At 68.2% G+C, this 56,548-nt stretch carries 52 protein-coding genes and 1 other annotated feature (2 of these 53 running past the window's edge); of the genes, 34 read left to right on the top strand and 18 right to left on the bottom strand.

Annotated features, from left to right (window positions below):
* The 4 genes in view from BLW27_RS14525 to BLW27_RS14510 are tightly spaced (at most 1 nt apart) and all read left to right on the top strand, a layout consistent with a single transcriptional unit that may run on beyond the window.
* Positions 1–506, top strand: the 3' portion of a protein-coding gene (locus BLW27_RS14525) for an ABC transporter permease (RefSeq protein WP_089884198.1). The gene continues 433 nt to the left of window position 1, outside the view; the window shows 506 of its 939 coding nt (coding positions 434–939); its start codon lies beyond the left edge, outside the window; the stop codon is at positions 504–506.
* A gap of 1 nt (position 507) precedes the next feature.
* Positions 508–1,377, top strand: a complete 870-nt coding sequence (locus tag BLW27_RS14520; protein ID WP_089884196.1) for an ABC transporter permease — start codon at positions 508–510, stop codon at positions 1,375–1,377.
* Positions 1,377–2,387 (top strand): ABC transporter ATP-binding protein, encoded by a 1,011-nt coding sequence (locus BLW27_RS14515; RefSeq protein ID WP_089884195.1) that lies wholly within the window; start codon positions 1,377–1,379, stop codon positions 2,385–2,387. Before BLW27_RS14520 ends, BLW27_RS14515 begins: the two co-directional genes overlap by 1 nt.
* Positions 2,384–3,343: an oligopeptide/dipeptide ABC transporter ATP-binding protein gene (locus BLW27_RS14510; protein WP_089884193.1), complete on the top strand. Its 960-nt coding sequence runs from the start codon at positions 2,384–2,386 to the stop codon at positions 3,341–3,343. Before BLW27_RS14515 ends, BLW27_RS14510 begins: the two co-directional genes overlap by 4 nt.
* A 195-nt stretch (positions 3,344–3,538) precedes the next feature.
* Here the strand turns inward: BLW27_RS14510 and BLW27_RS14505 are convergent, their stop codons facing one another.
* Together BLW27_RS14505 and BLW27_RS14500 are read right to left on the bottom strand one after the other, a co-directional pair.
* The gene (locus tag BLW27_RS14505; RefSeq protein ID WP_089884191.1) at positions 3,539–4,774 is read right to left on the bottom strand and encodes a saccharopine dehydrogenase family protein; all 1,236 of its coding nucleotides are present in this window, start codon (positions 4,772–4,774) and stop codon (positions 3,539–3,541) included.
* 32 nt (positions 4,775–4,806) lie between these two features.
* Positions 4,807–5,904: a carboxynorspermidine decarboxylase gene (locus tag BLW27_RS14500; protein WP_177177920.1), complete on the bottom strand. Its 1,098-nt coding sequence runs from the start codon at positions 5,902–5,904 to the stop codon at positions 4,807–4,809.
* A gap of 333 nt (positions 5,905–6,237) precedes the next feature.
* On the opposite strand from BLW27_RS14500, the gene queF reads away from it, so the two are divergent.
* The 5 genes from queF (at position 6,238) to BLW27_RS14475 (ending at position 10,544) form a co-directional block, all read left to right on the top strand.
* Positions 6,238–6,705, top strand: a complete 468-nt coding sequence (queF, locus tag BLW27_RS14495; protein ID WP_089884190.1) for a preQ(1) synthase — start codon at positions 6,238–6,240, stop codon at positions 6,703–6,705.
* Between the two features lie 4 nt (positions 6,706–6,709).
* On the top strand, positions 6,710–7,273 hold the full coding sequence (locus tag BLW27_RS14490) for a VUT family protein (protein ID WP_089884188.1): 564 nt from the start codon (positions 6,710–6,712) through the stop codon (positions 7,271–7,273).
* A gap of 629 nt (positions 7,274–7,902) precedes the next feature.
* Positions 7,903–8,220 (top strand): ArsR/SmtB family transcription factor, encoded by a 318-nt coding sequence (locus BLW27_RS14485; RefSeq protein WP_089884187.1) that lies wholly within the window; start codon positions 7,903–7,905, stop codon positions 8,218–8,220.
* A 55-nt stretch (positions 8,221–8,275) separates the two neighbouring features.
* Entirely contained in the window at positions 8,276–9,328 is a 1,053-nt protein-coding gene (locus tag BLW27_RS14480; protein ID WP_177177919.1) for a permease, read from the top strand.
* Between the two features lie 55 nt (positions 9,329–9,383).
* Positions 9,384–10,544, top strand: a complete 1,161-nt coding sequence (locus BLW27_RS14475; RefSeq protein ID WP_089884185.1) for an MFS transporter — start codon at positions 9,384–9,386, stop codon at positions 10,542–10,544.
* Between the two features lie 143 nt (positions 10,545–10,687).
* On the opposite strand, the gene BLW27_RS21720 is transcribed toward BLW27_RS14475, so the two are convergent.
* Positions 10,688–10,885, bottom strand: coding sequence for a helix-turn-helix domain-containing protein (locus BLW27_RS21720; protein WP_245710891.1), 198 nt, complete (start codon positions 10,883–10,885; stop codon positions 10,688–10,690).
* Positions 10,886–10,960: 75 nt separating this feature from the next.
* Between BLW27_RS21720 and BLW27_RS14465 the strand changes: the two genes are divergently transcribed.
* Together BLW27_RS14465 and BLW27_RS14460 are read left to right on the top strand one after the other, a co-directional pair.
* Complete coding sequence (locus tag BLW27_RS14465; RefSeq protein WP_089884183.1) at positions 10,961–12,271, top strand: MFS transporter; 1,311 nt, start codon at positions 10,961–10,963, stop codon at positions 12,269–12,271.
* Positions 12,272–12,338: 67 nt separating this feature from the next.
* A complete protein-coding gene (locus BLW27_RS14460; RefSeq protein WP_089884181.1) occupies positions 12,339–12,923 on the top strand; it encodes a hypothetical protein in 585 nt (194 codons plus the stop codon).
* A gap of 307 nt (positions 12,924–13,230) precedes the next feature.
* Here the strand turns inward: BLW27_RS14460 and BLW27_RS14455 are convergent, their stop codons facing one another.
* Positions 13,231–16,044, bottom strand: a complete 2,814-nt coding sequence (locus BLW27_RS14455) for an ATP-dependent Clp protease ATP-binding subunit (protein WP_281242760.1) — start codon at positions 16,042–16,044, stop codon at positions 13,231–13,233.
* Here BLW27_RS14455 and BLW27_RS21225 point away from each other — a divergent pair.
* From BLW27_RS21225 to BLW27_RS14445, 3 genes are all read left to right on the top strand, one after another.
* A complete protein-coding gene (locus BLW27_RS21225; RefSeq protein WP_177177912.1) occupies positions 16,043–16,420 on the top strand; it encodes a hypothetical protein in 378 nt (125 codons plus the stop codon). The two genes, BLW27_RS14455 and BLW27_RS21225, sit on opposite strands and share 2 nt — an antisense overlap.
* A gap of 399 nt (positions 16,421–16,819) precedes the next feature.
* Entirely contained in the window at positions 16,820–17,572 is a 753-nt protein-coding gene (gene otsB / locus BLW27_RS14450) for a trehalose-phosphatase (RefSeq protein ID WP_089884177.1), read from the top strand.
* Positions 17,569–18,948, top strand: coding sequence for an alpha,alpha-trehalose-phosphate synthase (UDP-forming) (locus BLW27_RS14445; protein WP_089884175.1), 1,380 nt, complete (start codon positions 17,569–17,571; stop codon positions 18,946–18,948). Before otsB ends, BLW27_RS14445 begins: the two co-directional genes overlap by 4 nt.
* 39 nt (positions 18,949–18,987) lie before the next feature.
* Here BLW27_RS14445 and BLW27_RS14440 read toward each other — a convergent pair whose 3' ends face one another.
* Entirely contained in the window at positions 18,988–20,322 is a 1,335-nt protein-coding gene (locus BLW27_RS14440) for a M23 family metallopeptidase (RefSeq protein ID WP_245710890.1), read from the bottom strand.
* Between the two features lie 404 nt (positions 20,323–20,726).
* Between BLW27_RS14440 and BLW27_RS14435 the strand changes: the two genes are divergently transcribed.
* Positions 20,727–21,323, top strand: coding sequence for a methyltransferase domain-containing protein (locus BLW27_RS14435; RefSeq protein WP_089884173.1), 597 nt, complete (start codon positions 20,727–20,729; stop codon positions 21,321–21,323).
* A gap of 221 nt (positions 21,324–21,544) precedes the next feature.
* Here BLW27_RS14435 and BLW27_RS14430 read toward each other — a convergent pair whose 3' ends face one another.
* From BLW27_RS14430 to BLW27_RS14410, 4 genes are all read right to left on the bottom strand, one after another.
* Positions 21,545–22,399, bottom strand: a complete 855-nt coding sequence (locus tag BLW27_RS14430; RefSeq protein WP_089884171.1) for a universal stress protein — start codon at positions 22,397–22,399, stop codon at positions 21,545–21,547.
* A gap of 13 nt (positions 22,400–22,412) precedes the next feature.
* The gene (locus BLW27_RS14425) at positions 22,413–23,903 is read right to left on the bottom strand and encodes a SulP family inorganic anion transporter (protein ID WP_089884169.1); all 1,491 of its coding nucleotides are present in this window, start codon (positions 23,901–23,903) and stop codon (positions 22,413–22,415) included.
* 64 nt (positions 23,904–23,967) lie between these two features.
* Positions 23,968–24,024 (bottom strand) — a sequence feature (sul1 is cis-regulatory element that is thought to sense ions involved in sulfur or methionine metabolism; They are found in Alphaproteobacteria).
* Positions 24,025–24,608: 584 nt separating this feature from the next.
* A complete protein-coding gene (locus tag BLW27_RS14415) occupies positions 24,609–25,139 on the bottom strand; it encodes a peroxiredoxin (protein ID WP_089884167.1) in 531 nt (176 codons plus the stop codon).
* A 109-nt stretch (positions 25,140–25,248) separates the two neighbouring features.
* Positions 25,249–26,151, bottom strand: a complete 903-nt coding sequence (locus tag BLW27_RS14410) for an AraC family transcriptional regulator (protein ID WP_089884165.1) — start codon at positions 26,149–26,151, stop codon at positions 25,249–25,251.
* Positions 26,152–26,291: 140 nt separating this feature from the next.
* Here BLW27_RS14410 and BLW27_RS14405 point away from each other — a divergent pair, with 140 nt between their 5' ends.
* The 11 genes from BLW27_RS14405 (at position 26,292) to dctP (ending at position 38,990) form a co-directional block, all read left to right on the top strand.
* Positions 26,292–27,737, top strand: coding sequence for an aldehyde dehydrogenase family protein (locus BLW27_RS14405; protein ID WP_089884163.1), 1,446 nt, complete (start codon positions 26,292–26,294; stop codon positions 27,735–27,737).
* Positions 27,738–27,769: 32 nt separating this feature from the next.
* Positions 27,770–28,969 carry an amino acid ABC transporter substrate-binding protein gene (locus BLW27_RS14400; RefSeq protein ID WP_089884161.1) on the top strand — a complete coding sequence of 400 codons (1,200 nt, stop codon included), beginning with the start codon at positions 27,770–27,772 and terminating at the stop codon, positions 28,967–28,969.
* Between the two features lie 59 nt (positions 28,970–29,028).
* Complete coding sequence (locus tag BLW27_RS14395; protein WP_089884159.1) at positions 29,029–29,892, top strand: branched-chain amino acid ABC transporter permease; 864 nt, start codon at positions 29,029–29,031, stop codon at positions 29,890–29,892.
* On the top strand, positions 29,889–30,833 hold the full coding sequence (locus BLW27_RS14390) for a branched-chain amino acid ABC transporter permease (protein WP_089884157.1): 945 nt from the start codon (positions 29,889–29,891) through the stop codon (positions 30,831–30,833). The genes BLW27_RS14395 and BLW27_RS14390 overlap by 4 nt, the downstream gene beginning before the upstream one ends.
* The gene (locus BLW27_RS14385) at positions 30,830–31,567 is read left to right on the top strand and encodes an ABC transporter ATP-binding protein (RefSeq protein ID WP_425429299.1); all 738 of its coding nucleotides are present in this window, start codon (positions 30,830–30,832) and stop codon (positions 31,565–31,567) included. Before BLW27_RS14390 ends, BLW27_RS14385 begins: the two co-directional genes overlap by 4 nt.
* The gene (locus tag BLW27_RS14380; RefSeq protein ID WP_089884153.1) at positions 31,560–32,765 is read left to right on the top strand and encodes an ABC transporter ATP-binding protein; all 1,206 of its coding nucleotides are present in this window, start codon (positions 31,560–31,562) and stop codon (positions 32,763–32,765) included. The genes BLW27_RS14385 and BLW27_RS14380 overlap by 8 nt, the downstream gene beginning before the upstream one ends.
* 22 nt (positions 32,766–32,787) lie before the next feature.
* Positions 32,788–34,263, top strand: coding sequence for an aldehyde dehydrogenase family protein (locus BLW27_RS14375; RefSeq protein ID WP_089884151.1), 1,476 nt, complete (start codon positions 32,788–32,790; stop codon positions 34,261–34,263).
* Positions 34,264–34,288: 25 nt separating this feature from the next.
* The gene (locus BLW27_RS14370; protein WP_089884150.1) at positions 34,289–35,860 is read left to right on the top strand and encodes a flotillin family protein; all 1,572 of its coding nucleotides are present in this window, start codon (positions 34,289–34,291) and stop codon (positions 35,858–35,860) included.
* A gap of 155 nt (positions 35,861–36,015) precedes the next feature.
* Positions 36,016–36,510, top strand: a complete 495-nt coding sequence (locus BLW27_RS14365) for a TRAP transporter small permease subunit (RefSeq protein WP_089884148.1) — start codon at positions 36,016–36,018, stop codon at positions 36,508–36,510.
* Positions 36,507–37,826, top strand: coding sequence for a TRAP transporter large permease (locus tag BLW27_RS14360; protein ID WP_177177917.1), 1,320 nt, complete (start codon positions 36,507–36,509; stop codon positions 37,824–37,826). The genes BLW27_RS14365 and BLW27_RS14360 overlap by 4 nt, the downstream gene beginning before the upstream one ends.
* Positions 37,827–37,904: 78 nt before the next feature.
* Positions 37,905–38,990, top strand: a complete 1,086-nt coding sequence (gene dctP, locus BLW27_RS14355) for a TRAP transporter substrate-binding protein DctP (protein ID WP_089884144.1) — start codon at positions 37,905–37,907, stop codon at positions 38,988–38,990.
* Between the two features lie 129 nt (positions 38,991–39,119).
* Here dctP and BLW27_RS14350 read toward each other — a convergent pair whose 3' ends face one another.
* Both BLW27_RS14350 and BLW27_RS14345 read right to left on the bottom strand, forming a co-directional pair.
* The gene (locus BLW27_RS14350; protein ID WP_089884143.1) at positions 39,120–40,277 is read right to left on the bottom strand and encodes an MFS transporter; all 1,158 of its coding nucleotides are present in this window, start codon (positions 40,275–40,277) and stop codon (positions 39,120–39,122) included.
* Positions 40,278–40,493: 216 nt separating this feature from the next.
* Complete coding sequence (locus tag BLW27_RS14345) at positions 40,494–40,808, bottom strand: tryptophan synthase subunit beta (protein WP_245710889.1); 315 nt, start codon at positions 40,806–40,808, stop codon at positions 40,494–40,496.
* A gap of 291 nt (positions 40,809–41,099) precedes the next feature.
* Between BLW27_RS14345 and BLW27_RS14340 the strand changes: the two genes are divergently transcribed.
* From BLW27_RS14340 to BLW27_RS14320, 5 genes are all read left to right on the top strand, one after another.
* Entirely contained in the window at positions 41,100–42,554 is a 1,455-nt protein-coding gene (locus tag BLW27_RS14340; protein ID WP_089884141.1) for an MDR family MFS transporter, read from the top strand.
* A 140-nt stretch (positions 42,555–42,694) separates the two neighbouring features.
* A complete protein-coding gene (locus tag BLW27_RS14335; protein ID WP_089884139.1) occupies positions 42,695–43,912 on the top strand; it encodes an NAD-dependent epimerase/dehydratase family protein in 1,218 nt (405 codons plus the stop codon).
* The gene (locus tag BLW27_RS14330; RefSeq protein WP_089884137.1) at positions 43,909–44,775 is read left to right on the top strand and encodes a glycosyltransferase; all 867 of its coding nucleotides are present in this window, start codon (positions 43,909–43,911) and stop codon (positions 44,773–44,775) included. The genes BLW27_RS14335 and BLW27_RS14330 overlap by 4 nt, the downstream gene beginning before the upstream one ends.
* Complete coding sequence (locus tag BLW27_RS14325) at positions 44,772–45,644, top strand: NAD-dependent epimerase/dehydratase family protein (RefSeq protein ID WP_089884136.1); 873 nt, start codon at positions 44,772–44,774, stop codon at positions 45,642–45,644. Before BLW27_RS14330 ends, BLW27_RS14325 begins: the two co-directional genes overlap by 4 nt.
* A 212-nt stretch (positions 45,645–45,856) precedes the next feature.
* The gene (locus BLW27_RS14320) at positions 45,857–46,714 is read left to right on the top strand and encodes an SDR family oxidoreductase (RefSeq protein WP_089884134.1); all 858 of its coding nucleotides are present in this window, start codon (positions 45,857–45,859) and stop codon (positions 46,712–46,714) included.
* 108 nt (positions 46,715–46,822) lie between these two features.
* Here BLW27_RS14320 and BLW27_RS14315 read toward each other — a convergent pair whose 3' ends face one another.
* Positions 46,823–47,413, bottom strand: coding sequence for an exopolysaccharide biosynthesis protein (locus tag BLW27_RS14315; protein ID WP_089884132.1), 591 nt, complete (start codon positions 47,411–47,413; stop codon positions 46,823–46,825).
* Positions 47,414–47,600: 187 nt separating this feature from the next.
* On the bottom strand, positions 47,601–47,951 hold the full coding sequence (locus BLW27_RS14310; RefSeq protein WP_089884130.1) for an SPW repeat domain-containing protein: 351 nt from the start codon (positions 47,949–47,951) through the stop codon (positions 47,601–47,603).
* 528 nt (positions 47,952–48,479) lie between these two features.
* Between BLW27_RS14310 and BLW27_RS14305 the strand changes: the two genes are divergently transcribed.
* Positions 48,480–49,001, top strand: coding sequence for a ferritin-like domain-containing protein (locus BLW27_RS14305; protein ID WP_089884128.1), 522 nt, complete (start codon positions 48,480–48,482; stop codon positions 48,999–49,001).
* 110 nt (positions 49,002–49,111) lie between these two features.
* Here BLW27_RS14305 and BLW27_RS14300 read toward each other — a convergent pair whose 3' ends face one another.
* Positions 49,112–49,675: a lipocalin family protein gene (locus BLW27_RS14300; protein WP_177177916.1), complete on the bottom strand. Its 564-nt coding sequence runs from the start codon at positions 49,673–49,675 to the stop codon at positions 49,112–49,114.
* 147 nt (positions 49,676–49,822) lie between these two features.
* Here BLW27_RS14300 and nadE point away from each other — a divergent pair, with 147 nt between their 5' ends.
* Positions 49,823–51,328: an NAD(+) synthase gene (nadE, locus tag BLW27_RS14295; protein ID WP_089884124.1), complete on the top strand. Its 1,506-nt coding sequence runs from the start codon at positions 49,823–49,825 to the stop codon at positions 51,326–51,328.
* A 33-nt stretch (positions 51,329–51,361) separates the two neighbouring features.
* Here the strand turns inward: nadE and BLW27_RS14290 are convergent, their stop codons facing one another.
* The 3 genes from BLW27_RS14290 to BLW27_RS14280 form a co-directional block, all read right to left on the bottom strand.
* Positions 51,362–52,129: an SH3 domain-containing protein gene (locus BLW27_RS14290; protein ID WP_143042278.1), complete on the bottom strand. Its 768-nt coding sequence runs from the start codon at positions 52,127–52,129 to the stop codon at positions 51,362–51,364.
* 85 nt (positions 52,130–52,214) lie between these two features.
* Positions 52,215–53,963, bottom strand: coding sequence for a VWA domain-containing protein (locus BLW27_RS14285; RefSeq protein WP_177177915.1), 1,749 nt, complete (start codon positions 53,961–53,963; stop codon positions 52,215–52,217).
* A 46-nt stretch (positions 53,964–54,009) separates the two neighbouring features.
* Positions 54,010–55,179: a hypothetical protein gene (locus BLW27_RS14280; protein ID WP_089884118.1), complete on the bottom strand. Its 1,170-nt coding sequence runs from the start codon at positions 55,177–55,179 to the stop codon at positions 54,010–54,012.
* Positions 55,180–55,424: 245 nt separating this feature from the next.
* On the opposite strand from BLW27_RS14280, the gene BLW27_RS14275 reads away from it, so the two are divergent.
* Positions 55,425–56,231 carry an EF-hand domain-containing protein gene (locus BLW27_RS14275; RefSeq protein ID WP_245710888.1) on the top strand — a complete coding sequence of 269 codons (807 nt, stop codon included), beginning with the start codon at positions 55,425–55,427 and terminating at the stop codon, positions 56,229–56,231.
* Positions 56,232–56,379: 148 nt separating this feature from the next.
* Here BLW27_RS14275 and BLW27_RS14270 read toward each other — a convergent pair whose 3' ends face one another.
* Positions 56,380–56,548, bottom strand: the 3' portion of a protein-coding gene (locus BLW27_RS14270; RefSeq protein ID WP_143042276.1) for a hypothetical protein. It continues 149 nt past the right edge of the window; the window shows 169 of its 318 coding nt (coding positions 150–318); the start codon falls outside the window, past its right edge; its stop codon occupies positions 56,380–56,382.

Here is a 56,548-nt window from a genome sequence, read left to right as displayed (position 1 = left end):
TCGTGATGGCGCTCTACTCCGTGCTGATCTTCGCCGTCTGGCTCGGCTGGTTGCCGGCCATCGGGGCGGGCGACGGGTTCTGGGACGGCATCACCCACCTGATCCTCCCCGCCTTTGCCATCGGCGTCGCCTGGGTCGGCTACGTCTCGCGGATCGTCCGCGCCTCGATGCTCGAAGTCATGACGCAGCCCCATGTCCGCATGGCACGCGCCTTCGGCCTGCCGGAACGCCGCATCACGCGGTCGCACATCCTGAAGATCGCGGTGCTGCCTGCCGTGACCCTGATCGGAACCGGCGTCGCGCATCTGTTTTCGGCGGCGGTCTTCGTCGAGGTGATCTTCGCCCGGCCCGGCATCGGCGCTCTGCTGGTCGGCGCAGTGAATGAACGGAACTACCCCATCGTGCTGGGCGCCGTCCTGATCACCACCGGCATCATCGTTCTGGCGACGCTGATTTCGGATCTGGTGGTTGCCCTGCTCGATCCCCGCCAGCGGGAGGAGTTCTGACATGACCGACGCCGCTCTGCCCGAACCCACGCTGCTCGCGCGCAGCCTGCGCGTACTCTCGGGCAATCGCACCGGCGCGCTCGGCTTCGTGCTGGTGGCGCTGATCGTCGGGTCGGCAATCCTCGCCCCGTGGATCGTGCCCTACGACCCGGCCGCCATCATGGTTGGTCCCCGCATGGCGCCGCCATCGGCCGAGCATTGGCTGGGCACGGACAATATCGGGCGCGACATCTTCAGCCGGGTCATCGCCGGCGGACGGATCGCCATGCTCGTGGCTGCGGCCTCGCTGTCCGCGGCGCTGACGGCGGGACTGGCGCTTGGCCTCGTGGCGGGGCTCGGGCCGCGGTGGCTGGACAACCTGCTGCTGCTGATCCTCGACGCGCTGCGGTCCTTTCCCGTCATCGTCTTCGGCCTTGCCGTCGTGACGATCCTGGGGCCCAGCCTGTTCACCGTCGTGCTGGTGGTCACCATCACGTCGGTCCCGATCTATGCGCGCATCGTTCGGACACAGACGCTGGCGCTGAAGAACGCCGAGTTCATCCTGGCCGAGCGCGCGATGGGTGTGGGCATGCCGCGCCTGCTGTTTATCCACGTGCTGCCCAACGTGCTGGGGCCGCTGCTGATCCTCGCCTCGATGGACGTGCCGCTGGTCATCGCGACCGAAGCGGGGCTGAGTTTCCTTGGGATGGGCGTGCGGCCGCCGACGCCGTCCTGGGGCGTGATCCTGAACGACGGCTACAACTTCATCCGCAACTCGCCCTGGCCGGTGATCGGCGGGTCCGTCCCGATCATCCTCGTGACGCTCGGCTTCACCTTCATGGGCGAGGCGCTGCGCGACATCTTCGACCCCAAGCTGAGGAAGGGCGGCTGATGGCAACGCACGCAACGGCCACGGCGACCGAGGAACCGCTGGTCGCCGTCGAAGGGCTGTCGGTGGATTTCGACACGCCGCGCGGCACGATCCAGGCCCTGCGCGACATCGACCTGACGGTACCCAAGGGCAAGGTGCTGGGGATCGTGGGGGAATCCGGCTGCGGAAAATCCACGCTGGCCTATTCGCTGATCGGGCTGCTGGCCGAGAACGCGCGCGTTGCGGGCGGCGCGATCCGGATGGGGGAACATGACCTCGCCCGACTGGGGGCGGCGGGCTGGCGGGACCTGCGCGGAACGCGGGTCGCGATGATCTTTCAGGACCCGATGACGGCACTGAACCCGGTGACGACGATCGGCCAGCAGATGCTGGACATCCAGTACCGTGACCGGATCAGCCGCAGCGAAAAGCGCGCCCGCGCCGTCGAGTTTCTGGAACAGGTGCAGATCCCCGATGCCGCGTCGAAACTGGACGCCTATCCGCACCAGCTGTCGGGCGGGATGCGTCAGCGGGTCTGCATCGCGATGGCGCTGCTGACGCAGCCCGACCTGCTGATCGCGGATGAGCCGACGACGGCGCTCGACGCGACGCTGGAGATGCAGATCGTCGCGCTGTTGCGCGAACTGCAGCAGAAGTTCGGCTGCTCGGTCGTCTTCGTATCGCATCACCTCGGCACCGTGGCCGAACTGTGCGACGATGTCGCCGTGATGTACGCCGGCGAAGTGGTGGAGCGCGGATCGGCACGCTCCCTGTTCCACGATCCGCAGCATCCCTACACGCAGGCGCTGCTGGATTGCGACCCGGCCCGGATCAAGATCGCCACCCGCACCCTGCCCACCATTCCCGGCACCCTGCCTGATCTGCGTCAGCCGCCACGCGGATGCGCGTTTCGCGCGCGCTGCCCGCACGCCTGGGGGCGGTGCGAACGCGAGCATCCGCCGCTTTATCCGGGCGCAGCCGGCCAGCGGGTGCGCTGCCATCTGTCCGATCCGGCCGAGGACGCCGCATGAGTCTGCTGGAAGTCGCCGACCTGCGCATCCGCTATGCCCGGCAGGGCCGCCTGCGCGCCACCCTGCGCCGCGAACCGCACGATTTCGAAGCGGTCAGCGGCGTGTCGTTCCAAATCGATGCGGGTCAGACGCTGGGTCTGGTCGGCGAAAGCGGGTCGGGGAAATCGACCATCGCCCGCACGCTGATCGGGCTGAAGAAGCCCACCTCGGGCAGCATCCGGTTCGAGGGGCAGGAGATCTCGGCCGCGTCGAACCGCGAGTGGTCGCGGCTGCGGCGCCAGATGTCGATGATGTGGCAGGACCCGGTCGGATCTCTGTCGCCGCGGCTGACGGTGGGGTCTCTGGTGACCGAGCCGTTGCGCATCCACGGCAGGAAGGGCGACCGGGCAGAGGCCGAGCGGCTGCTGGGCCTTGTCGGTCTGCCTGCAGAGTTCATCTCCCGCTACCCGCACCAGCTTTCGGGCGGACAGGCGCGCCGGGTCGGCGTGGCTCGTGCGCTCGCGCTGGATCCCAAACTGCTGATCGCAGACGAACCCACGGCCGGGCTCGACATGTCGGTCCAAGGCGAGGTTCTCAACCTTCTGAACGACGTGCAGAAGCGAACCCGCGTCGCGGTGCTGGTCATCACGCACAACCTCAACCTGGTGCGTCACGTGACCGACCGCATGGCGATCATGTACCTGGGCCGCTTCGTGGAGGAGGGGCCGACTGCACGGATCTTCGAACACGCACGCCATCCCTACACGGAGGCGCTGCTGTCGGCGAACCCGGAACCCGACCCGGATGCGCGGGGCGACCGGGTGACCTTGGCCGGCGAGGTGCCCAGCCCGGTCAACCGGCCGTCTGGCTGCGATTTCCACCCCCGCTGCCCATGGGCCCGCCCTGACTGCAGCGTGAGAGTACCAGAACGGTACCCCGAAGGAGGCCGCAGCCACCGCTGCCTTTTCCCGCTCTAGGACAACAGCGTCCCGACCGCGACAGGTTTCCGCTGTCTACAGGTCAGATCCCGTCCTGGAGGGCATGACCCGACCGGCCGTCGCGACGGCCGATGTCCCGTTTCTTCCGGACGCGGCGCTTGCGCGCTCTGTGGCAGGCATTCATCCGCGCGCTCGCCGCAGAGTCGACCGCGTCATCGGCGGCGCCAGCGCCGCTTAGTAAAGCCGCTCATCGGTGCCGTCGCGGCGAACCCAAGTGCCGAGCCCGATCTTGCCCAGCACCTCGAGGAAGGGCTTGGGATCCATTTCCTCGACGTTGCGCATCTCGCGCGCATCCCACTCGCCGGTGGCGATCAGCATCGCCGCGGCGACGGGCGGCACACCCGCGGTGTAGGAGATGCCCTGACTGCCGACTTCCTCGTAGGCCTCCTCGTGGTCGGCCACGTTGTAGACGAAGACCTCGGCCGCCTCGCCGTTCCTGATGCCCTTCACCAGATCGCCGATGCAGGTCTTGCCGGTATAGTCGGGCGCGAGGCTGGACGGGTCGGGCAGACAGGCTTTCACCACCTTCAGCGGCACGACTTCCTGGCCCTCGGCCAGCGTCACCGGCTGCTCGGAGAGCAGGCCGATGTTCTTCAGCACGGTGAAGACGTTGATGTAGTGCTCGCCGAAGCCCATCCAGAACCGCACGTCGGCGTCGGGATAGTGGGTCGCGAGCGAATGCACCTCGTCATGGCCCGACAGGTAGGCGCGCTGGGTGCCGACCACGGGCAGTTCCCAGTCGCGGCCCACCTCGAACATCTCGTTCTCCTGCCACGCGCCATCCTGCCAGGAATAGACCGTGCCGGTAAACTCGCGGAAGTTGATCTCGGGGTCGAAGTTGGTCGCGAAGTAGCGGCCGTGCGAGCCGGCGTTGATGTCGACGATGTCGATGGACTTCACCTCGTCCATGTACTCGTCGATGGCGAAGCGGGCATAGGCGTTGACGACGCCCGGATCGAAGCCCGCGCCAAGGATCGCCGTCACGCCCTTCTCTGCGCATCGGTCCTTCCGCTGCCATTCGTAGTTGGCGTACCAGGGCGGAGCTTCGCAGATCTTGTCCGGCTCTTCGTGAATCGCGGTGTCGATATAGGCGACGCCGGTCTCGATGCAGGCCTCGAGCACATGCATGTTCACGAAGGACGAGGCCACGTTGATCACGATCTGAGAACCGGTCTGCTCGATCAGCGCGACGAGCGCCTTGCTGTCGATCGCATCCACGGCATGGGCCGCGAGGATGCCGTCGGTGTTGTGGCTCCCCTTCTCACTGACGCTGGCGAGAATCTGCTCGCATTTCGCCTGCGTGCGCGAGGCGATGTGGATGTCTCCGAGCAGGTCGGCGTTCTGGGCGCATTTGTGCGCCACGACCTGGGCGACGCCACCGGCGCCGATGATGAGGACGTTCTTCTTCAAGACCCTCGAGCCTCCTTTCGTGTCGGGCCGCCTCAGGACAGGGCGGCTTCGAAGTCGCCGTAGCTGAATTCGCGTACGGTTCTGACGGTGCCGTCGAGTTCGCGCACCGCGATCGCGGGCATGCGCACGCCGTTGAACCAGTTCTTCTTGACCATCGTATAGCCGCCGGCGTCGCGGATCGAAACCCGGTCGCCCGGTTTCAGCGGCTGCTCGAAGCAGAACTCGCCGAAGATGTCCCCGGCAAGGCAGGAATTGCCGCACACCATCCATTCGTGGTCACCGGTGTTCGGTGCGACCTTGGCGCTTTCGCGGTAGATCAGCAGGTCGAGCATGTGCGCCTCGATCGAGCTGTCGACGATGGCTAGCTTCTTGCCGTTGTCGAGCGTGTCGAGCACCGTCAACTCCAGCGTGGTGGAGTTGGTGATCGCCGCCTCGCCGGGTTCCAGGTAGACCTGCACGCCGTGTGTCTCGGAGAACCGCTTGAGACGATCGGCGAGCTTTTCCAGCGGGTAGCCCTCGCCGGTGAAATGGATGCCGCCGCCGAGACTGACCCACTCCATGCGCGAGATCAGGTGGCCGAAGCGCTCTTCGATCCGGCCCAGCATCGCGTCGAAGCGGTCGAAATCGTCGTTCTCGCAGTTGTTGTGGAACATGAAGCCCGACACCCGGTCGCAGACCGTCTCGATGCGCGCGGGATCGTGTTCGCCCAGACGGGAAAAGGGGCGCGCAGGATCGGCGATGTCGAACGACGACGAGCTTATGCCCGGGTTCACCCGCAGGCCACGCACATGGTCCCTGGCGGCCTCGCCGAACCGTTCCAGCTGGCCAATCGTGTTGAAGATGATCTTGTCCGAATTGGCCAAGACCTCAGGAAGGTCGGCCTCGTCCCAGGCCACCGAGTAGGCATGGGTCTCGCCGGAAAAATGCTCGCGCCCAAGCTTCACCTCGAAAGGCGACGAGGACGTGGTGCCGTCCATGTACTCGCTCATCAGGTCGAAGACCGACCACGAGGCAAAACATTTCAGCGCCAGCAGACACTTGCATCCAGACAGGTCGCGGAGTCGGGCGATCTTCTCGAGGTTGGGCAGCAGTGCCTGCTTGTCGATCAGGTAGAAGGGGGTACGCAGCATCTCGGGCTTCCTCGGGTGTCGGGCCATGAGCGGGTGGCGCGAGCGCATATAGACACCGCGCGCGGCAGGCTCAACAGAAGCTGTAGCTTGCTCCTGGAAACGCACGCCTCGGTCTGGCCGACATATTGCCGGGCCGGCCGCCCTCTCCGACGCCAGAGAGCCGTTTCACGAGGTGGTGTAGCGTCACGCCACTGGACGGACGCCCGTCACTTCTGTATGCGCCGCATCCTGGCAATAATGCCTCCGGTCGCAGCCTACCCGGTCAAAACAAGGTAACGCATACTGTCGCGCAGAGCGCGAAGCGCCCGGGGGCCTTCTAGAAAGGCGTCCCTCATGTCCAGCAACCATATCTATTCGGGGCTGAAACAGCTCGGCCAGAAGTCGGAGATCCCCGAATCTCCCGAGGCAGCGGAACTCGAGCGGGTTCCCAATCCGCAGGATGACGCTCGCTATGCCGTCCGCTTCACCGCACCGGAATTCACGTCGCTCTGCCCGATGACCGGACAGCCCGACTTCGCGCACATCGTGATCGACTACATCCCTTCGAAGTGGCTGGTCGAAAGCAAGTCCCTGAAGCTCTACCTGACGTCGTTCCGCAATCATGGCGCTTTCCACGAGGACTGCACCGTATCGATCGGCCGACGGCTGACCGAGTTTCTCGAGCCCGAGTGGCTGCGCATCGGAGGATACTGGTATCCGCGCGGCGGCATCCCGATCGACGTCTTCTACCAGACGGGGCCCGCGCCAACCGGTGTCTGGATACCCGACCAGGGCGTCCCTGCCTACCGCGGGCGAGGGTGAGACGATGAATCGCGATCTACTGCGCAAGGCCGAGGGCGCGCTCTACCTCTGCCTGTTCGCGGGTTCGATCCCGCTGGCCAACTGGATGATCGGCAATGTCGGCACCACCTGCCTGCCGGAGGGGCCATGCGTGATCCCGGTCTGGCCGGGCATCGTCGCCCCAAGCGGGGTGCTGGCCGTCGGCGCCGCCCTGGTGCTGCGCGATCTCGTCCAGAGGCGGCTGGGTCTGCGATGGGCCTTCGCAGCGATCGTGATCGGAGCAGTCCTGTCGGGGCTGGTGGCCCCGCCTGCCCTCGTGCTTGCGTCAGTCGCCGCATTCGCCTTGTCGGAATCAGCTGACCTCGCCGTGTTCACGCCTCTTCAACGAAAGGGCCTCGTTCTGGCGGTTGCGGCAAGTGGTATCGTGGGCATCCTGGCGGACAGCCTGCTGTTCCTGTGGCTCGCCTTCGGAAGCCTCGATTTCCTCTGGGGCCAGGTCATCGGGAAGGGCTGGGCCCTGCTCCTGGCCTTGCCGGCGATACACCTCCTGAGGCTGCGTGACCGCAGGCTCGGGTTGGCGCCGGCGTGACGGCTGTCGCGCCCGGCCCAAGAGCGTTTTCGTGGAGCCGCGCGACCCTGAATTCTCATCGCGGCGCGGAAGGTGATCGTGCCTTTGATGACCTCGATCACGTAGGTGATGGGCGGCCAGGCGAGGAGGACGCGGCACAGCACTGACACGCCGAATGCCCAGTACATGATGCGCCGCGTGCCGTCGCGGTCTGACCGGCCACGACAACGACGGCGACGTGGTCTACCTGACGCGGCCGCGATGGGGCATCGACCGGTTCGAGCGCGACTACCCAGAGGTTACGCGGTCGGCGACGAAGGAAATGCTGGTCTGAGGCAAGCGGCGTGCCGCTCGGGCCCTGGCCCTTCGCGCCCCTCGCGCGTCGCCCGGGCCCGCGCTGATTCGCACAAGCGGATCCGATTGCCGAAGGGATTTGGAACCACATCTTCAATCGCGCGCTGCGGAGCAGAACCTTCGTGAAGGTCTGCTCCGGCCGGCCCCATCACATGCAGGACTGTCAGGGCGGCACGATCCTGCGGAAGGGCTGAGACGTGCCCCATGACGAGACGCCGGACATGGAGGCGCGGGCCGGCTTCACATCCAGCGGGAAGAATCATTTACAAAACCGGTTTATTGGTTACTTTAGTGCCATGACCACGACCAGCCCCAACGCCCGCGCCCTCGCAGCCCTCGGCCACGACGCCCGCCTGTCGATCTTTCGCCTGTTGGTGAAGGCCGGCGAAGACGGGTTGCGGGTCAGCGACATCGGCGAACATCTGGGGCTCGCGCCCTCGACGCTCGCGCATCATCTGTCGACGCTGGTCGATGCCGGGCTCGTGCTGCAGGACAAGCAGGGCCGCGAGGTGTTCAACCGGGTGGACTTTCCGGCGATGCGCGCGATCGTCGGCTTCCTGACCTCCGAATGCTGCGCCGGTGTCACGGTCCGAGCTTCGGAGGATGCCGCATGACACGCGCGCGACGTTTTTCTTGCCCCGAAACAACTGCAATTCCGGGGATTTGGTGATGACCGACACAGCCCTTGCGACACCGGGCCTCCGGGCGACGCTGCGCCATCTGTGGCGGGACCAGCGGGTCTGGCTCGCCTCCGCCGCGATCCTTGCGGCGCTGGCGGTGTTCGACACGCCCCAGGCCGCGGAAAGCGCGCTTTTCGCGGGCAACGCGCTGCTCAAGACCGCGCCCTTCCTGATCCTGTCCATCGCCATCGCCGCCTGGGCGGGGGCGACGGGGGCCGACAACCTGATCGCCAAGGCCTTCACCGGCGCACCGCTGCTGATGATCGGGCTGGGCGCGCTGGCGGGGGGCCTCTCGCCCTTCTGCTCCTGCGGGGTGATCCCGCTGATCGCGGCGCTGCTGGCGATGGGGGTGCCGCTCTCGGCGGTGATGGCCTTCTGGCTGGCCTCGCCGATCATGGACCCGTCGATGTTCGTGCTGACGACGGGCGTGCTCGATCTCGAATTCGCGGTGGCCAAGACGGTCGCCGCCATCGGGCTGGGCGTGTTCGGCGGGACCGTGGTGCACCTGATGATGAAGGGCGGCGCCTTCGCCGATCCGCTGCGCGACGGGATCGGCAACGGCGGTTGCGGCGGCGCCAAGATCCGCGCGCCGAAGCCCGTGGTCTGGCGCTTCTGGGCAGATGCCGACCGGCGGGCGAAGTTCGGCAAGACGGCGCTGAGCACCACGCTGTTCCTCGCCAAGTGGCTGACGCTCGCCTTCATCCTCGAAAGCCTGATGCTGGCCTGGATCCCGGCCGAGACCGTGACCGCGACGCTGGGCGGCGAGGGCCTGCTGCCCATCCTCACCGCGACGCTGGTCGGGGTTCCCGCCTACCTCAACGGCTACGCGGCCCTGCCGCTGGTCGGCGGTCTGCTCGATCAGGGCATGGCGCCGGGCGCGGGGATGGCCTTCCTTGTCGCCGGTGGCGTCACCTCGATCCCGGCGGCCATGGCGGTCTGGGCGCTGGCGCGGCCACAGGTCTTCGCGGTCTACATCGGCCTGTCGCTGACCGGCGCCTTCGCATCGGGGCTGCTGTTCCAGCTCTGGACTTCCATGGCATGAATGATCGCGGTGAAGCCCGTCGTCTCGCCGCGCCTTTCCCGATCGAACGCACGTCATGATCCCAAGACTGCCTCCCGAGAGACGTGGCCTGATCGTCGCCGCCCTCGGCTCATCCCTCACCGTCAGCTGGGCCTCCAGCTACTACATCCCCGCGGTTCTGGCCGGTCCCATGGCCGAGGCCCTCGGCCTGTCACCGGTCTGGGTCTTCGGCGCATTCTCCATGGCGATGGTGGTCTCGGCCATGGTCGGCCCCTGGGCCGGGGCGCGGATCGACGGGTTTGGCGGGCGGGGCGTGCTGATGCTGTCCAACCTCGTCTTCGCGGCGGGCCTGGGCCTGCTGGCGGCGGCAACGACGCCCTGGGTCCTGTTCGCAGGCTGGGCAGTGATCGGGCTCGGCATGGGGATCGGGCTTTACGAGGCCGGTTTCGCCACGCTTGCGGGAATCTATGGCAAGGACGCGCGCGGGCCCATCACCGGCATCACCCTGATCGCCGGGTTCGCCAGCACGGTCGGCTGGCCGCTTTCCGGGCTGATGATGGCGACCTGGGGCTGGCGCGAGGCGTGCCTTTGCTGGGCGCTGATCCACCTCTTCCTCGCCCTGCCGCTCAACGCCTGCCTCCCCAGGGGCACGAAACCGATCACCGTGCCGGGCACCGTGCCCGAGGACGGCCCGCCGCCATCGCGCCTCGCGCTCTGGCTGCTCGCCTTCGTCTTCGCGGCGAGCTGGTTCAACTCGACCGCGATGGCCGCGCACCTGCCGGGGCTGCTCCAGGCCGCCGGGGCCAGCACGGCCGTCGCCATCGCGGCAGGCGCGCTGATCGGCCCGGCGCAGGTCGTGGCACGGTTGCTGGAATTCGGCCTACTGCGCCGGTTTCACCCGCTCGTCTCGACCCGCGTGGCGGCGGCCGCGCATCCGGTCGCGGCCGTGGCGCTGGTGACGGTCGGGGGCCCCGCCGCCTACGCCTTCGCCCTGCTGCACGGAGCAGGCAACGGGATCCTGACGATCGCGAAGGGAACGCTGCCGCTGGCGCTGTTCGGCGCGGCAGGCTACGGGCGGCGGATCGGCTGGCTCAATGCGCCCGCCCGCATCCTTCAGGCAGCGGCGCCACTCGTCTTCGGCGCCGCGCTGACGGCCTGGGGCGTCTCGGCGATCTGGCTGACGGCAGGTACCGGACTGGGCGCAATGATCGCGCTCTTGATCCTGAAGCGCGGTTAGCCCGAAAGGCTTCCAAGTCCGCGGACTTCGGCCCGCGTCGATACGCAGAAGGTCCATCAGCTGAAGCGTCTTCGCGTCCGTCAGCCATAGATCACCGCCTTGGCGTCGCGGCGGCTGGTGACGAGGCCCGCGCGGCGAAGCTGCTACAGATGCTGCCAGCAGTTGGCGATCGTCAGACCGGTCTTCTCCGCCAGTACCTCCACGCCACGCTCTCGTTGCGCCAGTTGTTCGAGAAACGACAGCCGCGCCGGAGCCGACAGGGCGCGCGCGACGAGCGCGTATTCCTCGATAAGTGCGGCCTTCGGGCTGGTTGACGCTGGACTTCTCCGGACGGAGGTCATTCAAGCGTTAACTTGAATGAGAGCGAGACCAGCGCTTCCCTCAAGCCCCGGGGCCGGCACGAAGGAGCCCGCCGAGTGACCGCCAGCAATCTTCAGCACGGCATCCGCGAGAACCTGGGACAGGTCTCGCACCAGCTGATCCAGGTGATGCTGGTCGGCTTCGCCATCGGGATGACCCGAACGGTGGTCCCGGCGCTGGCCGAAAGCGAGTTCGGGCTCGAGCGCGGCTCGTTCCTCCTGCTCGCCTCGTTCGTGGTGGCCTTTGGCGCGGTGAAGGCGGTGATGAACTTCGTCGCCGGGCGCTGGTCGGAACGCATCGGACGCAAGCGGGTGCTCTTCTGGGGCTGGGTCGTGGCACTGCCGATCCCGGTGATGATCTGGTACGCGCCGGACTGGAACTGGATCGTGGCGGCGACCGTGCTGCTGGGCGTCAACCAGGGCCTCTGCTGGTCGATGACCCAGACCGCGAAGCTCGACCTCACCCGGGCCGAGGAACGCGGGTTCACGATGGGGCTCAACGAGTTCTCCGGCTACGGGGGAGTCGCGGTCGCGGGCATCCTGACCGCCTATGCCGCCGAAGCCCTGGGCGCGCGCACGGGGCTTCTTGTCTTCGGCATGGCCGTGGTCCTGCTGGCGCTGTTGCTCACCGTGGTCTGGGTCAGGGACACGCTGCGCTGGGCCAGGGCCGAGACGGCGGCGCACAAGGCGGCACCGCCGAAGACCCTGCCGCGCTACCCGCCGGGCGTCTCCGAGCATCCCACCACGGGCGAGGTCTTCGCGCTGATGAGCTGGCGCGACCGGCGCCTCTTCGCGATCTCCCAGGCGGGGCTGGTCGAGAAGTTCGTCGATGCGCTGGTCTGGGCGCTGTTCCCCGTCTTCCTGGTCAGCCGGGGCGCCAGCCTGACCGAGGTCGGCTGGATCGTCGGCGTCTATGGTTTCGTCTGGGGCGGCTCGCAGCTCTTTACGGGGCGGCTGTCGGACCATGTCGGCCGCTTCTGGCCCAACGTGCTGGGCATGTGGATCTGCGGCGCGGGCGTGGCGATGGTGGTCATGGGTACGGGTGCGCTCTGGTGGTCGGTCTCGGCCGGGGTGGCGGGCTTCGGCATGGCGCTGCTCTATCCGAACCTCTCGGCGGCGGTCGCCGACATCACGCCGCCCGCCTGGCGCGGCTCGGCCATCGGCATCTACCGCTTCTGGCGCGACCTCGGCTACGCGATCGGCGCGCTCGGCCTCGGGCTGGCGGCCACGCTGACGGGCGCGGCCGAGGCCGCCTTCTGGTTCGTCGCGATCTCCATGTTCGTCTCCGGCGGCCTGTTGTTCTGGCTGACCGAGGAAACGCACCCGCGACTCAACCCGGCCCCGGCGCCCGAGCCCGCCCGTGCGTGACGCCCCGCGCGCTTGGCGCGAACGGCGGATGCGTGCGACAATGCGGCAGCACTCTACCGGAGGTATCATGATCCGATTTGCGTTTCCCTTGGCCCTTCTTGCGTCGCCCGGCCTCGTGCTGGCGCAGGACGCCCAGCACGACGGGATGCACACCATGCCCGGCATGTCCCACCAGGATCACGGGGCGCGCGCCGAGCCAGGTCGTGCCGACCTCGTGGAGGGCGGGCAATCCGCCTTCGCCGCGATACAGGAGATCGTCTCGCAACTGATGGCGGATCCCGCGACGGACTGGAGCCGCGTCGACATCGAGGCGGTGCGTCAGCACCTGATCGAAATGGACAACGTGACGCTCCGGGCCCGCGTCGCCGTCGAGGAGGTCGAAGGCGGCGCCCGCTTCGAAGCGACGTCAGAAGACGCCGCCGTGACCGGGTCGATCCGCGCCATGGTCCCGGCCCACGCAGCGACGATGGACGGTGTCGAGGGTTGGACCATGCAGGCAGCCGGTATCCCCGGCGGCGCCGCGCTGGTCGTGACCGGCGCCGATCCTGAGCGTATCAGGGCGCTCGGGTTCATTGGCGTGATGACGGTCGGCATGCATCATCAGACGCATCACCTCGCGCTGGCGACGGGGAAGAATCCCCATGCGCATTGAGACCGACCTGAACACCACAACCTCGGGGCCCGCTTTGGTCCGAGGCAGCGTCCACGCGCACGCCACCATGCATGGGCGAGGCTTGAGCGGCAGTGCGAGATACTTCTTGTCGATCCGGTTGCCGCGCGGTGTGCGACGCCCCGACGACGCCTTGGCAGGACGAGCTTCTTCCTCGATGACCTCGGGGCCACGGCGTCGACCAACGGAATCGGATTTACCAAAAAGCTGTTGCGATTGATCTTTGGCTTTGTTCTGCGTTGCTGGCCGGCCCCGCGCCGCAAAGCGCGCGGCCGGCCATGGTGATGGTTCAGTCAGACGCTTCCGCGCTCTCGGCCGGGTCGTCAGCGGCTGGCGCGCCGGGCGTCTTGCCACTCGCGGCAGAAGCATCGTCCGATTTGCCCTCCGATTCCACGGCCGCTGCCTGTGCCTCCGACCCTGCCTGTGCCTTTGCCAGCGTCTCGAAGACGATCTTGTGATCGTCCGCCGACCAGGCCACCCGCACCCTGTCGCCATCCTCGATCCGGCCCGACAGCATCTCGCGTGCCAGCCCGGTTTCAAGCTCCGACCGGATCAGGCGGCGCAGTTCGCGCGCCCCGAATTCGGGTTGGAAGCCGACAGCGGCGAAGTGGTCGATCACGCTGGTGTCGAATTCAAGCGCGACGCCCTGCCCCATCGCGGTCTGTTTCACGCGCCCGAGTTGCAACTCGACGATGAGGCGTATCTCCGACCGGTTCAGCGAATGGAAGACGATGATCTCGTCGATCCGGTTGATGAACTCGGGCCGGAAATGCTGCCTGAGCACCTCCATCATGTCGGATTTCTGCTTCGCCTCGTCGAACCCCTTGGTCCCGCGCTTCTTGAGATTGCGCTGAATGATGTCGGAACCGAGGTTCGAGGTGGCGATGATGATGGTGTTGCTGAAATCCACCACGCGCCCCTTGCCGTCGGTCAGGCGGCCGTCGTCGAAGACCTGAAGCAGGATGTTGTAAACATCCGGGTGGGCCTTCTCGATCTCGTCCAGCAGCACGACCGAATAGGGCCGGCGGCGGACCTTCTCGGTCAATTGGCCACCCTCGTCATAGCCGACATAGCCCGGGGGGGCGCCGACCAGGCGCGCGACGGCGTGACGTTCGCCGTACTCGGACATGTCGATGCGGACCATCGCGTCCTCTTCACCGAAGATCGTCGCGGCGAGCGTCTTGGCAAGCTCGGTCTTGCCGACGCCGGTCGGGCCGAGGAAGAGGAAGGTCGCGGTCGGGCCACCGCCTTCGCGCAGCCCGGCGCGCGCCAGGCGCACCGCATCGGCCACAGCGCTGATGGCCTCGTCCTGGCCGATGACGCGCTCGTGCAGCCGATCTTCGAGCCTGAGCAGCTTTTCCTTCTCTTCGGTCGTCAGCTCGGTCACCGGCACGCCCGTGATCTTCGACACGATCTGCGCCACGTGATCCGCGCGCACCTCTGCCGTGGCCGAAGCCTGGTCGCGCTTCCAGATCTCGAGCAGCTCGTCCAGCTCCTGCTGCCTTGTTTCCAGCTCCCTCTTCAGTTCCGCGGCGCGGTCGAACTGCTTGCGCGCCGCGGCATAATCCTGCTCGCGCTTGATCTGCTGGACCTCGACCTCCAGTTCCTGCACGTCCACCGGGCGTGCGGTGGCGGAAATCTTCACCCGCGCGGCCGCCTGGTCGATCAGGTCGATCGCCTTGTCCGGCAGGAAGCGGCCCGTAACGTAGCGGTCGGAAAGCTCGACCGCCGCCATGATCGCCTCTTCGGTGATCTGGACCTTGTGGTGCGCCTCGAGCGTATCGCGCAGGCCGCGCAGGATCATGATGGCCTGCGCCAGGGTCGGCTCGTCGACATAGACCGGCTGGAAGCGACGTTCGAGCGCGGCGTCCTTCTCGATGTATTTCTGGTACTCGTTCAGCGTGGTTGCGCCGATCAGGTTCAGTTCGCCCCGCGCCAGCGCCGGCTTGAAGGTGTTGGCGATGTCGAGCCCGCCTTCGCCACCGCCCTGGCCCGCGCCGACGATGGTGTGCACCTCGTCGATGAAGAGCACCATCTCGTCCTTGTGCTCGGTGATCTCCTTGAGGATCTTCTGCACCCGTTCCTCGAACTCGCCGCGGTACTTCGACCCCGCCACCATCGAGTTGATGTTGAGCTCGACCAGGCGCTTGTCACGCAGGGCTTCCGGCACCTCGCCCGCAACGATGCGCTGCGCCAGCCCCTCTACGATGGCGGTCTTGCCGACGCCGGGCTCGCCGATCAGCACGGGGTTGTTCTTCTTGCGCCGCGCGAGCACCTCGATCGTGGTCTCCACCTCGCGGGCGCGGCCGATCACGGGGTCGAGCTTGCCTTCCCGGGCCAGCCTGGTCAGGTCGCGGCTGAATGCGTCGAGATCGGGGGTGTCCGAAGGCGCGTCCACCCGGCCCTCCTCGGCGCCGCGGCCCACCACCTTCGTCACCTGCTGGCGCAGCGCCTGGGGCGTCAGACCATACTTGCGCAGGATCGAGGCGGCCAGTCCCTCGCCTTCCTCGGCCAGGCCGATCAGCAGGTGTTCCGGGCCGACATAGGAATGCCCCAGCTCGTTCGAGGCTATGAAGGCGCGGTTGAGCGCATCCTTGAGCCGCGGGCTGACGCCGATCTCGCCTTCGGTCGGGTGGTCGCCGCGGGGCGCATCGGCCTCGACCTGCCGCTGCAGGTCGTCGGCATCGAGCTTGAACTGCTCGAGGATCTTGCGCACCACGTCCGAACCGGCAAGCGCCATCAGCAGGTGTTCCGTGTTCACCTCCTTGCGGCCAAGTTCGCCGGCCTTCTGGGCGGCCTCCTGCAACAGCTTGTTGCCCTGTTCGCTCAGCCGGTCGCCGAGACTGGCGCCGCCCGAGCCGCGCCGCGTTCCGCGGCGGGGGGATTCGGCGCCGAACGGTGCGTCGCCCGCGTCAGCTTCTCCGGCGCCTGCACGGCCAAGCCCGCCCTCGCGAAGCGGGCTGTCGTCGAACAGGCTGCCAAGGCCGCTGTCGCCGAAGAAGTCGTCGAAGAGCGAGCGCCGCCCGAACAGCGATTCCAGCGGCGAGGCGCTGCGCCCCGAGCGGCGCATCATCTCGCGGTAGTGCTGATCGCACAGATCCATGTCCCGCACCTCGCCATTGATCGAGGCGCGCACGCGTGCCGTGGCGGGGCGTTCGCAGATGTCGCATTTCCCGTTTGCCATACTTTTTGCCCTTTACTGGTCAAAAGTTGGCTTCAATGTACGACGGGCTTTCCGCGCGCGCCTTGCTCTAGATCAAGCGGCCCCGCCCTCGGGGCGCCGCACCCGGGCGGCAATGTCGGTCATCGCGCCGCCCCCTCCTGACGCTGCGTTCCGCGCGCGAGAAAGTCGTCGCGGCGAGGGCGATGGACGAACCCCGTTGAAGGCGGTGTTCGAAACCGCCGCCGAGGTGCTGGGCGCGCTGAAGAAGGCCTTCCGCGATCACGAGCAGCAGAAAGAACCGGCGTGGCGCGACTGAGCCTTCCAGCCGGGGACGGCACGGGCGCAGGCGCGCCCCGCTGCATGACGGACCTCCCCCGGCCGACCGGCCGGGCCCGCGCCTCGCCCCCGCCGGTCCAGGGGCCATGAGACTCCGCGCTCCGCGAGGACCGCAGGCGGGCATGGGACATCGCAACGGCTCCCTCCGCCTCGCGGCGGCGCGCCCGCGCCGGGACGACCTTCGAACCCGGCCGGCGACGCGACGCGCGCGGCCGTCGCCTGCGCACGCGCGGGGGCTTTTCGTGGAACGGCACGATGGGTCGCCGGCTTATTCATGCAGATGAGGCGGATGCCGCAGGCGCAGCGCCCGGAGGCGCGGCGCGCTTCCGGGGCGTCCACGCCGACCATTTGAAGGAGAAGGACCATTCCCGACAACGACATGAACCGCGGCCCGGACGCGTCGGACCTGCCCGACCTAGGCCGGACCGCGCTGTTTCTCGACTTCGACGGCACCCTCGTCGGCATCGCGCCCCGCCCCGACGCGGTGAAGGTCGCCCCGGGGCTCGAGGATGTGTTGAGTGAAATCCACGACCGCACGAAGGGCCGTGCCGCCATCGTGTCCGGCCGCAGCATCGCGCAACTCGAAGGCTTCCTGCCGACCTATTCCGGCATCCTCGTCGGCTCTCACGGCGCCGAGTCGCGGGTGGACGGAGCCTACGCGACCGCGGCCGAAGGCGATACCACCGCCTTCAAGGCCAGCCGCGACATGCTTCGGGCATGGGTCCGGCACCACGACGGCGTGCTGCTCGAGGAGAAGCCCGTCTCGCTCGTCCTGCATTACCGCCAGGCGCCCGAGCACGAGGACGCCTGTGCCGGCATCCTCGCCGCCCTGTCGCAGGTCATGCCGGGTTTCGTGGTGCGTCCGTCGAAGATGGCGCTCGAGCTGATGCCCGAGACCGTGTCGAAGAAGCGCGCGGTTGTGGACCTGATGGAAGGCTGGCACGAACGGACTCCGATCGCCATCGGAGACGACCGCACGGACGAGGACATGTTCCACGCGGCGGGTGCCGCCGGCGGCTACGGGATCAAGGTGGGCGACGGCGACACCGTCGCGAAGTTCCGTCTCGGCGGGGTCGAGGACGTCCATGCGCTGCTGCGGAACTGGGTCGAGAAAACGGAGGGTACTTCATGACGGGCCGCTTGATCGTTCTGTCCAACCGCATCCCGACCGGCGGGCCGCCCTCGGGCGGGCTCGTGGTCGCGATCCATGAATTGCTGGCGGCGCGCGGCGGTCTCTGGATCGGGTCGGCCGACGAATTCGTCGAGGTGCCGTCCGAGACGCTGCGGCCCATCGAGGGCGGCGAGGGATACGACAAGGCCGTCTTCGACCTGACCGAGGCCGAGCACGAGGAGTTCTACCTCGGCTACGCCAACTCGGTCCTCTGGCCGCTTTGCCACCACCGCACCGATCTCCTCGCGCTCGACCGTCAATACGCCGACAGCTACGCCGGCGTGAACGCCCGCGTCGCGCGGATGCTGGCGCAGATCGTCGAACCCGAGGACACGATCTGGGTCCACGACTACCATTTCCTGCCGATCGCCCTGGAGCTGCGCAAGCTGGGCGTGACGGCGCGGGTCGGCCTGTTCCTGCACATCCCCTTCCCGAACCTTCACGACATCGAGGCCCTGCCCGAACGCGACCAGTTCTACTTCTGGCTGGCGGCCTACGATCTGGTCGGGCTTCAGACCCAGGCGGACGTGGCGCGGTGCCTCGAAAGCTACCGCACGCAGCCCTCCGGCGAACTGATGCTCAACGGCCGCGTGAAGTTCGACGGCGACGCCTTCCAGGTCCGGTCCTTTCCGATCGGCATCGACGGCAAGGCCTTCAAGGCCCTCGCCGAAAAGCCGCTCACGCACGACCCGGCGCATATCCGCGCCGACGCACGGCTCATCCTCGGCGTCGACCGGCTGGACTACTCGAAGGGCATCCCCAACCGGGTGCGGGGGTTCGGCACGTGGCTGGAAAAACGCAAGCCCGATTCCCCGCGCGCGACGCTGCTTCAGATCACGCCCCCGTCCCGAGAGACGGTGCCGGCCTACCAAGCCATCGCGCACGAGGTGGAAAGCCTGGTCGGGCGTCTCAACGGCCAGTATTCGGAACTGGACTGGACGCCGATCCGCCTGATCGAACGCGCCGTCCCGCGCGAGACGCTGGCCCCCCTCTACCGGCAGGCGGACATCGCGCTGGTGACCCCGCTGGCCGACGGGATGAACCTGGTGGCGAAGGAATTCGTCGCGGCGCAGGACCCCGAGGATCCCGGCGTGCTGATCCTGTCGCAATCCGCCGGCGCCGCCGAGCAGATGACCGAGGCGCTGATCGTGAACCCCCACGACGCCGAAGAGGTCGCGGACGCGATCGAACGGGCCTTCATGATGCCCCTCGACGAGCGGCGCGCCCGCCACGAGGCACTGCTGCAGGTCGTCCAAGACACCGACATCTTCGACTGGGGCGCAAGCTTCCTCGACTGCCTGAACCGCGTCGAAAGGCGCGACGGCATGCCGGGCTAGGCATGTGCCGGGCCGCGGCCCGGCGCGCGGCGGCGGGCGTCAGCCTTCGTTGCCGGCCGCTCCGGGGGCGTCCCGGGCCAGCAGGCGGACGTCCTGCCGCGCCTGCTCGAGTTCGGCCAGCGCCGACGCGGTCTCGGACGCGTCGGCGCCAAGCAGCCGTTCGTCGGTCAGCGGCTGCACGGGCTTCCCGTCGACGACGATCTCGTAATGCAGGTGCGGCGCCGTCGACGTCCCGGTCGAGCCCACGCGCCCGACCGCGTCGCCGGCGGCCACGCGCTGCCCGTCCCGCAGCGCGTCGTTCGTCTCGCTCAGATGCGCGTAGAGGGTGTGCACGCCGCCGCCGTGGTCGATCTCGACCATCAGGCCGTAGCCGCTCTTCTTGCCCATGTAGACGATCCGGCCCGCCTGCGTCGCCAGCACGTCCGCGCCCAGCGGCGCCTCGAAATCCACGCCGCTGTGCATCCGCACGATGTTGTGGATCGGGTGCTTGCGCGGCCCGAAGGCCGAGCTCAGCCGCGCGCCGGCGATCGGCTGGTCGAATGTCCGCAGCAGCACGCCGTTTTTGTAGATCCGGGTGCGCAGGGACCGCGCGCCGGGCCAGAGCACCTCGTAGCGGTCGCCGCCGAGATCCAGCTGCGCGAAGTCGATCAGCGGCTCGCCGATCGCGCGGTCCTCCAGCCGGTTCTCGCGCCACGCGACGCGCAGGCGCTCGCCGCCCGCCAGCACGCGGCGCAGGTCCAGCGTTCCGGCAAGGACCAGTTCCAGGTCTGTGGCAAAGCGCGTGGGAATGCCCGCCGTCTCCAGCGCCGCGTAGATCGAGGACCCGATTTCCGCCGCGCCCGCCAGACGCACCGAGTCCAGGTCGGGCGGCACCACCCGCACCGAAGGCGCGTCGCCGAACAGCGCCCGGATGCGCACGCCGTCGTCGATCTCCAGCTCGGCCCTGCGCGGCGATCCGTCCGCGCCAAGCTCCAGCGCCAGGGCATGGCCCGGCTGCAGGCGCCTAAGCTCGAATTCCTCGCCCAGCGCCTGCGATACCTGGCGCCGCGTGACCGGGTCCAGCCCCGCCTCGGCCAGCAGCGCGGCAAGGCTTTCGCCCGGGCCGACGACGCGGGACCAGCGGGTCACGGGCCCGCCGTCCGCATCCGGTTCCGGCGTTGCTTCGGGGACGGCTTCCGGCCGGGCGACGACTGCATCCGGGGCGATGTCCGGCCCGGCATCCAGGACCGGCCCCGGCGCGTCATGCGGATCGACGCCGCTCGCCACGGACGCGGCGCCATCTTCGGCCCCGTCCACCGGCACGTCGTCACCTTGCCAGCGTGCCACGCCGATCCCGACGACCACGACGACGAACAGGCCGGTCCAGTATCTCAATCTGATGCGCAATCCGCCGCCCGTCTTTGTCTTTTTCGTTGTCCAAGCGGCCCGCGCCGAACCGCCACTTCTCCGGACATGCCGGAACCCGATGGTGGCGCCCAGGGGCCGCCCGCGACGGTAGCCGCGCGACCGATCTCTCGCAACCACCGGCGGGCGCTGCGGCGCCCCATTGCCGACGCCCGACCGAAATCCGCCGGTCGCCACGGATTGAGTTCCCGGCCGTTCCGGCCGATACGGTCGAGCTGACCGTAACCAGATGGAAAGGCGGCCAAGCTGATCGCCGTGACCCCTCCGATGCGCGCCCGCCCGGTTCGCGGCGCCGAGATTTGCCTCGCGCCCTTCGAAGCAGGCGCCTGCCGCGTGGCGCGGGGCGGCGCCCCGACGCGGCGCCCGGGCGCGCCATGACCACCTGGCACCACGAGGAGCGGCTCGCCGCCGTGCTCGCGGTGGTGCGCGACAGCAAGGCGAAGCGGGTCCTGGACCTCGGCTGCGGCGACGGCGACCTGTTCGTGCAACTGGCGGCCGAGCCGGGGATCGAGCGGCTGGCGGGCCTCGACATCCACGCGCCCTCGCTCGACCGGCTGCGCGCGCGGCTGGCCAAGACCCCGCCGCACGTGCCCCATGTCGAGCTGCGCGAGGCGTCGATGACTGATCCGACGCCCGACCTCGCGGGCTACGACTGTGCCGTGCTGCTCGAGACGATCGAGCATGTCGACCCCGACCGCCTGTCGACGCTGGAAGAGGCGCTGTTCCGGAAGATGCGCCCGGGCACCGTCGCCATCACCACGCCGAACGCCGAGTTCAACCCGCTGCTCGGCGTGCCGGCGCACCGGATGCGGCATCCCGACCACCGCTTCGAATGGGATCGCGCCCGCTTCCGCCGCTGGAGCGCGCGCGTGGCCGGCGCCTGGGGCTACCGGGTGCGGTGCCGGGACATCGCAGGTCATCACCCCGATCTTGGCGGCGCCAGCCAGATGGCGGTGTTCGAACGGGTCTGACGGGACCGGCGCAAGGGCCTGCGGACCACGCCAGCGACGGCGACGGCGACGGCGACGGCGACGGCGAAATCCTAACGGAAGATGAATCCGTCCCTGTAACCCATTGATTTGTGGTGGGCGCCCGCGTGTCCCACCGTGGGACACGCCGATTTCCCGCGCGAACCCGCCCCGGTCAGGCGCGGGCCGCGCGCCGGCCTCCGAACCGAAGGCGGACCCGCCACTCAGCGCATCAGAAGCACAGGCACCTTGCAGGAGCGCACCATCTCGGTCGTGGTCGACCCGATGACGAGGCTGCGGATGCGGCTGTGGCCGTAGGCCCCCATCACCACCATGCCAAAGCCCTCGTCCTCGACCAGCTTGCCCAGCACCTCGTCCGGCCGCCCCTCGACGATGCGGGTGGCTGCGTCGTGACCGGCCGCCTTCAGCAGCGCCTTCGCGTCCTCCAGACCCTTGCGGTGATCGGCGTTGTCGGCGCCCACGGTGACAATCTCGACCTGCAATTTCTCGAACAGCGTGCTGCGCGAGATGTGGTCGACCGCCTTCATCGCCGAGCTGCCGCCGTCATAGGCGACCAGCACCTTGTCGATCGGCTTGAAGGCGCGCGAGGCCACGACGATCGGACGGTGCGACGCGCGCACGACCCGTTCGAGGTTCGACCCCAGATGCCCCTTGGCGAAATCCGCAGCCTCGCCGCGCTTGCCGATGACGATGACGCGGGCCTCTCCCTCGATCTCGGAGATCGCCTCGACCAGGTCGCCATGCCGCAGCCGGGTGGTGATGTCGGTCACCCCGTCGCGGTCGACGATGGCGCGGGCATCCTCGAGAATGGCACGACCGCGGTGGGAGACGAGCTTGGCGCGCTGCGCGTCAAGCTCGGCCAGTTCCTCCATCAGCTGCGTCCGCGCGCCCAGCCGGATCGAGCCGGACAGGTCCTGCTTCTGCGGCGCCTCGCGGCGGCCAAGCACGTGGAGCAGCTCGACCGGCGCCTTGGTCCGCTCGGAAATCCAAGCAGCGTGGTCACAGACGCTTTCGGAGTAGAGCGAGCCGTCGACGAGCGCGATGATCTTCTGTGTCATGGTCTTCCCTCCCTCAATGTCCCATCAACTTGTCCATGGCGCCGGGCTTGTCGTGGATGGCAAGCCGGTCGACCAGCGTCTCGGTCGCCCGGTTCATGCCGACCACCTCGACCTCGGCCCCGTCGCGGCGGAACTTGAGGATTGCCATGTCCAAGGCCTGCACGGAACTGATGTCCCAGATATGCGCGCGGCTGACGTCGATGATGACGCGTTCCGGCGCCTCGCGAAAGTCGAAGGCATCCATGAAGTCCTCGACCGAGCCGTAGAACAGCTGGCCCTCGACATGATAAGTGCGCACGCGGCCGTCGTCGCTCATCTCCGAGCGGACGCCGAACAGCTGCGCGATCTTGCCGGCAAAGAAGATGCCCGACAGCAGCACGCCCACCAGAACGCCGATGGCGAGGTTGTGGGTGTAGACCACGGTCACGACCGTCGCGATCATCACGATCGAGGACGATCGCGGGTGCACCGTCAGGTTCTTGATCGACGACCACGAGAACGTGCCGATCGAGACCATGATCATGATCGCCACCAGCGCCGGCATCGGGATGATGCTGACGAGGTCGCCGAGGCCGACGACGAGGATCAGCAGGAACACGCCCGCCACGAAACACGACAGACGCCCGCGGCCGCCCGACTTCACGTTGATGATCGACTGGCCGATCATCGCGCAGCCCGCCATGCCTCCGATGAAGCCGGTGGCGGTGTTGGCGATGCCCTGCCCCACGCATTCCTGGTTCCGGTTCGACTTGGTGTCGGTCAGATCGTCGACGATGTTCTGCGTCATCAGGCTTTCCAGCAGGCCCACGACCGCCACGGCGACCGAGTACGGCAGGATGATCATCAGCGTGTCGAGGTTCAGCGGGATCTGCGGGATCAGGAACACCGGCAGCGTGTCAGGCAGCGCGCCCATGTCGCCCACCGTGCGCACGTCGAGACCCAGCGCGAAGGCCAGGCCGGTCAGCACGATGATCGTCACCAGCGGCGACGGGATCGCCGTGGTCAGAAGCGGAAAGCCGTAGATGATCGCAAGGCCCGCCGCGACCATCGCGTAGGTGACCCAGGAGACGTAGCGGGGGTCGAGCTCGGGCAGCTGCGCCATGAAGATCAGGATGGCCAGAGCGTTCACGAAGCCGGTCATCACCGATTTCGAGACGTAGCGCATGACGAAGCCGAGCCTCAGCGCGCCCGCGCCGATCTGCAGGAGGCCTGCCAGCACCGTCGCGGCCAGCAGGTATTCCAGCCCGTAGTCGCGCACCAGCGTGACCATAAGGACGGCCGTCGCCGCCGTGGCGGCCGAGATCATGCCGGGCCGCCCGCCGGCGATGGCGGTAATCACCGCGATCGAGAAACTCGCATAGAGGCCGACCTTCGGGTCCACGCCTGCGATGATGGAAAAAGCGATGGCTTCGGGGATGAGCGCGAGCGCGACGACGAGGCCGGCGAGCAGATCGCCGCGAACGTTGCCGAGCCACTGCGCGCGATAAGCGTCGAGTGAAAACATGAAGGAAATATCCGATACCGAACGCAGCCCGTGCGTTCGGTCGTGCACATGCACCGTTGTCTGTCGTTGTCCGGCGGATCGGCGGCCGGAAGAGCCACCCGGCATTGCGGCCGGGTCCAGTCTGCTGCTCGGCGGCCTAGCCCGCGTGGTTCGGAAACGCAACCATGACCCGGATCGCGAGGGCGTCCGGGCGAATTGCCGTGCCAGTTTTCGCACGATTTCCGGACGATCCCGCTGACCGAGGGACGGACCGCACCGAACCTGATCGCGCACCCCACGGCGGCGGGAAGGTCGTCGCGGCGAAGCTGAGTCTTGAGCGTGCCTTCCCCGCCAAGCACCTCGACATTGGCGGGCTTCGGCCAGTCAGGCACGTGCTCGTCATCGAACCGCGCCCAAGTGCGCAACGTCTACTTCTGCGCAACGTCTACTTCGACACCTGCGCCGGCATCGAATGCTTCTTCGAGTTGATCGAGGTCCACGACATCCTGCTCGCCTCGGAAATGGCAAGCGGGGTCAACGGTGTCGGCCCCGGGCACGTGTTCGAGGAGACCAAGCGAAACATCGACGCGCTGGACCTGTCGGAGGGCGGACAAGACCCAAGGCATTTGAAGGGAATGCCTGGCGTGGAACTGCTCCGGCCGCCGAAGCGAAGCGCGATCCAGGTGGATGCGGTTGCGAACGCTGACGCGCCGCATCCCGCCCGCGTCAGGCGCCGCGCCGGATATGTTCCAGCATCACTTCGGCGGCCGAGGCGTCCATCGGGATGCTGGACGGCACGTCGCAGATGTCCGGCTCGGCGAAAAGCTGCTTGATGGCGCGGTCCTCGACCAGCATCGAATAACGCCAGCTGCGCATCCCCATGCCCTGGTTCGAGCGGTCGACCAGCATGCCCATCCGGCGCGCGAATTCGCCGTTGCCGTCGGGCAGCATCATCACCTTCTCGACGCCCAATGCCTTGGCCCACTGGTACATGACGAAGGCGTCGTTGACCGCGGTGCAGACCACCCGGTCGATGCCCTCGGCGATGAAATCGTCGTGCAGCCGCTCGTATCCCGGCAGATGACTGTCGGTGCAGGCCGGCGTGAAGGCGCCCGGCAGGCCGAAGACGACCACGCGCTTGCCCGCGAAGATCTCGTCGGTGGTGATGTCCCGCCACTCGAACGGGTTGTCCCCCTCCAGCTCGGGATTTCTCACGCGGGTGTGGAAGGTGATGGCGGGAACGGTCTGGGGTGTCACTTTTCTACCTGCACTTTCTTGTCACGGACAGCGTGGTCCCAAGGTAGCCCGTATGCCGCCCCGCCACCACCGTGGTCCCGGCACGGCCCGCGGTTGCCCGTGCGCCCGCTCAAGGCCAGGCGGACAGGTCCGTGGGCGGCGGGCGCGGCCGGTCGCTGGACCGGAGCCGGCGGCGCCAGGTCCCTGGGGGGATGCCCTCGATTCCCTTGAAGAAATGGTTGAATTGCGAACCGCTGCCGAAGCCCAGGCGCTGCGCGATCTGGTCGACGGAAAGGGTTGATTGCTCCAGCAGGCGCCGCGCCTCGAGCATCGTACGCTGGCGGATGATCAGGCCCGGCGGGCGGCCGAAATCGCGCAGGCAGGCGGAATGCAGCCGGTCGCGGCTGACGCCCAGCGCGTCGCAGAAGCCCGCCACCGGCCAACGTTCGCCCAGATGCGCCTCGATCAGCGCGATGAAACGGCTGCCCAGCGGCGAGCCCGCGAAACCCGCGCGCATACCGTGGGGTCCGGCCTTCAGCGCGCGGTACAGCGTCACCAACAGGATCGACAGATGCGCCTCGACAAGGCTGGCCGACATGGGGCGATCCTGCCGCGTCTCGATGGCCAATCCTTCGAAACAGGCCTGAAGGGTCGCGGCGTCGCCGTCGTCCTCATCCAGCGAGACGACATAGCGCCGCTCGGCCATGTAGCCAAGTTCGGCCGCGTGGGGCGAATGGCGCAGCGCGACCGACAGCAGCGACGGCCCGAGGACAAGGTGATGGCCGCGGCTCCCCGGTGCCACCACCAGCCGGCCCTGCGGGCTCCACGGCGCCCACAGCAGGCTGGGCCCCTGCAGCCGCTCCGCCGTCTCGTCGATCTGCAGCGACGCCTGTCCGGACGTCAGCAGCAAGGCGCGGACGTTGTGCACGCCCATCAGGCCGGACCGTCCGAAGACCAGCGATTGCAGCCCCGCGCGCAGCGGTTCTGCGCGCAAGGGCGTCTCGGTCGGTGCGAGGCGGGCCGTGTCGTTCATCGATGACTTTCGCGCGAATGCCGGAAATCGACAATTGTGGCCCACAAAGTGACATTTACCCTGCGTGAATTGCAACTCATCCTGCGGTGATCCGGGGGGAGAGATCCGGCCAGAATCGTCGAACAAGGTTTGGGAGGATCATGTTCGAAGCCCGCGCCATCATCGGCGGGAGAGATCCCGCGCGTGCGCCCAGCGCGACGTTCGACCGGACCGATCCGTTGACGTCCGAGGTCATCACGCGCGCCGCTGCCTGCACCGAGGCGGCGGCGGCGGATGCCGCCGGCGCGTCCGCCGCCGCTTATCCCGCCTGGGCAGCCACCGATCCGGTGGCGCGGTCGCAGGTGCTGCTGCGCGCGGCCGACCTGCTGGAGGCGCGCAAGGCCGAATTCGTCGAGGTCGCCCATCGCGAGGTCGGCGCGACGCCGGACTGGATCCACTTCAACATCGCCGTCGCCGCGGACACGTTGCGCCATTGCGCGACGCTGACCGACCGCATCGGCGAAACCCCCTACGAGACCGGCAGGCCGGGCATCGCCTATACGCGCATCACCCGGCCGGTGGGCGTGGTGCTGGGCATCGCGCCCTGGAACGCCCCGGTCACGCTGGCGGTGCGCGCCATCGCGGCGCCCCTGGCGCTGGGCAACACGGTGGTGCTCAAGGGCTCGGAACTGTGCCCGCGCACGCACGAGCTTGTCGCCCAGGCGCTGCTGGATGCGGGTCTGCCCGATGGCGCGATCAACTACGTTGTCAACGCCCCCGACGACGCCCACGCCGTGGTCGAAGCGCTGATCGCGCATCCGGCGGTGCGGCGGGTGAACTTCACCGGCTCGACCCGCGTCGGACGCGAAGTGGCGCTGATCGCCGCGCGGCACCTCAAGCGGTGCCTTCTGGAACTCAGCGGCAAGGCGCCGGCGATCATCCTCGCCGACGCCGACGTCGCAGCCGCGGCGCGCGCCGTGGCGCAGGGTGCTTTCTTCAACCAGGGCCAGATCTGCATGTCCACCGACCGCGTCATCGTCGAGGACACGATTGCCGAGCCTTTCGTCGCCGCCCTTCGTGCCGAGACCGAGGCACTTCGGCTTCCCGATCTTACCGCGGCCTCGGATTCAACGGGCCAACTGATCACCGCCGACGCGGCACTGCGCGTCAAGGGCCTGATCGAAGACGCACTACGCAAGGGCGCCACGCTGGTCACCGGCGGCGAATCCTTCAACCGACTGATGCAGCCCACCGTGCTCGATCACGTCACGTTCGGGATGCGGATCTACGCGGAAGAGACCTTCGGCCCGGCGCTGGGGATCATCCGCGTCGCCGATGCCGACGAGGCGGTCAGCGTCGCCAACGACAGCGATTTCGCCTTGGCCGCGGCGGTCTGGTCGGAGGATATCGCCGCCGCCGCCGGGGTCGCGCACCGGATCGAGGCCGGGATCGTCCACGTCAACGGCTCGACCGTCTATGACGACCCCGCCCTGCCCTTCGGCGGCCTGAAGGCGTCGGGCTACGGCCGCTTCGGCGGCGACAGCGTCGTGGCCGAGTTCACCGAGACCACTTTCGTCACCCAGCCCCGCGCGACGGCGGGCAACTAGGCGCACAGCGCCACAACAGAGGAGGACCCACCATGAAACGCAGGACTTTCGGAGCCATCGGCCTTGCCGCGATGCTGCTGGCCAGCACCGCATTCGCCGAGAACCACGCGCCGACGCTGACGGTCGGTGCGGTCGCGCCCAAGACCGGCCCGCTGGCCGGCGGCGCGGCGGTCAGCTACTGGCCCAACGTGCGGCTGTGGATCGACGACGTGAACAGCCGCGGCGGCCTGATGGTCGACGGCACGCAGCACATGCTGGAACTGATCGAGTATGACGACCAGACCAACCCGGGCGAGACAATCAAGGCCGTGCAGCGCCTGGCCACCCAGGACGAGGCCGACATCATCCTGCCGCCCTACTCGACCGGCCTGAACCTAGCCGCGGCACCGATCTTCAACCGCTTCGGCTATCCGATGATCACGGCAACCGCGACCGTCGACGACACAAAGGCGCTGGTCAGCCAGTTCCCCAACGTGTTCATCTCGCTCGGCGGCGCCAAGCCCATCACCGAAGGTGTGGCCCAAGTGCTGAGCGACCTGCGCGACCGCGGCGACATCGGCAACCGCGTCGCGATGGTCAACGTGGCCGACGCCTTCGGGATCGAGCTGTCGCAGAACGCGCGTCCTGCGCTCGAAGCGGCCGGCTTCGAGATCGTCTACGACACGTCCTATCCGCTTGGCACTCAGGACCTGTCGACCGTCATCAAGGGCGCCGCCGGCACAAACCCCGACGCCTTCGTGGCCTGGTCCTATCCGCCCGACACGTTCGGCCTGACCGAACAGGCCCAGATCGAGGGATTGAACCCCGGCGCGTTCTTCACCGCCGTCGCCACCGCCTTCCCGTCCTATCAGGCCCGCTTCGGCGACAGCGTCGACGGCGTGCTGGGCATCGGCGGCGTGGATGCCGACGGCGAGGCCTTCCAGGAATATGCCGCCCGGCACGAGGACGTGACCGGCGAGAAGCCCGACTTCTGGGCCTCGGCCATGGTCTATTCCAGCTTCCAGGCGCTGGAGCAGGCGATAGAGGCCGTGGGCACGATGGATAACGAGGCGATCATCCAGCACATCAAGGACAACAGCTTCGACACGGTGATCGGCACGCTGGACTTCGACGAGAACAACAACAACCCCGCGTTCTGGACCGTCGGCCAATGGCAGGACGGGTTGTTCCACGGCGTCGCCTCGACCGGCCGCGAAGGCGCCGCCGAGGTCCGGGCCCGCGACGCGAACTGAGCCTGAATACGCCCGGGGGCCGCAGGGTTCCCGGGCGCTGCATGACCGACGGGGGCGGGATGGACATCATCATTACCGGGCTGGTGCTGGGCGGCACGTATGCGCTGATCGCCATGGGGCTGAACCTGCAATACGGCATGGCGCGGATCATGAACCTGGCCAACGGCGAAGTGCTGGTCGTCGGCGCCTTCGTCGCCTTCTGGCTGTACACCGCCGGGCAGGTCAGCCCGCTGCTGACGCTGTTCGTCGTGGCGCCGCTGGCCTTCGCGCTGAACTGGCTGATCTACCGCTTCATGCTGCTGCCGCTGGTGCGCCGCGCCAAAAGCCAAGGTCAGCTCGAGGTCGACTCGATCCTGGTGACCTTCGGGCTGTCCTTCGTTGGCGTGGGCCTGATGCTGGCCTTCTTCGGCGGCGACTATTTCAGCTATTCCTACCTGGCGCGCCCCGTCCGGATCATGGGCGAGACCTACGGGCTCAATCGCATCGTCGCGTTCCTGGGCGCGGTGGTGATCGGCGGGCTGCTATACCTGTGGCTCGAACGGACGCGGCCGGGCCGCGCGATGCGTGCCATTGCGGTCGACCCGAAAAGCGCTCGGCTGGTGGGGATTGACGTGCCGCGCATGTCCGCGCTGGCCTTCGCGCTGGGCGGCACGATCACCGCGATGGGGGGCGCGCTGCTGTCCACCTACCTGACGCTCGATGCCTCAACGGGCGTGCTGTTCACGCTCAAGGCGCTGGTGATCGTCATCATGGGCGGCGTGGGCGACCTGCGTGGCACCATCGTCGCGGCGCTGCTTCTGGGCCTGCTCGAAACCTTCGTGGCGGCCTGGATCGACCCCGGCCTAACGTTGGCTGCGGCCTACCTGCTGTTCGTCCTCATCCTGCTGTTCCGCCCGCAGGGCCTGTTCGGGAGAAAGGCATGACCCCTTCGCGATCCGAGGCGGCCCGTATCGGCTGGGTCGTTCTGGCCCTTGCCGCCGCCGCGACCCTGCCGTGGATCGGCAGCTCGTATTATCTGGCCCTAGGCGTGACGATCGCCACGTTCACCGTGCTGGCCACGTCCTGGGCGATCTTCTCGGGGCCAACGCATTACATTTCGCTGGCGACGGCGGCCTTTTACGGCGTCGGCACCTACACCACCGGCCTGCTGATCGAGACCATGCCCTACTGGTCGATCCTGGCCATCGCGGGCCTGATCGGGGCGGCGGGCGCCGCGCTGGTCGGGCTGGCGACGCTGCGGCTGTCCGGGGTCTATTTCGTGATCTTCACGCTGGGCCTGGCCGAGTTCGTGCGTCAGGTGCTGACTTGGGTCCAGAACCTCACCGGGCAGAAGGGCATCTACGTCCTGACCCAGATCACCGAGGCCCAGATCTACTGGCAGCTGGTTGGTCTTGCCGCGCTCGTGTGGCTGGCGGGCTGGCTGATCGGACGCTCGCGACTGGGCTTTGCGCTTCGCATCATCGGCGACGACGAGGAGGTGGCGCGCCATTCCGGCATCGACACCGCGATGGCGAAGGTGCTGCTGTTCATGATCCCCGGCGCCGCGGCGGCGATGACCGGCGCGATCCTCGCGCCCCGCTTCGTCTACATCGAGCCCGCGGTGGCGTTCAGCCCGATGCTGTCCTTCCAGGTCGTCATCATGGCGCTGCTGGGCGGCACCGGGCGATTGTGGGGGCCGCTGGTCGGCGTCATCCCCTTCACCTTCCTGTGGGAGGCGATCTCGAGCAGCTTCCCGAACCAGACGACACTGCTGCTGGGCCTGACCTTCCTGCTGATCGTCTACCTGCTGCCGCGCGGTTTCGTCGGCCTGTTCCTGGACCTGCGACAGCACGGCGGCGGCACCTTCCGTCGGGCCGGGGCATGACCATGCACCCGACCGTCCTTTCCCTGCGCGGCGCGACTAAGCGGTTCGGCGGCCTCGTCGCGGTCAATGCCCTCGATTTCGACGTGCACGAGAACCAGGTGCTTGGCCTGATCGGGCCGAACGGATCGGGCAAGTCGACGACGCTGAACCTGATCTCGGGCGCGCTGCCCGCCACCGACGGCGAGATCGTGCTGCGCGACCGCGATATCACGCGCCTGCCGCCGCAGGCCATTGCGCGTCTGGGCGTGGCGCGGACCTTCCAGCTGGTGCGCCTGCTGCCGTCGATGAGCGTGCTGGAAAACGTCATGGCCGGCGCCGTCTTCGGCCACCGGCGCAGGTGGGGCCGCGCGGCCGAGACGCATGCCCGCAAGATGCTCGACCGCGTCGGGATGGGCCGCAAGCTGCATCTCGGGATCGGCCAGCTGACCTACATCGACACCAAGCGCGTCGAACTGGCGCGCGCCCTGGCCGGTGAGCCCCGCGTGCTGCTGCTGGACGAATGGCTGGCCGGGCTGAACCCGACCGAGCTCGAGGAAGGCGTGGCGCTGATCCGCAGCTTGCGCGACGACGGCCGGACGATCGTGCTGGTCGAACACGTGATGGATGCGATCCGCTCGCTCTGCGACACCTGCGTCGTCATGGCGCAAGGCACCAAGATCGCCGAGGGCACGCCCGAGGCCGTGCTGTCCGACCGCGAGGTGATCCGCGCCTATCTGGGGGACGACGATGCTTGAACTGCGCGACGTATCGGTCAGCTACGGCAAGCACCTTGCGCTGGAGAACGCCGCGCTGAAGGTCGGCAAGAGCGAGATCGTGGTGATCCTGGGCGCCAACGGGGCGGGCAAGTCGACGCTGCTGAAGGCGATCAGCGGGATCAGCGAGGGCCGCGTCACCGGGTCCGTTTCTCTGGGCGGCGAACACCTGACCGGCCTGCCAGCGCACCGCATCGTCGAGGCCGGCGTGGCACTGGTTCCCGAAGGGCGCGGCGTCTTCGGCGAGTTGGACGTGATCGAGAACCTGCTGCTGGGCGCCTACGCGACGCGCGCGCAGGACGACCAGCAGGCGAATCTCGACCGGGTGATGACGCTGTTTCCCCGGCTGGACGAACGACGCCGCCAGCAGGTGCGCACCATGTCCGGCGGCGAGCAGCAGATGGTCGCCATCGGCCGCGCGATGATGTCCTCGCCCGAAATACTGATGCTGGACGAGCCCAGTCTCGGCCTGTCGCCGCTGCTGTCGAAGGACCTGTTCGCCAGCCTCAAGACCGTGCGCGACGCAGGCATCGGTATCCTGCTGGTCGAACAGAACGCCAAGGCCAGTCTTGCGGTCGCGGATCGCGGATACCTGCTGGAGAACGGGCACATCGTGCACGGCGCCTCGGCGAAAAGCCTGGCCGGCGACCCGGCGGTGCAGGCGGCCTACCTGGGCGGCAAGGCCAAGGGCATCGCCGCCCGCCCTGCCACGGCGGCATCCGCGCAGCCCGCCCCGCGGCCCGCGGCCGGGCCATCCCCGTCGGACATCGCCGCCGCGGCGGTGGCCAGCGTGCGATCGGCGCCGCGCCCGGCGTCGGATGCGCTGGAGAAGCCCGCACGCCCGAAACAGGCTGCTGCCCCGAAACCGGCAGTGACTCCACCAGCCAGGCCCGCTCGGCCGTCCGGTGCGCAGCGCTCTGCGCCGGTCTCGGGCCAGGTGCACGGCATCGCGATCGGCGATCTTGTCGCGCGCGCCTCGGAAACGTCTCGCACGGCCGCCCGTTCGGTCCGCGCCGTTGAGGCGCCCGAGCCGGTGATACGTGCCGGACACGCGGCCCCACCGCCGCGCGACCTGCCCCGCCTCGACACCGACAGCCGCGACCGGCTGTCGCAAATCCTCACCGAGATCGAGGAGGCCGCCGCCCGCGCCGAGGCGTGGCGGCCCTCCCGTCGCAACTGATCCAGCCACAGGAGCCAGAAAGATGCTCGATACCGCCCAATCCGGACCCGTCGTCAAAGGCATGTACATAGCCGGCGAATGGGTCCCCGCCGCCACCACTTTCGAGGACCTGAACCCCTCGGACAACAGCCTGTACGCCCGCATTCCCGACGGTACGCGGCAAGACGTGCGCCGCGCCGTCGACGCGGCACAGGCGGCCTTTCCCGCGTGGTCGCAGCAACCGTTCCACCACCGCGCCCACGCGCTGCTGAAGATCGCCGAGACCTGGGACCGCAACAAGGAGCGCTTCGTCGCCGCCGCCGTGGCCGAGGGCGGCGGCTGGTTCGGCAAGGGCATGTTCGAGGCCGGCTACGTGGCCGAGGTGTTCCGGTCCGCCGCGGCGCTTTGCTACCAGAACATCGGCGAGGTGCTGCCCTCGGAACACGGCAAGTTCATGACCGCCGTGCGCGTGCCCTTAGGCGTGGTCAGCGTGATCTCTCCGTGGAACATGCCGGGCATCCTGACCGCGCGCGGCTTTGCGGCCGCGCTGGCCGCGGGCAACACCGTGGTGCTAAAACCGTCCGAGGACACGCCCTATGCCGGCGGGCTGTATTTCGCCGAAATCCTCGAAGAGGCGGGCATCCCCGCGGGCGTGTTCAACGTCGTCACCTGCTCGCGCGACAGCGTGACCGAGGTGGGCGACGAGATGATCGAGAACAGCCGCGTCAAGGCGATCTCGTTCACCGGCTCGACCGCGGTGGGCCGCCACATCGCCGCCAAGGCCGGCGCGCACCTCAAGAAGGCCTGCGTGGAACTGGGCGGCAAGGACAGCCTGATCGTGCTCGACGACGCCGACCTGGACCATGCCGCCAAGGCCGCGAACTTCGGCAGTTTCATGCACCAGGGCCAGGTCTGCATGTCGACCGAAAAGATCCTCGTGCAGGACAAGGTCTACGACGAGTTCATGTCCCGCTTCCTGGCGCGCGCCGCGCGGCTGAAGACCGGGCACACCAACGACCGCGACAACGTGATCGGCCCGCTGGTCAACACGCGCCAGGCACTGCGCGTCAAGGCGCTGATCGACGACGCGGTGTCCAAGGGCGCCAAGGTGGAACTGGGCGGAAACGCCTGGGACAACTTCGTCGAGCCCACGGTGCTGACGAACGTCGATACCAGCATGGACATCTGGCACGACGAGACCTTCGGCCCCGTGGTGATCGTCAGCCCCTTCCGCACCGACGATGAGGCGATCGCGCTGAACAACGACACGGAATACGGCCTGACCTCGGCGGTCTTCTCGCGCAACGAGGCGCGCGCGCTGGCGATGGCGCAGCACCTGGAAACCGGGATCGCGCACGTCAACTGCCAGAACATCAACGACGAACCGCACGTGCCCTTCGGCGGTATGAAGGCCAGCGGGGTGGGCCGATACGGCGGGCGCTGGTCGCTCGATGCGTTCACGGAACTGCGCTGGATCACGCTGGACCGCGGCGGGCGCCATTTCCCGCCAGCGTTCTGATCGCGGCCCGAGGGGAGGAAAGACTATGACCGTCACAGCCTGGATCATCCTTGCAGTCGTCGTCGCGGCCGCGCTGGTCGTGCTGGCCGCGTGGTTCTTCGAGCGCGCCACCAACGAGTTGTCGCTGGTCCGCACCGGCATCGGCGGGCGCAAGGTGGTGATCGAGGGCGGCACGCTTGCCATCCCGTATTTCCACCAGGTCAGCCGGGTGAACATGCAGACCATCCGCATGGAGGTGCATCGCACGGGCGAGGCCTCGCTGATCACCAAGGACAGGATGCGTGTCGACGTCGGCGCCGAGTTCTACGCCAGCGTCATCCCCGACGACGACTCGATCGCGCGGGCGGCGCAGACGCTGGGCAACCGCACCTTTCATGCCGATCAGCTGAAATCGCTGGTCGACGGCATGATGGTCGATGCCCTGCGCGCCGTTGCCGCACGCATGACCATGGACGAGTTGCACGAGAACCGCGGCGCCTTCGCCGCCGAGGTGCACGGTGCGCTCAAGGACACGATGGCGCGCTACGGCCTGCAGTTGGACAGCGTGTCGCTGACCGACCTGGACCAGACACCGTTTTCGTCGCTGGACGAGAACAACGCCTTCAACGCCGTGGGCATGCGCCGGCTGGCCGAGATCATCGCCGACAGCAAGAAGACCCGCGCCCGGATCGAGGGCGACAGCGCCGTCGCCGTCCGCGAGGCCGAGGTGGAAGCGAACCGCCGCAAGCTCGAGATCGAGCTGGAGCAGCGCCGCGCCGAGATCGCGCAGACGCAGGAGATCGAAATGCTGCTGGCGGCACAGCTGACCGAAGTCGCCCGCCACAAGGCGCAGGCCGAGCGCGAGGCCGCCCATGCCCGCATCCGGATGGAGCAGGACGTTCAATCCGCCGCCATCGCTCGCGAACAGGCGATCCGTGAGGCCGAAATCGCGCAGTCCCGCGCACTCGACCTGGCCGAGCAGGACCGCGCGATCGTCACGGCCGCGAAAAGCCGCGAGGGCAGCGCCGCAGAGGCCGCCGCCCGCAAGGCGCGCGAGGCCGTGATCGAGGCCGAAGAGAACCTCAAGACCCTGCAGCAGATGGCCGAGGCCGAGCGGCGCCGCAAGCTGGCGCTGATGGCCGCCGAGCAGGAGGCCGAGGCCAACGCCGCGCGCGTGCGCATAACGTCCGAGGCCGATAAGGTTGCCGCCGCCGCCAAGGGCGAGATCGGCAGGCTCGAGGCCGAGACCCGGCGGATCCGCGCCGAGGCGGACGCCAAGGGCGTCGCCGCGCATATCGAGGCCGAGAATACCCGCTCGTCCGAGACCGTGGCGCTGGAACTGGAGAAGGCACGGCTGGACGCCATGCCGAAGATCGTTGCCGAGATGGTGAAGCCCGCCGAGAAGATCCGCGGCATCAACATCAACCACGTCACCGGGCTGGGCGGCAGCAACGCTGCGAGCGCGGGTCCGGTATCACCGATCAACCAGACGGTGGATTCGATCCTCGAGATGGCGGTCAGCCTGCCGGCGATGAAACGGCTGGGCGAGACCATCGGCATGGACCTCGAATCCGCTCTGGATACCCGTCCGAAGGACGGCAAGACCGGCGGTAGATGACGGGGCGCCGCGGGGAAGCGGGCCTGCCGGCCCTCTTCCCTCGCGTCCGCGCGCGTCGCTAGCCGGTTGAACTCCCCTCTGAAGCCGGACAGTGTGCATCCGGCACGCCCGACGCATCGCGCCGGGCGGCACGGCGGCTTTTGGGAGGGGTTCGCATGATCATCCGCGCCATCGACGGATTGAACGAGATCATAGGCAGGATCGTCTCGGTCGTGGCGGTCGTTTTCGCCGCGATCATCATCTACGACGTCGTTATGCGCTACGCGTTCAACGAACCGACCCGCTGGGCCTTCGACGTCTCCAAGCAGCTCTACGGCTTCTATTTCATCATGCTGGGCGGCTATGCCCTGCGCCACCGCGCGCATGTCAGCGTCGACCTCGTCACCGAACGGCTGGGACCGCGCACGCTCAAGATCGTCCAGATCGCCGGCTACGTCATCTTCTTCTTTCCCTTCACCTGGGTCTTCATGACCCAATCGTGGGATTTCGCGCTGCGGTCGTGGAACCAGGGCGAGACGACCTACGGCGCGATCCAGATGCCGGTCTATCCGCTCAAGATGGCGATGTGCCTCGCAGCCGGGTTGCTGCTTCTCCAGGGGATATCCGAAGTGCTGAAAATCATTCTGAATCGCCGCGAGGAGCTGGCATGAGCCCCGAACCTCTTGCCCTTTCCATGTTCGGCCTGCTGTTGCTGGGCCTGTTCATGGGGCATCCGCTGGCCTTCGTGCTGGGCGGGACCGCCGTTCTGGGCGCCGTGCTGGCCGGCAAGACCATGGTGCTGGGCATCGTGATCAACCGCGTCTTCGGCGACGTGCTGGACAATTACACGCTTATCGCGATCCCGCTCTTCGTGCTGATGGCGCGCTTCCTGTCGGATTCCGGCGTCACCGACCGGATGTTCGAGGCGCTGCGCCTGCTGCTCAGCCGGGTGCGCGGCGGCCTTGCGCTGGCGGTGGTCTTCATTTCAATCCTGCTGGCCGCGACGACCGGCATCATCGGCGCCTCGATCACGGTGATGGGCGTGATGGCCCTGCGCCCGATGCTGAAATACGGCTACGCGCCGACGCTGACGACGGGGGTGATCGCCGCCTCGGGGTGCCTGGGCATCCTCATCCCGCCCTCGATCATGCTGATCCTGATGGCCAGCTATTCGCCGCTTTCGGTGGGCGAACTCTTCGCCGGTTCGATGATCCCGGGCGTGTTGCTGGGGCTGGCCTACGCGCTCTACGTCTACGTAATCTCGGTGCTGCGCCCCGACCTGGCGCCGGCAGTCGAGCCCGACGAGCACATCGGCCGCGGTCCCCTGCTGCGGATGCTCGCCTTCGAGGCCGTGCCGCCGCTGGTGCTGATCTTCGGCATCCTGGGCTCGCTTCTTGCCGGCATCGCCACGGCGACCGAGGCATCGGCCATCGGGGCTGCGCTGGCCCTTCTGATTGTGATCATGCGCGGGCGGTTCAAGCTGTCGACCTTCTACGGGGCGATGATCGAGACCGGGCGCACGTCAGCGATGATCCTGTTCATCGTGCTGGGCGCCACCGCCTTCACGGGCGTGTTCAACATCACCGGCGGCCTGCGCGCCACGCAGGAGATCATCCGCAGCCTTGAGATGGAGCCCTGGATGCTGCTGACCATGATGATGGTCATCGTGTTCATCCTGGGCGCGTTCCTGGACTGGACGGGGATCGTGCTGCTGTCCTTCCCCATCTTCCTGCCCATCGTGGAGGAAATGGAAGTCAGCCTGCTGTGGTTCGTCGTCCTGATGGCGGTGGTGCTGCAGACCTCGTTCCTGACACCACCATTCGGATACGCGCTGTTCTACCTCAGGTCGATCGCGCCCAAGGAGGTAAGGACCGGCCACATCATCCGGGGCGTGCTGCCGTTCATCGCGATCATCGTCCTGATGTGCATTCTGGTGGCCCTGTTCCCGCCGCTGGTAACCTGGCTGCCGTCCGCGCTTTACGGTTGAGGCAGCCTTCGGTGTTCCGGCCGAACAGGCCGGGGCATCAGTACGACTCAAGACTGTTCTTCAAGGAGGAGACTGACAATGACGACCAAGGCACTTGCACTGGGCACGGCCCTGGCGGCCGCGACCGCCATGCCCGCCCTGGCCCAGGAAAGCTGGACCATGACGTCCACGTGGCCGTCCTCGCTCGAGCTGATCGAGACGGACCGCCACTTCGTCGAGCTGGCCAACGCGCTGACCGGTGACGACCTGCAGATCGAATTCTACGAAGGCGGCGCGCTTGTCCCCGCCGGCGAGGTCTTCGGCGCTGTGGAATCGGGGACGATACAGGCCGGCGCAGACTGGCCGGGCTACTGGGCGGGTCGCGACTCGGCGTTCTCGCCGCTGGCGACGACGCCGGCGCTGTTCAACGCCGTCGACTACGTCAACTGGATCCAACAATGGGGTGGGGCCGAACTCTATGACGAGATCTACGGCCAGTTCGGCATGGTCTACCTACCCTATGGCGTGACCAACAACGAATCCGGCTTCCGCACCTCGGAGCCGATCCGCAACCTCGACGATCTGGAAGGCAAGCGCCTGCGCCTGTCGGGTCTAGAACAGGGCCGGCTGCTGGAGCGTCTCGGCGGCAATCAGGTCTCGATGGCCGGTGGCGAGATCTACCAGGCGCTGGAGCGCGGCGTGATCGACGGGGCAGAGTTCTCGACCCCGAACGTCGATTGGTCGGCCGGCTTCCAGCAGGTCACCGACTACTGGGCGACGCCGGGCTGGCACCAGTCGGCGTCGGTCTTCGGCGTGATGATCAACCAGCAGGCGTGGGACGCCCTGTCCGAAGAGACCCAGCGCAAGCTGGAGATCGCAGCCGAGGCCACGCTGCTGTGGTCGCTGGCCTTCACGGAAAAGCGCGCGACCGAGGCCTACGCGCAGTTCCAGGAAGAGGTCGAGATCAACCGCTACGACGACGAGACGCTCGAGCAGATCCAGCAGATGGCCAATGAGGTCATCGTCGAGACCGCATGCGAGAACCCGAACTCGGCGAAGGTCTACCTGAGCATGGTCGAGTACCTCAACGACTACGCCAAGTGGCGCGACGCCTCGGCGCCGTACAACCTCGGGCGCACGCCCAACGGCCCGGACGTCGAAGCCCTGCGCGAATGCGCCGGCTGAGCCGACATTCCTGCACGTGAAACGAATGCCCGCCATGCCTATGGCGGGCATTTCCCTTTTCGCCACCGCATCGCTCCGGCCGGTGGGCATGGGTCCCCTGGACTGCCCGCATTGTCGGGCGATCCCGCCTCAGGCCGTGGTCGAGGTCGGACGAGCGCGCCCAAGCACCGGCGACAGCACCGCGATCAGCAGCGCGAAGAGGCCGACCAGCACGAATGACACCCGCAGCGAACTGACATCGGCGATGAAGCCGATCGCCGGCGGCCCCATCAGCATCGCGCCGTAGCCCAGCGTGGCGACCGAGGCGATGGCCTGGCCCGCCGGAATGTCGGGATCGGCGGCCGCGCGGCTGAACGCCAGCGGGATCACCGCCGCATAGCCCATGCCCATCAGCACGAAACTCGCAAGCGCCAAGGGCAGCGCGGTCGACACTGCGCAAAGGACGTAGCCCGACGCCGCCAGCAGCCCGCTGACCAGCGCCACCCGCCGCGGTCCGTGCCGCGTGATCAGCCGATCGACGCAAAGCCGCATGGCGACCATCGTGACCGAGAAGACGGCGTATCCCAGCGTCGCTTGCGTCTCGGCCGCTCCCAGCACGTCGGCAAGAAAGACCGCGCTCCAATCCACCGCGGCGCCTTCGCCAAGCCCCGCGCCCAGCGCGATCAGGCCGACGAAGACCAGCGCCCCGCGCGGGAAGGCGAAGACGGGGTCGCCCGCGCCACCCGCCGCGATGCGCGACGTCCAGTCGATCCGCAGGAATGGACCGAACAGCAGCGCGGTCAGCGCCGCGGCCAGCACGAAATGCAGCGAGACCGGCAGGGACAGGCTCGTGGCGGCGAAGCCTCCCGCGGCCCCAAGCCCGGCACCCAAGCTCCACATCGCGTGGAACGAGGACATGACGGACCGCCCCATGTGCCGTTCCACCTCGGCGGCCCACGAGTTCATCGCGACGTCCATCGCACCGTGGCACATGCCGAACAGGAACAGCGCCAGTCCCAGTGCCGGCACCACCGGCGCAAGGCCGACCAAGGCGATCGACACGAGGTAGATAGACGCGATCCAGCGGGTCACCCGCACCGCGCCGAAGCGGTCGGCCAGCGTGCCGGCGATCGGGAAGGACACCAGCGCCCCGACGCCCATCACCAGAAGCAGCAGCCCAAGCGCTCCTTCGTCCAGCCCGAAACCCGCGGCGATGGCCGGCACGCGCGAGGCCCAGCAGCCCAGCAACACGCCGTTCAGGGCGAAGGCGGCGGCGACGCTGCGCCATGGCGTGACGATGCGGGGCATTGTTGTCTCCATTCGCGTGGCTCGATGTTTGGCCGGTCGCACCTCGCCGATCAGGCGGCCGATGTCACCACGAACTTGCTCGCCGTGGCCGAGGCCCTTGTCAACTCTTCCGGGGGTCCGCGCAGGCGTCCCCGGAGGCTGGATCAAGAAAGCCGAAGGGCGCACGCTGTCGCGCCGACCCATGCGTCGAACATTCAGACAAGGAACACCGCCTCGTCAGCGCCTTGGAGGCCTGCGGTGCCGGCGCCGCCAGACATCGGTGCGCCGGCGGGCGCGTATCAGGTTGCGCGCAACGAAGGGCTGCAGGCGCGGAACATCCAGGGCCAGCAGCAGCAGGCCGATAGGCAGCATCCACAGGCCGAAGACCGGCAGGATCGACAGAAAACTGCCGAAGATGAGGATACAGGCAATCGGGAAACGGATCCTGCGAAGGCGTCCGTGCACCAGCGGGTCGATGACCCGGCGCGTCGCGGGCACCTTCCGGCCGATCGCTTCGAGCTGACGGTGCAGTCGGGTCTTCTGGTCAACCATCTCGGGCTCGTCGTACCTTCATCTCGGGATTTTCGGCTCCGCGAAGGCCGGCACGTCCATGTGCATCGAACACTGCGCCGTGCCCTCCCGGCGGTCGTGCCGGGCGGGCCGCCGATCCGGGCTCCGGCCCTTTAGCGCTGCCCTTGCTGCCGCAGGTCGCCAACCGACCGAAGCTGTGCAAGAACGACGACGCGCGGAACTCCGTCTTGCCGCGCATCCGTTACGCCACGGCCCTCGGGTGTCGGACACTTGTTCCCGAGGGGCCGGTCTTACATGGTGCAAGGACACGACATGCACAACCAGACCCCGCCTTCCGACGAGACGGTTCCGGACAATTCCGCGCGAGACCGGCTGGTCATCAACCTGCTTCTGGTGTCGGCGTTCACGGTCATCCTGAACGAGACCATCATGAGCGTGGCGCTGCCGCGCCTGATGGACGAGCTGGACGTGACCGCCAATGCCGCCCAGTGGCTGACCACTGCATTCCTGCTGACCATGGCCGTCGTGATTCCGGTCACGGGCTTCCTGCTGCAGCGGTACCATACGCGGACCGTCTTCCTGTCCGCGATGTCGTTCTTCAGCCTCGGCACCTTCATCTGCGCCATCGCGCCGGGTCTGGGCCTTCTGGTCGTCGGCCGTGTGGTCCAGGCGATAGGCACCGCGATCATGATGCCGCTTCTGATGACGACGGTGATGACGCTGGTGCCGCCCGAGACGCGCGGCAGGACGATGGGAAACATCTCGATCGTGATCTCGGTGGCGCCGGCCATCGGGCCGACCATATCCGGCATCATCCTCAGCCTGCTGAGCTGGCGCTGGATGTTCTGGCTCGTCCTGCCGGTCGGGCTGGGCGCGCTTGCCCTTGGCCACGCGCGGCTGGTCAACGTGACGGTCCCGCGGAAAGTGCCGCTCGACCTCGCGTCGGTGGTGATGTCCGCGATCGGCTTCGGCGGCGTAGTCTACGGTCTCTCGACCATAGGCGAGGGACACGGCGAGGGCGGCCCGGTTCCGGTCTGGGCCCCGCTCGCCGTCGGGGGCGTGGTGCTGGCACTGTTCGTCCGGCGTCAAATCGCCCTGGCGCGGCGCGGTTGCGCGTTGCTGGACCTGCGGACGTTCCGGGTGCAGGTCTTCACCGTCTCCGTCGTAATGATGGGCCTGGCGATGATGTCGCTGTTCGGCATGATCATCCTGCTGCCGATCTACATGCAGAACGTGCTGGGGATGAACCCGCTTCAGGCGGGGCTTCTGCTGTTGCCCGGTGGCCTGATCATGGGATTGCTCGCGCCCGGCGTCGGGCACCTGTTCGACCGGCGCGGCGCGCGCAAGCTGGTGATCCCGGGCGCGATCACCGTCAGCGCCGCGCTGTGGGTGATGGCCTCGCTGGGACAGGACAGCCGCATCGTGACGGTGCTGTTCAGCCACGTGGTGCTGAGCGTCGGGCTGGCGCTTCTGTTCACGCCCCTCTTCACGTCCAGCCTCGGATCCCTGCCCATGACCCTCTATTCGCATGGCAGTGCGATCCTCGGCACGATCCAGCAGGTTTCGGGCGCCGCAGGCATCGCGCTGTTCGTTTCGGTCATGTCGCTTCGGGTCGGGGCTGAACTGTCGCGCGGTGCGGACATGGTCGCCGCAACGGCCGCCGGAATTCGCGCCGGCTTCCTGTGCGGCGCGGCGATCGCGTCCCTGATGATCGTCGCGGCCTTCTTCGTGCGCCGGCCGCCGCCCGAGCCCCCGGCCGAGGTGTGATGGCAGCGTCGGAACGCGAGCACGCCGCGGCTGCGTCGCAATTCTTTCACGCGGATTGCGGGGCCGGGATCTGGTCTAGGCGGACGTGTTGCTGCTAGACTCGCGCGGATTGTAATCGCAGCGAACGAGGGGATGACGCCATGAAGATCGCGGTTCTCGGGGGTGACGGCTTCGTCGGCTGGCCGACGACGCTCCACCTGTCGGATCTGGGCCACGAGGTGCACATCCTCGACAATCTCTCGCGCCGGTGGATCGACACGGAACTCGGCGTGCAGTCGCTGACGCCGATGGACTCGATCCAGGAGCGTTGCCGCATCTGGCACGAACTGACCGGCCGCCGGCTGCATTTCCATCTGCTCGATCTCGCCAAGGAGTTCGAGCGACTGAAGGCCTGGCTGGTCGAGCACCGCCCCGACGCGGTGATCCACTTCGCCGAGCAGCGCGCCGCGCCCTATTCGATGAAATCGGACCGGCACAAGGTCTACACAGTCGACAACAACGTCAGCGCGACGCACAACCTGCTGGCCGCGCTGGTGGAATCCGGAATCGACGCGCACGTGGTGCATCTGGGCACGATGGGGGTCTACGGGTATTCCAGCGTCGGCGCGCCGATCCCCGAAGGCTATCTGGACGTCGAGATCGACACGCCGGACGGCAAGAAGGCGCAGGAGATCCTGTACCCGACGCGGCCCGGCTCGATCTATCACATGACCAAGAGCCTCGATCAGATCCTGTTCCAGTTCTACGCCCAGAACGACGGGCTGCGGATCACCGACCTGCACCAGGGCATCGTCTGGGGTACCCATACCGAACAGACCCGGATGCACGACCAGCTGATCAACCGCTTCGACTACGACGGCGATTACGGCACGGTGCTGAACCGCTTCCTGATCCAGGCGGCGATCGGCTATCCGCTGACCGTGCACGGCACCGGCGGGCAGACGCGGGCATTCATCCACATCCGCGACAGCGTGCGCTGCATCGAACTGGCGCTGGCCAGCCCTCCCGCGGCCGGCGACCGGGTCGAGATCTTCAACCAGATGACCGAGACGCACCGGGTGCGCGACCTTGCCGAGATGATTGCCGGGTTGACCGGGGCAAAGGTCGCGTACCTGCCGAACCCGCGCAAGGAAGCGCCCGAGAACGACCTGATCGTCGAGAACGCCAAGTTCCTGTCGCTGGGGCTGGAGCCGACGACGCTGCAGGCCGGGCTGCTCGAGGAGGTGGTCGAGATCGCGCGCAAGTACAAGCACCGCATCGACCGGTCGCGCGTGCCGGCGGTGTCGGGCTGGACCCGCGATCTCGCCGCCTCGGTCGAGCGTGACCCGGAGGGCAAGCGGCTGAAATCAGTGTCATGAGCGAGGGCCTGCGCCCCGAGCGCCCGGCGGATAGCGACCGCGCCTTCGTCACGCTGGTCACCAATGCCGATTTCGCGCGCGGGGCAGCTGCGCTGCTGCGCTCGCTGGCATTGACCGGCACGAAGGCCGACCGCGTGGTGCTGCACACGCAGGCCGTGCCCGAGGCGGCGCTTGCGCGACTTCGCGCGCGCGGGGCGCGGCTGGTCGAGGTCGACCTGCTGCCGACCTCGCAGGCGTTCGCCGAGGCTCATGCCCGCGACGCGCTGCACCGCGCAGCGCCGTTCACCAAGGGGGGCAAACCGACCTTCCACACGCCGCTCGACAACTTCGCCAAGCTCCGGCTGTGGCGGCTCGACTACCGGCGGGTCGTGTTTCTCGATGCCGACACGCTGGTCCTGCGACCGATCGACCGGCTGTTCGACTATCCAGAATTTTCGGCCGCGCCGAACGTCTACGAAGGCCCCGCCGATTTCCACCGCCTGAACTCGGGCGTCTTTACGGCCCGCCCCGACGAGGCAACCTTCGCGGCGATGCTGGAGCGGCTCGACCGGCCCGGTGCGTTCTGGCGGCGGACCGACCAGACCTTCCTGCAGGACTTCTTTCCCGACTGGCACGGGCTGCCGGTCTTCGACAACCTGCTGCAATATGTCTGGCTGAACCTGCCCGAATTGTGGAGTTGGGGTCAGGTCCGGGTGCTTCATTTCCAGTACGAAAAGCCTTGGCAGGATCCACATCCCAAGGCGCGCGCGCTGGCGCCGCTGATCGCTCTCTGGCACGCCTTCGAAGGCGACGGCCCGGTGCCCGCCCTGTCCGATCTGCCGGCGCCCGGCGATACGGTCGGCCTGTCCGCGACAGGGGGATGAGGATCGGCATCACCGGCGCGACCGGTCAGGTCGGGCACTGGATCGCGGCGCATCTTCTTGACCGTGGCCATGCCGTGGTGACGCTGGGGCGCAATCCGTCGCGGCTGTCGGCGCCGCATCGCACCTTCGCGCTCGACGGCCCGCCGCCCGATCTCTCTGGCATCGACGCTCTGGTGCACGCGGCCTTCTCGCACGTGCCGGGCCGCTATCGTGGCGGCGAGGGCGATGATCCCGACCGCTTCGTCCGGCTGAACCGCGAGGGCACGCTGCGCCTCTTCGAGGCGGCACGAACGCAGGGAGTGCGGCGCGTGCTGTTCCTGTCCTCGCGCGCCGTCTATGGCGGGTGGCCGCCGGGCACGCCGCTGAACGAGGCGTTGCCGCCGAGGCCGGACGCGCTTTACGGCCAGGTGAAGCTGGACGCGGAAGAGGCGCTTGCCGCGCTTCCCGGGATCGAGGGAACCAGCCTGCGCGCCACCGGTGTCTACGGCCCTCCGGTCGCTGGGATGCCCCACAAGTGGGACGGGCTGCTGGACGCCTTCCATGCCGGCGCGCGCGTCGCGCCGAGGGCGGGGACCGAGCTGCACGCCGACGACCTGGCGGCGGCGGTCGCGCTTCTCCTGACCCTGCCGCCCGGCCGGATGCCGGCGGTGGTCTGTCTGTCCGACATCCTCCTCGACCGCCGCGACCTGCTGGCGCACTACGCCCGCATCGCGGGGCTGCGCCGGCCTCTGCCGCCGGCCGCCGCATCGGTGCCCAACGCGATGCGCACCGACCGGATCGCAGCGCTCGGCTGGCGCCCGCGCGGATGTCAGGGGCTGGACCCCGTGCTGCGCGCCCTCGCGGTCGCCCGGATCAGCGCAAACGGCTGAGGAGCGTCATCTTCTGCTTCTGCCTGAGGGACCGCCGGCCGCGACGAGTCGACCACCGCTCGGTAGGCCGGCAGGCCGTTGCCGGCCACGGAACAGAGGCGCGCGCCGGTCGTTTGCCCTTCGACACACCCGACGCGAAGCCGGCGGCAGGCCGGACGTCCTGCCAGTGCCGGAAGCCGCGTCGCCGAAATCATCCCACCAAGGAGGACGCCATGGCAGACGAACCCACTCCGCCGCAGCCCGAACAACAGCAGCCGATGCCCGGCACCACCGACGCGATGGACCCGCGCCCCGACCACGGCGAGGACAGCTATGTCGGCCACGAGCGGCTGAAGGACAAGAAGACCGTCATCACCGGCGCCGACAGCGGCATCGGCCGCGCCGCCGCCATCGCCTTCGCCCGCGAGGGCGCCGACGTGCTGATCTCCTATCTCGAGGAGGACGAGGATGCCCGCGAGACCGCGCGGCTGGTCGAGGAAGCGGGCCGCAAGGCCGTACTGGTGCGCGGCGATCTCAGCGATCCCGCGCATTGCCGCAAGGTGATCGACGAGGCCGTGTCCGCCTTCGGACGCGTCGACGTGCTGGTCAGCAACGCCGCTTATCAGGCGAGCTTCGGGAAGTTCGAGGACATCACCGACGAGGAATGGCGCAAGACCTTCGCCAACAACGTCGACCCCTTCTTTTACCTGGTGAAGGCGGCGCTGCCGCATATGGGGCCCGGCGGCTCGATCATCGGCACCAACTCGATCAACGCGGACCAGCCCAGCCCGTCGCTGCTGCCCTACGCCACCACCAAGGGCACCATCCGCGACTTCATCGCCGGGCTCGGCGCCATGCTGGCCGAGCGGGGCATCCGGGTGAACGGCGTGGCGCCGGGGCCGGTCTGGACGCCCCTCATTCCGTCAACGATGCCGCCCGAGAAGGTGAAGAGTTTCGGAAGCAACACGCCGATCGGCCGTGCCGCGCAACCGAAGGAACTGGCGCCGCCCTACGTCATGCTGGCCAGCGACGAGTCGAGCTACATCATCGGCGCAACCATTCCCGTAACCGGCGGCCGACCGTTCATCTAGCAAAGGGTCTGAACAGCACGGCTCCAAAGGCGCAGCACTAGGTGGCAGGGATCCCCTTCCCTGCCGCCACGGGCGTGAACGGCACCAAGCGCCGTCGCGCGGCCGACCTTATCCTTGAAAGCCGAAATACCAGACGGAAACGGGAACCGCGAGCAGCAGGACCAGCGACAGCAGGACGACGCGACCGTCGCGGGTCAGCAAGCCTGCCGCGAAAAGCGCGATGACCGCCGAAGCGATGGAGCCAGAGGTGGGAATGATTTCCATGAACGGCATGAACAGCGTCAGCGCCATGATCGCGACGAGGGGAAGCCACAGCCAGGGGCGGTGAAACAGGAACGTAAGCCGCACATCCAGGAACCGCTCGACGAAGTGGACGGGTTTGCGGAGCCATCCGATGCCCTTGCAAAGCTTGGCGCTCGACATCCGGCGGCGGGTGATGAAGCGGGGCAGCCAGACGCAATCGCGCCCCAGTATCATCTGCACGACCAGGATGAAGACGATCGCCGCCACGATCGTCGTTATGCCGGGGATGGCGCTCGCCGGAGAGGTCGAGATCAGCGAGAAGACCAGCATCAGGGACGCGAACGACCGGTGACCGAGCTTCTCGATCACCTCCTGCACCTCGATGCTGCCCGAATGAGTGGCGGCTTCCAGTTGATCGAGGACGTCGCTCAGGGCATTGGTTCGTTGCTTTGCCATGCTTGCCGGACCTTTGTTCGTCAGCCTTTTCAAATCCGCGCTTGGCAGAGGCTCCCGGAGGGCGCACCGGACAACCGTGGCGTCCCGGCGCGGCCGGTGGTGCGCGGCGCCGCCTCGAGGCCTCCTAAGAAAGCCATGAGGCCCGGCCCCACCGGGACCGACGATGTGGTCCCGGGAACCTGCCGGTTCAGGTGCTTGCGCGGGCCGTCCGGTCGGTCATCAGCGGCACGACGATCTCGAGCAGGCCGACCAGCAGGTGCGGCCACCAGATGATGTCGGCGAAGCCGAACAGCCAGGGCGAGACGGCAAGCAGAGCACCACCGGCCATGTCCACACCCAGATGGACCTTCAGCGGGATCACCTTGGCGACGCTCAACTCGTAGCGCGTGAGCAGGCTCATGACGATGATCAGCACGCCCAGCAGCTGCGGCAGCCATTGCTCGATCCCGCCGGTCGCGAAATTGAACAGGTAGGGCGCGACCAGCAGCAGCGCGCCGGTGACGTAGTCGATGATTCCGTGGGTCTTGGTGTCGATCATGGTCGGGTCTCCAGTACACGTGGGCGGCGCGGGACGCGGCCGCGTCGGGGATCTCCGTCGATCCGGTGGTGTCCTGCCGAAACGGTCGAGCGTGAAACTTGTTCCCCCCGCGGCCGATGCGTGAGGATGCGATGCCGGACCGGCCGCCCGCGGGCGGTTCGGACAGCCGAGGTCGCGGTGGCGGACCTTTGCGCGCATCGCTGCGACGCCGCGGCTGCGTGTCACACGGTGGGACATGCAGGCGCCGTAAGGAATTCAATGGCTTGCAGAGACGCTTTAAGGATCTGTCAGGACTTTCGCGGTTCGTGCGAAGCCGGCGGAACGCGCGACGGCGCGTTGCGCAGGGCGGCAATGCCTTTGCCGTGGATGCCCCGCCGTGTTCGCCGAGGGAAATTTCGGAGGCGGCTTGCCCTGCCGCAAGCGGGCCCCGCGGCTGCGGGCCGGACCACCGGCGCCGGAACACGCGCACCGGAACAATCGCACGGACGCCGGGTTGCCGATCAGGTCATCCCGTGAAGGAGCATCGCCATGACGGATACCGAAAAGGACCACGCCCGTGGCGTCTTCGTCGTGGGGCTGCGCAATGCGCACGCCATGGAGAAACAGGCGCTGTCGATCATGAAGCCCCAGATCAACCGCCTGGAGCATTACCCCGAGATGTCGCAGCGGCTTCAGGACCACGTGGCGGAAACCGAAACGCAGATCGAGCGGCTGGACACGCTGCTGGAAGCGATCCGCGAGAAGAGCTCGGCCATGAAGGGGCTGTTCCTGTCGACCGTCGGCTCGATGGCGGCCTTGGGCCATGTCACCGCCGGCGACGAGGTGCTGAAGAACACGTTCGCGAACCTCGCCTTCGAGAACTACGAGATCGCCGCATACACGTCGCTTCTGACGGCCGGGCGCGCGGCCGACTTGGACGTCGATCTGGGACTGCTGGAAAAGACCCTCGATGAAGAGCGGCGCATGGCCGAATGGGTGGCCGAGATCATCCCGGCGGTGACGCGGACCTACATCGCGCTCAAGGGCAGCAGCGAGACGGCCAAGCGCTAGGACCGGCCGTCGAGCGGGTCCCGGTACAAAGTCCCGCGCCACCGCGGAACGGTGGCGGGGCGAAAGGGCGGATCGGTGGCCGCCCTTCCCTTCGGCGTTGGCGCGCGCGCCTAGTCGGCCGAAGGCTCGTAGGTTTCGGGCGGCTGTGGCGTGTCGGACAGTTCCGAGACGGCGACGCCGGCCTCTTCCAGCGCCGAGCGCGCCTGCTCGCGGTCCTCTTCGTCCAGCTCCGCCGAGCGCGACAGGATCCAGCCGATCTTGTCGTCGGGCGAATAAACGGCAGCCCACTGGTACTGCCCGTTCTCGACCTCGCTTGCGGCCGCGACGACGTAGTTGATGCCGGGCGCGCCCTCGTCGCCGATTTCGACCGAGAAGGTGTTGAAGTTGCCGTCGACGACCTCGGCCTCACCGCTGACGCTCTGGGTTTCGCCGCCGCTGGTGTCGCAGCGGTTGACGACTTCCATCGTGGTGTCGTCGATCAGGGAATACTGCGCGGTCACGCCGCCCTGGCATTCCTGCTGGAACGGGGCGGGCGTCCGCGCGACCTCGTACCACGTGCCGGTATAGGCCTGCGGCTCGACCTCGGACGCGGTGACGGCGCCGGCCTGCTGCGCGAGCGCGGGCACCGTGCTTACGACCAGCATCGAGGTCGCGGCGAAGAGTGCGCGTTTCATGCCATTTCCTTTTCGTGTTCGACTGGTCCGGCAACAAGGGCGGTCGCGGAAGGTTCCGCCGGCCACAGGCATGGGCGCAATACCGCCGGGCCGGAACCCCTGTCGCTGTCCCCGGTTTTGCCAAGAACAGACACGGGAGCACAGGCGATGCAGCATCTGGACGATATTCTCGAATTGTCGCGGCAGGCGCCGCGCGGGCCGCTTTCTCCGTGGTTCGACGCAAGGCTGCGCGACCAGGTGGAGGCGGGGCTGTTTCCGTCGCCCGAGGATCTGGACGCGATCGGCAAGCGGCTGGTCCAGCAACTGGTCGAGTACCGCGAGCAGGCCGGCGTCTCGACCGCGGTGCTGGGCATGTCGGGCGGCGTCGACAGCGCGGTGACGGCGGCGCTGCTGAAGGCCGCCGGCTGGCGCGTCGCGGGCTACACCCTGCCGATCCAGCAGGACCCCGTCGAGACCGAGCGCGGGATCGAAGCGTGCCACGCGCTGGGGCTGGAGCACCTGCACATCGACCTGTCCAAGCAGTACCGCAGCATGGTGGCGGGGCTCGGCACGCTCGACGAGGACCTTCCCGGCGGCGACACCGACCCGCTGCGCACCCGCCGCGGCAACATTCGCGCCCGGCTGCGGATGATCACGCTCTACGACCAGGCGCATCGCTGGGGCGGTCTGGTGGCGAGCACCGACAACTTCTCGGAGCTCGGCGCGGGGTTCTGGACGCTGCACGGCGACGTGGGCGACCTTGCGCCGGTGCAGTCGCTGCTGAAATCGTGGGAGATCCCGTGGATGGCGCGGGAATACGGCGTGCCCGAAAGCACCTGGCGGGCCAAGCCCACCGACGGGCTGGGCATCGGCGAAGGCGACGAGGCGCAGATCGGCGCGACCTACCTGGAATGGGACATCGGCGTCTTCGCGGTGCTGGAGGCGCTGCGGCGCAATCCGCAGGCCAAGGCCTCGGACATTCCCGACCTTCTGGACGCGGGCGACGACCCGGCGGCCGAGCGCGCCATCGCGGCGGTTCTGCACCGGTTGCGCACGACGTGGTTCAAGCGGCTGAACCCGATCGCCCTGGACCATCCCAAGTCCGAGCGGCTGGCCATGCTGGACGTGATCGACGACCGGCTGTTCCGCCCCGCCGTGCTGCGCGACGACCGGGCGCTGACGGCATTCTCGGGCGAGATCGCCTCGCTGGGCCAGCGCCTGGCCGACCGCCTGAAAGAGCGCGGCCTGCGCGTGGTCACGGCAGAATCCTGCACCGCCGGCCTGCTGGGCGCCTGCCTGGCCGCCGTCCCGGGAAGCTCGTCGGCGCTCGAGGGCAGTTTCATCGCCTATTGCCCGTCCATGAAGACCGACGGGCTGGGCGTGCCCGAGGCGCTGATCCGCGAGAAGACGGTCTATCACCCCGACGTGGCCGGCGCGATGGCCCAAGGCGCGCTCGAGCGCGCGATGGGCGCGGGCCTTGCGATCGCGATCACCGGCGTGGCCGGCCCCGAGCCGGACGAGGGCAAGCCGGTCGGCTTGGTCTACATCGCCACGCAACGCAGCGGCGCCGAGGCGCGCGCGACCGAGCACAGGTTCGACGGCCAGCCGAAGGACATCGTGGCGGCCGCCGTGCGCAAGGCGCTGGAACTGGGGCTGGAGGCGCTGGAGAACTAATGGGGCGCGCCCTGCCCGCCGCTCGTCTGCCTTCTAGCGGATCGCGGCTCCGCTTTCGTGTTCGACGGCGATGATCCGCATCGCGCCCGCCTGTTCGGGATCGGCGCGGACGAGGACGCGCGCCTCCCGCGGGGTGCCGAAGTTGGCGAACCGGACGAGGATCGTCACCAGCCCCTGCCGGACGGGATTGGCGGGATCGTGCGTCACCGTCACGTCGCCCAGATCCACGTCCTGCGCGTCGAACAGAAGGTACGCGCCGGGGTCGGCCGCCATCCTGCGCGCGAGGGCCAAGGCGAACCACGCGCGCGACTCCTCGCTGTCGTCGAGGACGGACTCGCCGCGGCCAAGCAGGAAGGCCTCTTTCTGGAACAGGTTCCGCACCAGCGGGACGGCGATGTCGAACGGGGGCGGCGCCTTGTCGACGGGCGGGCGCGCGGCCTGCCCCGCCGGCAGGCTGTCCTCGGCCAGGTAGGCCTGCGCCACCCAGCCCCTGCCCCGCGACCCGGCGTCCATCAGGCACCAGCGGGCCGGCAGGGCGGCACGTTCCGACGCGGACAGCGCGCCGAGTTGCGCGAAGGTCGCGAGCGGCGCGCAGGTCTCGGCCCGCAGGTGGCGGGCGTCGTGGGCCAGCGCGCCGATGACGGGGTATTCGGTGCCCGGCCCCATGCGCATGTTGAGCACGTCGTCAGACGCCACGCCGCTGACCCGCCAGGCGTCGGGGCCATCCGCTTCGGCCGGGGCCGGGTTCGGCGCCGCCACCATCGCCGCGCAGAGCAATGCAGCACGTTTCGTCTGGAGCATCCTGGATCCTTCCTCGTCGGAGCCGGCCGGACGGCGCCGCCGGCCGGTTGCGCGGCACGGCATCGCCGCCGCGCCCGCGTCGCATTCAGCGCACCTCGATGGTCGCGCGGCTCAGGACCTGCGGGCCGGTCAGGTCCAAAAGCCGGAACTCGTAGAGGCCCGGCGCGTCGGGCATCACGAACGCGAGCGGCGGTGCGTTCGCGGCGGGCTTGGCGTCGATCCAGACGAAGTCCGCCTGATCGCGCCGCGCCAGCGCGACGCGCTGCCGGTCGCTTGCCGAGGACGACGTCCACGAGACCTGCACCTCCTCGCCGGGCGCGGCCGTCTCCGGTGCCGTCAGCGATCCGCCCGTGTCGAGCGTCGCGGTCGCGCCGACCACCTCGACCGTGGCGCTGGCGAGGGTCCGGCGCCCATTGCCCAGAACGTAGCGCACCTCGTAGACGCCCGTCTCGGCAGGGGCGCGCAAGGTGGTCGACGTCTCCGAACCCACGCGGTCGTGGTCCTGCACCTCTCCCTCGGCGGCGCCCAGCGGCACGATGGTGATGTAATCGCCCGGATGCGGAACGTCGCCGCTCCAGCTGATCTCGATCTCGTCCCCGGCGCGCACGGTGTCGGTGGCGGTCACCTGCACCTGCGGCTCGGTCACCTCGATCGGCGTCGAGGCGAGCGTCCGGCGGCCCTCCTCCAGCACGTAGCGGACCTCGTAGAGGCCGGGATCCGCCGGCGCACGCAGGCTGTCGCTTTCGTTGTCGCGAACGCGCACGTGGTCCTCGACCGTGCCCTCGTCGGCGCCGGCGGGGACGACCGTGACGAAGTCGGCGGGGTGGATCGCGCCCGTCCACGAGACGTCGAACGACGATCCGGCGATGGCTGTTTCCGGCGCGGTGACCTGCGCCTCGGCCGGGGTGACCTCGACCGTTTGCCGCCCGGCCACCGTGCGGCCCTGGTGGCGGACATAGCGGACCTCGTAGAGGCCTGTATCGGCCGGCGCGCGCAAGGCGCCCGAGACGTCGCCGCGCACCCGCAGGTGATTGCCCACTTCGCTCTCTTCCGCCTGAATCGGAACGATCGTCACGATGTCGGCCTCGTCGAGGATTTCGGCCCAGCCGACGTCGAAATTTGCCCCGGCCGTCACGCTTTCCGGCGCCGTCACCGGGACCGGCATCCGGGCGACCGGCGCCAGCTCGGGTTCCGGTTCGGCCTCGTCCGCGGCGGCCACTTCCGCGCTGACAGCGCCCAGCGCGTCGCCCAGTTCGCCCGCGTTTCCGGCGGCGATGAAACGCCCGCCGGTGCGGTCCGCGATGCAGGCGATCGCGGCCTGCTCCTCTTCGCCGGCAAGGCCGAAGCCGATGACATGGGCGGTGAAATCCACGCCGCTGCGCTCGAGCTCTTCGGCCAGCGCGCAGGGATCGCGCTGGCAGCTTTCGATCCCGTCGGAGATCAGCACGACCGTGGCCGGGTTGTCGCGATACAACAATTGCCGGGCGGCCTCTTCGACCGCGGCGGTCAGCGGCGTCTTGCCCCGCGGGGTGATCGCGCCGATCCGCTCGATGAAGGCGGCGCGGTCGGCCGGACCGGGCGGGATGATCGTCTCGATGTCGGTGCAATCGCCCTCACGCCGGTGGCCGTAGGCGATGAGGCCGAGATTGGTGCCCTCGACCCAGTCCCCCATCAGGCTTTCCATCGAGCGGCGCGCGATCTCGATCTTGGCGGTGCCGTCGATCTGGCCCCACATCGAGTTCGACCCGTCGAACACCACCATCACGTCGTCGGCGGCCATCGCCGTGCCGGCGGCGCATCCGGCCAGCGCGATCGTCGAAAGAAACTGTCGCATCGATCCCTCCCTGTCGTTGCTGCCGGACCGTTCGGCGGCTCGGCGGTCAGTGGCGGCCGGTGACCGGCGCGCCCACGCCGCGGTAGGCTTCGCCAATGGCCCGCGCGCGGACCGTGTGCCCGGCGCCGCGGCCATCGGCGTAGTGGGCCTCGCGGGCGATCCGCGTGTCGTAATCGGCCAGGATCGCCTGGGCGTCGTTCATCCCCGCGCCCTCGGGGCTCCACAGCGTGATCGACAGCCGGTGCGTCGCCGCGGGCAGGGTCCCGCCCTCGGCGCAGAAATCGGCGGCGGCGGGATCGTCCGCATGCACCGAGCCGTCGGCCCGCATCGTGACCGGCAGCAGGCGCCCCTGCGCGTCTAGGACCATGGTCGCCTCGACCACCCGTCCGGCTTCCGGTCCTTGGTCGAAGCAGCCCATGGTCCGGTCGATCGCCTCGGTGCAGCCGCGCTCGCCGGGCACCAGAGGTGTCACGCGGTCGGCATCCGCCTGGTTCTGGACGACGGAGCGCCGCGACGCCATGTAGCGTGGCGCCAGGTCGCGCGGCAGGCCGATCTCGTCCGAGACGATGTCAAGCACTTCGCCGCGCAGCTCGGGGTCGACGGGAAAGCGATCCTCGTCCGCCGCCTCTTCCTCATCGGCGCAGCCCTCCATGTCGGGCATCACGACGTCGTGCGGCTCCATCGCGATTGGGAAGTTGAACTTGAACCCGTGCGACTGGCCCGCGAACTGGCCGACCATGATCTTGTGGTCGACCACGCGCACCGTCATCTCGCCCGGCACGTCGTCGATGTCCTGAGCGACGTAGATCGTCTCGTCCGAAGCCGATTGCAGGAACAGCATCTGGTTGGCGCCTTGCGTGACGACGAACTGGCGGCCGCAATCGCCCACGGCGATCTGGTGCATCCCCTCGCTCTGGGGCTTGCGGATGACCTGCCCGACCCAGCCTTCGCGGTTGTTGTAGGCCTGCGCGATCCGCCCGGCCTTGGGCATCGTGTTCCCCGGCGCGACCGCGGTAGTGCTCTTGCCGAAGAACACCTCGTAGGTGCCTTCGCAGGGCGGCACCTGCGCGTGGACCGGGCCGCCGCCCAGCAGCGCGACAAGCAGCCCCAGCCCCGCCCCGGCCGCCGGACCGGCCTGTTTGGGCGCACCGGCCGGATGCGCCTTTCGCCGCGCCTTCATCTCGTGAAGGCGAGGCGCGAGGGTTTCCGCGAACACGGTGAAGAATCCGCTGTCGGTCGGGGTCAGTTCGGCAAAGCGGGCGATGGTGCCTCCTTGAGCGCTTACTCTAGGGAAAGCGTAACAGCCGAAACCCGGTGCCGCAACGACTGCGGGCGCCGAGCCGCGGGGTACCGTTCGCGGTCGCGGCGCTTGACTGCACAGATCCTTTCATGACGCAGGGTTTCGAACCGCGCGTTCGTTCCCCACATGAGTCCTTCGAAACAAGCTGGAGGAAACACGCTATGAAACTGCATGCGAAACTGACCGTGTCGGCACTCGTCCTTGGCATGACGGCGGGCGCTGCCGGGGCGCAAGGCTATTCCGGGCATCACGGCGACGGCGGGCCCGCCATGCGGGGCGGACACGGCCAGAAGCCGATGATGATGCAGATGCATGGCATGATGGGCGGCCAAGGTGGAATGCACGGCATGGGCTCGATGGGCGGCATGCATGGCATGATGGGCGGCCAGGGTGGAATGCACGGCATGGGCCTGCACGATAGGTTCGACGCGGACGACGACGGCGACCTCACCGTCGACGAGATGCGCACGGGCCTGGGCGATCTGCGCACCCAATACGACGAGGACGGCGACGGCGCGCTTTCGATCGACGAGTTCGAGACGCTGCACAGCGCGCTCATCCGCGAGCGGATGGTCGACCGTTTCCAGCACCTGGACGCGGACGGTGACGGCCAGGTCACCGAAGAGGAAATGCAGGCGCCCGTCCGCCAGATGGAGCGCATGCAGCGGATGCACGACCGGATGATGGAGCGCCGCGGCGACGCGCGCGGCCGGATGATGGATCGGGACAGCGACGCCCGCGGCCCGATGATGGACCGGAACGGCGACGCGCGCGGGCCGATGATGGACCGGAACGGCGATGCGCGCGGGCGGATGATGGACCGGAACGGTGACGCGCGTGGGCCGATGATGGACCGGAATGGCGATGAGCGCGGGCGGATGATGCCCGAAGACGGCCAGATGCGCCCCGGCCTCGGCCATCCGTTGGGCGGCACCGGCGCCGCGGACAACAACCGTCAGGGCAACTGAGCGGCCCGGTCCGCCTCGACGACACGCCCCGGGCCGGACCCTTCGTTCGGCCCGGGCGGCTATCGGCAACGATCTCGAATTGTGCGGCTCCGGGGATTGGCTTGGGCGGGGCGCGAGCGGTTCAAGCCCTACCGGCGTGCGCCGGCCGCTACAGCAGCGAAGCGTAGCCCCTGGTATCGGTTTCCTCGACCACGCGCGCTTCCAGCTGCATCCCGGACAGCTCGGCGAGCAGCGACACCACGTCATCGACCCTTGGCAGGACGATCTCGCCGAAACCCAGGTCGGTGATCTGGTCGGAGACCTGCCTTGCGTAACGC

The organism is Citreimonas salinaria (genome assembly GCF_900107235.1).
GTDB lineage: Bacteria > Pseudomonadota > Alphaproteobacteria > Rhodobacterales > Rhodobacteraceae > Citreimonas > Citreimonas salinaria.
This window is presented reverse-complemented; position numbering and strand designations above follow the sequence as displayed.

Bases quoted from the DNA above. Each gene is read 5' to 3' on its own strand.
- BLW27_RS14520 (WP_089884196.1), top strand. From the start codon at position 508: ATGACCGACGCCGCTCTGCCCGAACCCACGCTGCTCGCGCGCAGCCTG.
- BLW27_RS14515 (WP_089884195.1), top strand. From the start codon at position 1,377: ATGGCAACGCACGCAACGGCCACGGCGACCGAGGAACCGCTGGTCGCC.
- BLW27_RS14510 (WP_089884193.1), top strand. From the start codon at position 2,384: ATGAGTCTGCTGGAAGTCGCCGACCTGCGCATCCGCTATGCCCGGCAG.
- BLW27_RS14500 (WP_177177920.1), bottom strand. From the start codon at position 5,904: ATGCTGCGTACCCCCTTCTACCTGATCGACAAGCAGGCACTGCTGCCC.
- queF (WP_089884190.1), top strand. From the start codon at position 6,238: ATGTCCAGCAACCATATCTATTCGGGGCTGAAACAGCTCGGCCAGAAG.
- BLW27_RS14490 (WP_089884188.1), top strand. From the start codon at position 6,710: ATGAATCGCGATCTACTGCGCAAGGCCGAGGGCGCGCTCTACCTCTGC.
- BLW27_RS14485 (WP_089884187.1), top strand. From the start codon at position 7,903: ATGACCACGACCAGCCCCAACGCCCGCGCCCTCGCAGCCCTCGGCCAC.
- BLW27_RS14480 (WP_177177919.1), top strand. From the start codon at position 8,276: ATGACCGACACAGCCCTTGCGACACCGGGCCTCCGGGCGACGCTGCGC.
- BLW27_RS14475 (WP_089884185.1), top strand. From the start codon at position 9,384: ATGATCCCAAGACTGCCTCCCGAGAGACGTGGCCTGATCGTCGCCGCC.
- BLW27_RS21720 (WP_245710891.1), bottom strand. From the start codon at position 10,885: ATGACCTCCGTCCGGAGAAGTCCAGCGTCAACCAGCCCGAAGGCCGCA.
- BLW27_RS14460 (WP_089884181.1), top strand. From the start codon at position 12,339: ATGATCCGATTTGCGTTTCCCTTGGCCCTTCTTGCGTCGCCCGGCCTC.
- BLW27_RS21225 (WP_177177912.1), top strand. From the start codon at position 16,043: ATGTCCCGCACCTCGCCATTGATCGAGGCGCGCACGCGTGCCGTGGCG.
- BLW27_RS14455 (WP_281242760.1), bottom strand. From the start codon at position 16,044: ATGGATCTGTGCGATCAGCACTACCGCGAGATGATGCGCCGCTCGGGG.
- otsB (WP_089884177.1), top strand. From the start codon at position 16,820: ATGAACCGCGGCCCGGACGCGTCGGACCTGCCCGACCTAGGCCGGACC.
- BLW27_RS14445 (WP_089884175.1), top strand. From the start codon at position 17,569: ATGACGGGCCGCTTGATCGTTCTGTCCAACCGCATCCCGACCGGCGGG.
- BLW27_RS14435 (WP_089884173.1), top strand. From the start codon at position 20,727: ATGACCACCTGGCACCACGAGGAGCGGCTCGCCGCCGTGCTCGCGGTG.
- BLW27_RS14430 (WP_089884171.1), bottom strand. From the start codon at position 22,399: ATGACACAGAAGATCATCGCGCTCGTCGACGGCTCGCTCTACTCCGAA.
- BLW27_RS14425 (WP_089884169.1), bottom strand. From the start codon at position 23,903: ATGTTTTCACTCGACGCTTATCGCGCGCAGTGGCTCGGCAACGTTCGC.
- BLW27_RS14410 (WP_089884165.1), bottom strand. From the start codon at position 26,151: ATGAACGACACGGCCCGCCTCGCACCGACCGAGACGCCCTTGCGCGCA.
- BLW27_RS14405 (WP_089884163.1), top strand. From the start codon at position 26,292: ATGTTCGAAGCCCGCGCCATCATCGGCGGGAGAGATCCCGCGCGTGCG.
- BLW27_RS14400 (WP_089884161.1), top strand. From the start codon at position 27,770: ATGAAACGCAGGACTTTCGGAGCCATCGGCCTTGCCGCGATGCTGCTG.
- BLW27_RS14395 (WP_089884159.1), top strand. From the start codon at position 29,029: ATGGACATCATCATTACCGGGCTGGTGCTGGGCGGCACGTATGCGCTG.
- BLW27_RS14390 (WP_089884157.1), top strand. From the start codon at position 29,889: ATGACCCCTTCGCGATCCGAGGCGGCCCGTATCGGCTGGGTCGTTCTG.
- BLW27_RS14385 (WP_425429299.1), top strand. From the start codon at position 30,830: ATGACCATGCACCCGACCGTCCTTTCCCTGCGCGGCGCGACTAAGCGG.
- BLW27_RS14380 (WP_089884153.1), top strand. From the start codon at position 31,560: ATGCTTGAACTGCGCGACGTATCGGTCAGCTACGGCAAGCACCTTGCG.
- BLW27_RS14375 (WP_089884151.1), top strand. From the start codon at position 32,788: ATGCTCGATACCGCCCAATCCGGACCCGTCGTCAAAGGCATGTACATA.
- BLW27_RS14370 (WP_089884150.1), top strand. From the start codon at position 34,289: ATGACCGTCACAGCCTGGATCATCCTTGCAGTCGTCGTCGCGGCCGCG.
- BLW27_RS14365 (WP_089884148.1), top strand. From the start codon at position 36,016: ATGATCATCCGCGCCATCGACGGATTGAACGAGATCATAGGCAGGATC.
- BLW27_RS14360 (WP_177177917.1), top strand. From the start codon at position 36,507: ATGAGCCCCGAACCTCTTGCCCTTTCCATGTTCGGCCTGCTGTTGCTG.
- dctP (WP_089884144.1), top strand. From the start codon at position 37,905: ATGACGACCAAGGCACTTGCACTGGGCACGGCCCTGGCGGCCGCGACC.
- BLW27_RS14350 (WP_089884143.1), bottom strand. From the start codon at position 40,277: ATGCCCCGCATCGTCACGCCATGGCGCAGCGTCGCCGCCGCCTTCGCC.
- BLW27_RS14345 (WP_245710889.1), bottom strand. From the start codon at position 40,808: ATGGTTGACCAGAAGACCCGACTGCACCGTCAGCTCGAAGCGATCGGC.
- BLW27_RS14340 (WP_089884141.1), top strand. From the start codon at position 41,100: ATGCACAACCAGACCCCGCCTTCCGACGAGACGGTTCCGGACAATTCC.
- BLW27_RS14335 (WP_089884139.1), top strand. From the start codon at position 42,695: ATGAAGATCGCGGTTCTCGGGGGTGACGGCTTCGTCGGCTGGCCGACG.
- BLW27_RS14330 (WP_089884137.1), top strand. From the start codon at position 43,909: ATGAGCGAGGGCCTGCGCCCCGAGCGCCCGGCGGATAGCGACCGCGCC.
- BLW27_RS14325 (WP_089884136.1), top strand. From the start codon at position 44,772: ATGAGGATCGGCATCACCGGCGCGACCGGTCAGGTCGGGCACTGGATC.
- BLW27_RS14320 (WP_089884134.1), top strand. From the start codon at position 45,857: ATGGCAGACGAACCCACTCCGCCGCAGCCCGAACAACAGCAGCCGATG.
- BLW27_RS14315 (WP_089884132.1), bottom strand. From the start codon at position 47,413: ATGGCAAAGCAACGAACCAATGCCCTGAGCGACGTCCTCGATCAACTG.
- BLW27_RS14310 (WP_089884130.1), bottom strand. From the start codon at position 47,951: ATGATCGACACCAAGACCCACGGAATCATCGACTACGTCACCGGCGCG.
- BLW27_RS14305 (WP_089884128.1), top strand. From the start codon at position 48,480: ATGACGGATACCGAAAAGGACCACGCCCGTGGCGTCTTCGTCGTGGGG.
- BLW27_RS14300 (WP_177177916.1), bottom strand. From the start codon at position 49,675: ATGAAACGCGCACTCTTCGCCGCGACCTCGATGCTGGTCGTAAGCACG.
- nadE (WP_089884124.1), top strand. From the start codon at position 49,823: ATGCAGCATCTGGACGATATTCTCGAATTGTCGCGGCAGGCGCCGCGC.
- BLW27_RS14290 (WP_143042278.1), bottom strand. From the start codon at position 52,129: ATGCTCCAGACGAAACGTGCTGCATTGCTCTGCGCGGCGATGGTGGCG.
- BLW27_RS14285 (WP_177177915.1), bottom strand. From the start codon at position 53,963: ATGCGACAGTTTCTTTCGACGATCGCGCTGGCCGGATGCGCCGCCGGC.
- BLW27_RS14275 (WP_245710888.1), top strand. From the start codon at position 55,425: ATGAAACTGCATGCGAAACTGACCGTGTCGGCACTCGTCCTTGGCATG.